We start from the raw sequence: 41,410 nt of genomic DNA on the forward strand, positions 1-41,410 counted from the left end.
CGTTCTCCAGGAAGCGTAGAGAACGATCGTCCGGGTTCCTCACCGCCCACGCCGATCCGGGGTCACAGCGGCAGGAGCTTGTCCAGGGTGATGGGCAGGTCGGTGATCCGCTTGCCGGTGGCGTGCCTGACGGCGTTCGCGACCGCGGCGCCCACGCCCGTGATGCCCACCTCGCCGGCCCCGACCAGCCCGAGCGGCATGGTCGGGTCCGGATCGTCCAGGCAGTGGATGTCGATGCGCGGGACGTCGGCGTGCACGGGGACGTGGTATTCGGCCAGGCTCGGGTTCACGATCCGGCCGGTACGCGGATCGACCAGCGTCTGCTCCGACAGCGCCATTCCGAGGCCCATGACGATGCCGCCGCGCAGCTGCGAGGCGACCGTCTTCGCGTTGATCACCCTGCCGACGTCGAACACGCCGAGCCAGCGGGACACGCGTACCTCACCGGTGTCCCGATCGACCCGCACCTCGCAGAACTGCGCGCCGGTCGCCGCCCGCACCCAGCTCCTGCTCTCGCGCACGGCCTGGACCACGAACCCGAGCAGGCCGGTCCCGCCCTCGGCCTCCAGGTGGTCGCGGCCCGCGCGGGCCAGGATCGCGGCGTACGTCTCGCCCTGGGAGCCCTGGTAGAGGCCACCGTCGCGGGCTTCGAGCTGGTCCGGCCTGAGCCCGCGCAGCGGTGACCCGGGCGCGCGCCGCACCAGGGCGAGCACCGACCGCCTGAGCTTGCCGACGGCCTCCACCAGGCCCGCGGCCAGGCTCGCCGTCTGCGCGGAACCGCCCGCTAGCGGGCCGGGCGGCAGGTCGGAGTCGCCGTATTCGACGCGTACGGCCGCGAGCGGCACGCCCAGCTCGTCGGCGGCCATCTGGGTCAGCGCGGTGGCCGTGCCCATGCCCATCTCGTGGAACGCCGACCGCACCACGACCCCGCCGTCCGCCGAGAGCCGCACCGCCACCTTGCCCGGCAACCGCATCGACGGATGGTACGCCGTGGCCACCCCCATGCCGACCAGCCACCGCCCGTCCCGCATGGACCCGGGACGCGGATCGCGCTCGCGCCAGCCGAACCGCTCGGCCCCCAGCGCGTACGCCTCCCGCACCATCCGGTGCGAAAGCTTCTTGCCGCCCAGCGGGTCGCGCGCGGGCTCGTTGCGCATCCGCAGCTCGATCGGGTCGAGGCCGAGCTCGCCGGCCAGCTCGTCCATGGCCGACTCCAGGGCGAAGGTGCCGATGGAATCGCCCGGGGCCCGCATGGAGGTGTTGGGCAGCAGGTCGAGCGGCACGATGCTCTGGGCGAGATGGATGTTCGGGGAGTCGTAGAGGTGCTTGGAGGCGGAGGTGATCTGCTCGGGATTGCCGCCCACGCGCCCGGTCCTGGCCACGCTGGTGTGGATCAGCGCGGTCAGCCTGCCGTCCGCCGATGCGCCGAGCGCGACCCGCTGGATGCTCGGGGTCCGGCCACCGACCGTGTGGTAGACGGCCTCCCGGCTGAGCGCGAGGCGTACCGGGCGGGCGGTGGCGCGGCCGGCCAGCACGGCGAGCAGCGTGCCCGCCCAGAGCATCCCCTTGCCGCCGAACGCGCCGCCCACGTAGGGGGACAGCAACCGGATCCCCCGCTCGGGAACGCCGAACCGCCAGGCGAGGTGCCTGCGCATCCAGGCGATGTTCTGCGAGCCCTCGTGCACGGTCAGGCGGTCGCCGTCCCACACGGCGGTGGTGGCGTGCGGCTCGATCGCGTTGTGGGCGTGGGGCGGCGTGGTGAAGCGCAGGTCCACCGTCACGGGCGCGGCGGCCAGCGCCGCCGGCGCGTCCCCCTTGCCGGCTCGCGCCGACTGCAGCGCGCTGCCCTTCTGCGGGACGGCGTTCCGCTCCTCGGCCGCGAAGTCCACCACGGCGGGCAGCTCCACGTACGTGAGCCGCACCAGACTCGCCGCGTGCCGGGCGGCCTCCGGCGTCTCGGCGACCGTGACCGCCACCGGCTGGCCGTTCCAGTGGACCTCGTCGGTGGCCAGGTAGTTGACCGTCGTGCCGACCACCAGCGCGTCCATGTTGGGCAGGCCGGTCGGGCGGCGGGCCTTCATGGCGGGGGCGTTCTCGTGGGTGAGCACCGCGATCACGCCGGGCACGGCCAGCGCCGCCTCGGTGTCCACGGCCGTGATGCGGCCCCTGGGGATGGTGGCGTGGACGAGCGCGGCGTGGGTCAGGCCCGGATACGGGTGCTCGGCCGCGAACCTGGCCTCGCCGGTGGTCTTGGCGGTGCCGTCGAGCCGGTCGAGGGGCCTGCCGACGTAGGCGGTCCGCTGCTCGGTCTCCGCGAATTTGGTGGTCATGCCGTGGGCCCTCCGGTGTTCAGTTCGCGCAGCGTGGCCACGATCGTGGCGCGGGCCAGGCCGGTCTTGAACGCGTTGCCCGGCTGGACGGTCGCGGGCGCCAGCTCAGCCTCGGCCGCGCGGGCGAACGCCTCCTCGGTCGCCGGCCCGCCGAGCAGGATCCGCTCCGCCTCGTGCGCCCGCCACGGCGTGGGGGCGACCCCGCCAAGCGCCAGGCGGACGGCCGCCACCGTCCCGTCCCGCACCTTCAGGGCCGCCGCCACGGAGACCAGCGCGAACGCGTACGACGCCCGGTCGCGCACCTTGCGGTAACGGGAGGCGGCGGCGAACGGCGTGGGCGGCAGCTCGACCGCCGTGACCAGCTCGTCGGCGGCCAGCACGGTCTCGGCCTGCGGCGTCTCGCCGGGCAGCGTGTGGAAGCCGACCAGCGGGATCCGCCGCGCGCCGCGTACGCTCTCCACCTCGACGACCGCGTCGAGCGCGGCCAGCGCCACGCACATGTCGGAGGGATGCGTGGCGATGCAGCTGTCGCTCACGCCCAGGACGGCGTGGGAGCGGTTGAACCCGCCGAGCGCGTCGCAGCCGCTGCCCGGCGCCCGCTTGTTGCAGGCGGCGGCCTCGTCGTAGAAGTAGGGGCAGCGGGTGCGCTGCAGCAGGTTGCCGCCGACCGTGGCCGCGTTGCGGAGCTGGGCCGAGGCGCCGGAGAGCAGCGCCTGCGACAGCATCGGGTAGCGGGCGCGGACCAGGGGGTCGGCGGCCAGGGTGCTGTTGCGCACCAGCGCGCCGACGCGGAGCCCGCCGCCGGGCAGCTCCGCCACCGTGTCGAGGGGCAGCCCGCCGACGTCCACGACGGTGTCCGGGCGCTCGATGCCCTCGCGCATCAGGTCGACCAGGTTGGTCCCGCCGCCGAGGAACTTCGCGCCCGGCTCGGTGGCGACAGCGTGCACGGCCTCGGCGACGTCGAGCGGCTTGACGTACGCGAACGGTCTCATGACGCCACTTCCCTGATGGCGTCGACGATGCCGTTGTAGGCGCCGCAGCGGCACAGGTTGCCGCTCATGCGCTCCCTGATCTCCGTATCGGTGAGGCCGGTCCTTCCTGGGGGGTCCTCGGTCACGGCGCTCGGCATGCCCGCCGCGTGCTCGGCCAGCATCGCGACCGCCGAGCAGATCTGGCCCGAGGTGCAGTAGCCGCACTGGAACCCGTCGTGGCGGACGAACGCCTCCTGCAGCGACCGGCCGCTCTGGTCCGCCGCGATGCCCTCGATCGTGGTGATCTCGCTGTCCGCGTACTGGACGGCCAGGGCCAGGCAGGCGTTGATCCGCACGCCGTCGGCGAGGACCGTGCACGCGCCGCAGGCGCCCTGGTCGCAGCCCTTCTTCGAACCCGTCAGGCCGAGGCGATCGCGCAGGGCGTCGAGCAGGCTGACCCACGGCTCGATGTCGAGCGAGTGAGTCGCGCCGTTCACCCGCATGCGTATCTCGGTCACGCGTTTCCTTCCATCGGAACTCTTCCCGGGAACGCTAACAGAACGGCGTTTCCTTAACAAGAGAACACTGTCCTATTAAGTAGCGCCGTATGCTGGCAACGACATGACACGGTCGGCATTTCTCCGGGCCAGACGGCCGGAGCACAAGCAGCAGCGGCGCGAGGCGATCCTCGCCGCCGCGCGCGAGCTCGCCCTGAACTCGGGCGTGCGCAACGTCAGTCTGGGCGCGGTCGCGGAGGCCGTCGGCCTGGCGAAGTCCAACATCGTGCGCTATTTCGGCACCCGCGAGGAGATCTACCTGATCCTGGCCGCCGAGGAGTGGGAGCTGTGGTCCGCCGACGTCTCCGACCGCCTCCAGCGGGACCCGGATCCGGGCACGGACGCGCTGATGGCGGCGCTGGCGGAGACGATCGTGCTCAGGCCGTTGTTCTGCGACCTGCTCAGCCACTCCGCGACCAGCCTCGAACACAACGTCTCCGTGCCCGCCGCCCGCACGTTCAAGCACACGGTGCTGGGCGTGGCCGCCGGCATCGGCGCGGAGATCTCCCGGCACTGCGACCTGACGGAGGCCGAGGCGACTGAGCTGGTCTCCGGCGCCGCCCTCATCGCCGGCATGCTCTACCCCGTCGCCAACCCGCCTCCCACGCTCGCCCAGGTGTACGCCGAGGACCCCGATCTGGCCGCGGCCTGCCCCCAGTTGCTGCCCTCGCTCACCCGTGCCCTGCGCGCGCTCGCCGCCGGGCTGCCGTTGATCAGGTGAAACTTTCAGGTTCACCGAGCCCCCGCGCGCCACCCCGCTGAGGCGTCTTCCCAAGTCGCCGGCACCGCCCGCTCCAGAGCGCGTGCCGCCCCTTCGTGGCCGCGCTGTACAGAGGGCCCGATTACCGGATACATAACCGGTTAATCTCCCGAAAGAAGGGGTCCCCTCATGAGCAAGCGACTCGGGCTCGTGGCGGCGGCGTTGCTGTCGCTCCTCGTCTCGATGCTGATCGTCCCCGACGCCGCGCGCGCCGCGGTCGGGCTGCGGGTCAGCGGCACCAGGATCATGGAAGCCAACGGGAACGCGTTCGTCATGCGCGGCGTCAGCCACGCGCACACCTGGTTCGCCAGTCAGACGGCCTCCTTCTCCGGCATCAAGTCCTATCGCGCCAACACGGTACGGGTGGTGCTGAGCGGCGGCAGGTGGGCCCCCAATGGGGCGTCCGACGTGGCGAACGTCGTCTCGCTCTGCCGGCAGAACCGGTTAATATGCGTGCTCGAGAACCACGACACCACCGGTTACGGCGAGCAGAGCGGGGCGTACACGCTCGACCAGGCGGTCGACTACTGGAGCAGCGTCAGGAGCGCGCTGACCGGCACCGAGGACTTCATCGTCCTCAACATCGGCAACGAGCCCTACGGCAACAACAACGTCTCCGGGTGGACCACCGCGACCAGGAACGCGATCACCCGGATGCGCACGATCGGGTTCCAGCACCTGCTGATGGTCGACGCGCCCAACTGGGGCCAGGACTGGCAGTTCACCATGCGGGACAACGCCCAGTCGGTGTTCGACGCGGACACGCAGCACAACACGGTCTTCTCCGTCCACATGTACGGCGTCTTCGACACGGCCGCGGAGATCAACGCGTACCTGAACGCCTTCCAGAGCGCGGGGCTGCCGCTGGTGATCGGCGAGTTCGGGCACAACCACTCCGACGGCGACCCCGACGAGGACACGATCATGGCGCAGGCCCAGACGCGCGGCCTCGGCTACATCGGCTGGTCGTGGAGCGGCAACGGCGGCGGCGTGGAGTACCTCGACATGGTCACGAACTTCAACGCCGCGAGCCTGACCTCCTGGGGCCAGCGGATCTTCAACGGCGCGAACGGCATCGGCCAGACCTCGCGCGAGGCGACCTTCTTCGGCGGCGGCAGCGGTGACGACACGACCGCGCCGACGACGCCGGGCACGCCGTCTGCCGCCGGCGTGACCGCCGGCGGCGCCGCGCTGACCTGGTCGGCCTCCACCGACTCCGGCGGCTCCGGCCTGGCGGGCTACAACGTCTACCGCGAACAGGGCGCCAACGACACGCTGCTCGGCCAGAGCACGACCAACTCGATCACGCTGACCGGGCTGAGCGCGTCCACCCAGTACCAGGTGTACGTACGCGCCCGCGACGGCGCGGGCAACCTGTCGGGCAACTCCCCCGCCACCACGTTCACCACCACGTCGGGCGGCGGGAACCCAGGTGGCGGCTGCGCGGCCACCGGCACCGTGCAGACCCAGTGGAACAACGGCTACGTCGTGCAGCCGGTCACCGTCACCAACGGCGGCACCTCGGGCATCACCGGCTGGACGGTCACGTTCACACTGCCCGCAGGCCACACCGTCACGGGCTCCTGGAACGCCACCCTGACCAGCAGCGGGCAGACCGTCACGGCCCGCAGCGTCAGCCACAACGGCACCCTGGCCGCGGGCGCCGCGACCTCCTTCGGGTTCCAGGTCAGCCGCCCGAACGGCAACACCGCCACCCCGGGCGCCTACACCTGCGCCGCCTCCTGACGCGGTGAGCCCCGTCCCCGCCGAAGCGCCGGGGACGGGGCTCACGCGACAAATCGTGCTATTCGACGGTGACCGTGGCCTTGGCCGTGACGGTCGTGCCCGGCACCGTCCCGTTCACCGGGAACGTGCCCGGCTGGGCGTACCGGTCAGGGCTGATCGCCTCCCACGTGACGGCGACCGCGCTGTCCTTCGACCCGTCGTTGTACGTCGCCACGACGGTCTTCGGCAGCACGGGAGCCACCCCGGCCCGGGTGGTGACCGCCTCCTCGGCGATCGAGGTGACGGTCACCTCCGAGGTCGTCCTGACGTACACGGTCGCCTGGGCGGGCGCGCGCACGCCCTCGGCGAGGCCGGCCACGGTGAAGCTGGTGCCGCCGGTCTCCACCTGGCCGGGCGTCACCTGCTGCCAGGTGATGGACGTCTGGCCTCGGGTGCCGTCCGCGTACAGCGTCTCCACGGTGGCGGGCAGCTTCGGCAGCGTGCCCGCCAGGGTCGGGACGTGCACGGGACGCACCGAGTCCGGCGGGACCGCGTACACCTTCCACTCCAGCAACCCGACCGACGCGCCGCCCGACTCGAGCCGGATGCGCAGCCTCGAGGTGGTGACGGTGTCGAAGGAGACGGTGTTGTAGGCGTCCACCGCCCTCGGGTACGCCGAGACACCGGTGACGTCCTCGAACGAGTCGCCGTCCCACCGCTGGATCTTCCACGACGCCGGGACCCGGACGCCGCCGCCGTCGTCGAAGAAGTACACGTCGGCCTTGTCCACCTTCACCGGAGCGGGCCAGTCGAGCTGCACCCACTGCGTGCCCTGCTGCGGCCAGGTGCCCCAGCGCGGGTTGGCGCCGTCGTTGGAGCGCGGCGGGTCGATGCCGTCGTTGACGGCGGTGACCCGCTCCCACGAGGAGGTGTAGGAGGCGGTGGGCGTCGCGGCGGGCGCCACGTTCGCCTGCTCGCCCTGCGCGCCGGCGGTGACGGTCACGGTCGCGGAGGTGTCACGCCCGCCGTCCGTGGCGGTCAGCCGCAGCCTGTACGTCCCCGGCTCGGAGAACGAGACCACCGTGGTCGTCCCGGCCGGCTGGCTGAAGAACGCCTCACCGGGTCCTTCCACCTTGGACCACTGCGTGGTGAGCGTGCCGGAAGGCAGCCCGTCGTCCTTGACCACCGCCTCGATCCTGGCCTGGCCCGGACGGCCGAAGGTGGGATCGGGCACGGCCAGCACGTACGGGGCGCGGTTGGCGACCGAGCCTGCGTCCGCGCCGGTCCGGTAGACCTGCACCTCCTTCAGACCCGTCGCGTAGCCGGGCCGGTGGGTGACCAGCACGCGCAGCTTCGCGGTCGTGACGGCAGGGAAGCGGACCTCGTTGAGGTTCGCCCGCGGGTAGACCGGCTCCCTGGCCTGGCGGGGCACGTCCTTCCAGGTGCCGCCGTCCTGGTACTGCACCGAGTAGAACGCTGGCTCGCTGTAGCCGCCCGCCTTGCGGTCGTTCGTGAAGTAGAGCTTGACCTGGTCGACCTTGCGCGCCGAGCCGAGATCCACCTCCAGCCAGTCCTTGGCCTCGCCCGAGCCCGCGCTCCCCCAGTACGGCTCGTTGATCGTGAACCCGTCCACCGCCCCGGCGGGGTCGCCGTGTGAGGCGGTGGCGGACTCGACCAGGTTCTGGCGGTCGGCGCGCAGGTCCACGCCGGCCTTCTGGAACAGGTCCTCGACGCGGTCGCCGGACAGCTCGACGTCGCCGGGGCTCTTCATCGCGGGCGCCTTCTCCGCGTGGACGACCTGCCCGCCCTCGACACCGCCCGTCCTGGGGTCCCAGACGGCGTGCGCCAGCCCCGACAGCGTGACCTTGCGCTTGCCGTCGATGAGGATGGAGTAGCCCTCGGGCACCCCGGCGTAGTGGGTCGTGCCGTCGCCCGGCTTGTCCCAGACGATGGTGAGATCGCTGCCCCGGTAGTCGATGCCGTTGACGCTGAAGTGGTCCCAGCCGATGTCCACCGGCCACAGCTCGACCTTGCCGTCCGAGCGCGGCCGCAGGCCCATGACGTCCTCGATCACGGTCCAGTTGCTGCTGCCCAGGATCGTGTGGTGGATCCAGGAGCGGTAGTCGATGGTCTTGGTGGCCGGGTTCCAGTCCGCCCAGAACTCGTTGGCGTCGGGGTAGCGGGTGTCACCGCCGACGAACTGCGACCAGGCGTTCCAGTAGAGCAGTTGCTTGTACTGCTCGGCCGTGATGTACGGGCTGGCGTACTGGCGCATCGCCTTGGAGAACAGGGCGAAGTTCCTGGTCGAGTTGATCTGGGAGAAGTTGTTGGAGCCGGGCTTGCCGGCCGCGGCGGCCTCCGCCTTGTCCTTCTGGTTGGCGGTGTAAGCAGGAAATATCGGATATTCCGCAGGATCGGCCCACAAGCGGAGTGCCTCCCGATATTTCGGGTCGTCCGTCGGGACCAGGCCGGTCGCGTACGGGATGTAGTTGTTCGACTCCTTCCACGGGATCAGGTTGCCCGTCCGCAGGTCGCGGTGCTTGAACAGGTTGTTCTCCTCGTCCCAGAGCAGGGTGAGGATGCCGTTCTTGACCTTGTCGGCCACGCCGCGCATCTCGGCCGCCTTGGCCGCGTCGCCGGACAGCTCGTACGCCTGCGCCGCCGCCATCGCGTTGGCGTAGACGTACGCGCCTTCGAGCCGCTCGTTCGCCCGGTCGTAGTAGTGGAACGACACGGCGTCGGCGTCGTTGCCGGTCATCGCCTCCCAGTCGTACTCGATGACGCCGTTGTCGTTGGAGTCGTAGGCGTCGAGCTGGCCGTACACGTCCTTCTCCGCGTACCTGGCGAGGTTGCGCAGGATCGACGGCTGCCCGCCGTGGATCTGGTAGCTCTCCAGCGCCGACGCCGAGATGTACTGCGTGTAGCTGTTCGACCAGTTCTCCGGGTCGCCCGGATTGTCGGTGTACTTCGAGTTGCGCGAGACCTCACCCGCCGACACCCACGGCCCGTACGAGTAGATCGGGTCACGCAGGTACTTCAGGTCCTGGACGAACATCGGCACGGTCAGCACGATCGCGTTGTTGTAGCCCAGCGCCCCCTCCACCGAGGTCGGGAACTGGAAGTCGTTCCCTGGGATGTCGGCGTCGAGGAAGTTGAAGCGCATGAGCCACCAGCGGTAGTACACGGACTTCTTGATGTTCTCGTCGGGCACGTCGATGTACGGCAGGTTCTCGGCCCACCAGGCGTTGTAGTCCTGGAGCTGGCGCCGCAGCGCCTTCTCCGGCGAGCGGCCCTTGTAGCCGTCGTACTCGGCCCGCGACCCGGCCAGCTCCTCGGTGACGAACCCCATCTGCACCTTCGTGCGCACGGTCTTGCCCGCCCCGACGGTCACCGAGCCCTTGAGCGTGCCCTCGGAGACCTTCAGCCCGTCGCCGCTGAGCCTCGGGAAGATCGTGGTCAGCTTGTTCTTGGCCGCCACCACGCCGGTCAGCTCACGGTCGCCGTCGGCCGTCTTCGCGTAGGGCGAGGTCACCGTGATCGGGACCGACTTCGCCGCCGATCCCGTGTTGGTGATCTCCAGCGTCGTCACGGCCACGTTCTCGTGCGTGATGAACTTCTTCACCCCGACCGACAGACCGTCCCCGGCGTACTGGCCGGTCCAGTGGCTGGGCATCTGCAGCCGCTTGGACACGTCCTCGGTCAGCGTGCCGCCCAGCGAGATCGTGTACGCGTCCCGGTTGTCGATGCTCTCCCAGTACGCGACGTACCCGCCGAACCCGATCTTCCTGGGATCGTGCTCCTTCATGAACAGCGCCCGGCCACGCGACATCAGCCACGTCCCCGCCGGGTCGTTCCCCGGCCGCGCCAGTATGCGGTCGATCCAGTACGAGTCGCCGCCCTTCTCCTTCTTGTAGATCTCCTCCATCATCTTGCGCGGGTGGTACCCGACGGGTTCGGCGGGCACGGGGTCGGCGCCGGTGAAGACCGGCATGCCGAGGTCGTCCTGGGCCGCGTTGGAGGGTGCCGTGGTGGAGGGTTCCGCGTGGGAGGGTGCCGCGCCGAGTGACGCTGTGAGCGCTAACACCGCCAATAAGGCGAGCCGTCGTTTCTTACGCATGTGCTTTTCTCCTGAGGGTTCAGATCGGTAGCCAGACACGCATGGTCGCGGGGCCGCGGTTGCCCCAGCGGTGGTAGGGCACGAGCCGGAGACGGACGTCCGTACCTGATGGGCGCTCGTCCGGCTGGGAGGCGTACGGCCAGCCGCCGTCACCGGAGCCGAGCTCCGCCTCCACCTCCAGCTCGACGACGTCGTCCACCTCGTGCTCGACCGGCGGCCGCACCCGCGCGGTCAGGTCGCCGAGCGGGGGCTCGTCGGCCACCGACTCCGCGCAGTAGACGAGCGGCCCCCGCTCCACCGCCGCGCTCCCCCGCAACGCGTCGATCCGCCGGTCGGGGAACGTCCACCTGGGCGCCATCGGCAGCTCCAGCCGGAGCTCGTCGCCGGCCCGCCAGGGGCCGTCGGCGTGGGCGTACCCGGGGCGCACGGGCGTGGGGCCGGTCGGCGCCTCCAGGGCCGCGTCCAGGGCCGACGCCCTGCCCCGGACCGACGTCCCGGCCACCGCGGAGTCCGAGGCCGCGGCCGGGACGCGGGCCAGGGTCGCGTCCGTGGCCCAGGCGGGGACGCGCAGCCCGATGCGCCCCTCCCCGTCCGCAAGCACCCGGACGGTGACCGAGCCGGCCCACGGGTAGCCGGTCTCCACCCGCACCGCGAGCCCGCCGTGCCGGATCTCCGACGGCGTGTGCTGGTGGATCCTGATCCCGTCGGCGCTCGCCGTGGCCACGTACGCGGGCAGCGACGCGAGCGTGCGGGCGATGTTGTTCGGGCAGCAGGACACGTCGAACCAGGGTGATCGCAGTCCGCCCTCGGCGGCGTGATTGACCCCCTCCAGCGGCACCGCGGGCACCCGCACCCGCAGCGGGTTGGCGTAGAAGAACGAGCACCCGTCCAGCGCGACCCCCGTGGCCAGCATGTTGTACAAGGTGCGTTCGGCCAGGTCCGCGTACCGCACGTCGCCGGTGGCCAGCAGCAGCCGGTGCGCCAGCATGACGGAGGCGATGCTCGCGCAGGTCTCGTTGTAGGCCTGGTCCGGCGGCAGCTCGTAGTCCTCGCCGTATGACTCGTCGGCATGCCTCGATCCCATGCCGCCGGTCAGGTGCGTGCGCCGGGCGACCGTGCGCTCCCACTGCGACTCGACCGCCTTCAGCAACTCTTGGTCGCCGGTCTCGACGGCCACGTCCACCACTCCGGAGGCCAGGTAGAGCGCTCGCACGACATGGCCACGGAACACCTGCGCCTGCCGGATCGGCACGTCGTCCTGGTAGTAGGCGCGGCCGAAGGGGATGTCGGCGAGCGCGGGCAGGCCGCGGCGCTCGACGAAGCGGCGGGCCATCTCCAGGTAACGCTCGGTCCCGGTGGCCCGGTAGAGCTCGACCAGGGCCATCTCGATCACGGGGTGCCCGCACGTCTGCGTGCCGTCCATGAAGCGGCGGCAGACGTGGTCGGCAGCCCGCACGGCCACCTGGGTGAGCCGGTCCTCACCGTGCATGCGCAGCCGGGCGACCCCGGCCTGGATGAGGTGCCCGTAGCAGTAGAGCTCGTGGCCCCATTCGAAGTCGGTGTAACGGCTGCCCGACCAGCGGGTGTTGAGGTAGCCGTCGCCCTCCTGCGCCTGGGCCACGGTCTCGGCCAGCGCGGGCAGCCCCGGGTGGTCGGCCCACGCCATGGCCTCGAGCAGCTTGTAGATCTCCGAGTCGCTGAACTCCCGTCCCCGGCGGGGCCGCTCTCCCCTGAAGTTGCCGATCCAGCCTTCGCGTTCTTCCCATTCCTGGCAGTGGGCGATCGTGACCTCGCGGTTGAGCGCGACCCGGTCGCCCCAGAAGCCGGGCGAGAGCCGTACGGCGTCGAGGCCGAGGGGGGACAGGACGCCCGATGAGGGCAGGACAGGGTTAGCCACGCAGAGCTCCTGACATGAATCCGCGCACGTAGTGGCGCTGCAACACGATGAAGAGGATGAGACAGGGGATGGCCATGACCATGACGCCCGCCTGGAGCATGCCGTAGTCGATCGCGCCCATCGTGCGCGACGTCATGCTGACCACGGCCACCGGCAGGGTGAACGACGCGCCGTCGTTGAGCAGGATGAGCGGCGCGAAGAAGTCGTTCCACGAGGCCAGGAACGCGAACAGGCCCACCGTGACCAGGGCCGGGCGGACGGCGTACAGCAGGATCCTGGAGAAGGCGCGGAACGTGCCGCACCCGTCCACCAGCGCGGCCTCCTCCAGCTCGCGCGGCAGCGCCTCGAAGGCGTTGCGCATCATGAACAGCGCGAACGGCAGCTGGAACATCACGAACACCAGCGACAGCCCCACCAGGGAGTTCTGCAGGCCGAGATAGCCGAGCAGGACGTAGAGCGGGATCAGGATCGTCGCGTACGGCACCATGAGAATCGCCAGCGTGGCCAGGAACAGCAGGTTCTTGCCCGGGAAGTCGAAGCGGGCGAAGCCGTAGCCGCCGAGCGCGGAGACGACCAGCGTGCCCGCCACGGTCATCACGGAGACCAGCACGCTGTTGCCCGCGTACGTGCCGAGCCCCTCGCCGTAGCTCGCCATCTCCAGGTAGTTGGCCGGTTCCTCCAGCGACGCGTACCCGCTCCAGACCAGCGGGAACAGGAAGAGCACCGCCAGGGCGGACAACGTGACGTAACGCTTCACCGCAGCCTCCGCATCATCAGCGTGTTCAGCCCGACGAGGGCCACGAGCAGCACGACCGAGAGCGCCGCCGCGCCGCCGAGGTCGAAGCGGAAGAACGCGTCGCGGTAGACGACCATGACCATCGAGACCGTGCTGTTGTCCGGGCCGCCGTTGGTGAAGACGAAGAACTGGTCGAAGGCCAGCAGCGAGCCGGTGATGCTGAGGATCAGCATCAGCGCCAGCGTCGGGCGCAGCAACGGCAGCGTGATCTGGGTGAAGACCTGCCAGCGGTTGGCGCCGTCGCTCCGCGCGGCCTCGTAGACCTCGGTCGGGATCGCCTGCAGGCCGGTCAGCAGGATGAGCATGTTGAACCCGGCGAAGCGCCACAACACCAGCGTGATCGTGGAGAACAACGCCATGTTGGGCGTGCCGATCCACTTCACCGGCTCGTCGGTGATGCCCAGCGCCTGCAGCATGGGGTCGATGGGGCCGAAGTCGTTGTTCAGCATCCCGTAGAACAGCAGTCCGGCGGCGGCGAAGCCGACGGCTCCAGGCAGGAAGAACGCGGTCCTGAAGAAGCCGACGCCCGGCCTGCGCTCCTGCACCAGCAGCGCGAGTCCGAGCGCCACGGCCGACAGCAGGACGGTCGTGATGGCGGTGTACTTCAGCGTGAAGAGCAGCGCGTCGATGAAGAGCGGATTGTCGGCGATCTTCAGATAGTTCTCGGGTGCGTTGAACGTGGCCTGGCCGAGCAGCGGCCAGCGGTTGAGCGACATCCACACGACCAGCGCCAGGGGCGCGACGAACAGCACGCCCACGATGACGGCCGTCGGGGCCGCGTACAGCCAGCCCTGGACCTTCCTGCTCCGCCACCGGGCGGACGGCGCGGAGCGGGCCGGCCGCCGCCCGGATCGGCTGCCGGATCGGCTGCTCGTCAAAGTCATTGCTGGAGTGACTTCGTGATCTCGGCGTTGAGCTGGGGCACCTTCGCGGCGTCACCGAACACGGCCTCGCGGGCCAGCCGCAGCCACGGCCCCTGCGGGTCGTTGAAGGTCTGCCCGATCCGCAGCGCGTACGGCGTCTGCCCCTTGGCCACCAGCGAGTTGATCAGCTCCATCCGCGGGTCCTCGGCGGAGTACTTGTTGGCGGCCAGGTCGGTGCGCGCGACCACGTCCTTGTTCTTGGCCATCACCTCGATCTGGGCCTGGTCGGACACCGTCCACGACACGAACTCCCAGGCCGCGTCCACGTTCTGGCTCGTGGCGGAGACGCCGATGGAGTCGCCGCCGACGAACGTCGACTCGCCGCCGTCGGGACCGGCGATCGGAGTGACGCCGATCTTCATCTCCGGCGGCATCAGGCCGAGCATGGTGGAGGGCATCGGCATGACGCCGATCTCGCCCTTGGGGAAGAACCCGGTCCAGGTCGGGCCCTGCTCCTCCTTGGTCGTCGGTCCTGTGACCTTGTTCTCGTACAGGCCGCGGTAGATCTTGAAGACGTCGGTCATCGCCGGCTGGTCGTTGAGCGAGGCCGTGCCCTCGGGGTTCATGACCTGCCCGCCGGCGGCCCAGACCGACGGCCAGAACGTGAAGATGTAACAGCCGCCGCAGTTGCCGCCGAAGAACGTGCCGTGCACCTTGCCGTCCCCGCCCAGTTTCTCCTGGATGGTGGTGGCGTGCTCGGCGAACTCCTTCAGCGTCTTCGGCCCCTGCTCGGGGTTCAGCCCGGCCTTGGTGTAGAGGTCCTTGTTCCAGAACCAGAGCGACAGGTCCAGCGTGTGCGGGACGGTGTACTGCCGCCCGTCGAGTGTCCCCAGCTTCATGTGCGAAGGCGCGAGGCCGTCCTTGTACGGCAGCGCCGCGATCCTGTCGGTGACGTCCATGAACAGGCCCTGGGAGGTGTAGTTCGGGACGAAGATGACGTCGGCCGCGAACACGTCGGGCAGCTGCTTGGCGCCGGCCGCGGCGGCGATGCGCGGCTGGTAGTTGTCGGTCGGAATGACGGTGAGCTTGACCTGGTTCTTGTGACTGCTGTTGTAGGCCTGGACCAGCCGCTCGCTCTGCGCCTGGGTGGCCGCGCGGGTCCACATGGTGATCGTCACGGGACCGTCCGCCGGCTGCGAGCCGCCGCCGCTGCCGCAGGCGGCCGCTGTGAGCGCTAACACGCCGAGGAGGGAGATCCCGGCCAGCCTTCGTCTCATGATGTGCTCCTGGACTTAAAGGTTTTCGGAAACGTAAAAGAAACACGACCGCATGTCAATGGGTGTTAGGGTTCTCTGCAGTTCACAGCGACCGAAAAGGGTTTCGAGAATGGCGGGTAAGCGGGCGACCATCAACGATGTGGCCTCGCTGGCGGGGGTATCGATCGCCACAGCGTCCAAGGCGCTGAACGGGCGCCAGGACGTGCGGGCCGCGACGCGCGAACGCGTGCTCGCCGCCGCGGCGGAGCTCTCCTTCCAGCCGAACGCCCTGGCCAGGGGGCTGCTGTCGGGCCAGACGCGCACGGTGGGCCTGCTGACGTCCGACAGCGTCGGCAGGTTCGGCATCCCCGTGCTGCTCGGCGCGGAGGACGCGTTCGGCGCCGGCGAGATGGCCGTGCTGCTGTGCGACGCGCGCGGCGACGCGATCAGGGAGCAGCACCACCTGCGGGCGCTGCTGTCGCGGCGGGTGGACGGCCTGATCGTGGTGGGCGAGAGCACCGACCCGCGCCCCTCGGTGAGCAAGGACCTCCCCATCCCGGTCGTGTACGCCTACGGCCCCTCCGACGACCCGGCCGACGTGTCCTTCGTGCCGGACGACGTGGCGGCGGCCACCATGGCCGTCAACCACCTGCTGACCCTGGGCCGCCGCAGGATCGCGCACGTCACGGGACCGATGCACTACAAGGCCTCACGAGACCGCGAGGAGGGGGTCCGCCTGGCGCTGGCCGAGGCGGGGCTCGCGCAGGCGGGCCGGACGCTGCCGGGGGTGTGGTCCCAGCGGTGGGGGCGGCACGCGGCGGAGATGCTGCTGACGGCCGAGCCGGAGATCGACGCGGTGTTCTGCGGCAACGACCAGATCGCGGCCGGGTTCGTGGAGGCCGCGCGCGAGCGTGGGCGGCGGGTGCCCGACGACATCGCGGTGGTGGGCTACGACAACTGGGAGGTGCTGTCCACCGAGGCCCGGCCGGCGCTGACCACCGTGGACATGAACCTCGAACTGCTCGGCAGGACGGCGGCGCAGCACCTGTTCGCGGCCATCGACGGCAAGGCCACGCCGGGGGTGCACAAGATGCCATGCCAGCTGGTGATCAGGGACTCCACCTCCCCACCCGGCGTCTCCTGACCGGCTGGCACATACCGGTCTCAAAGGGTGATTTCCTATACGTATGCCTGATCTGGTCGTGGACGGCGGCGACAAGCTGTGCGTCCAGTTGCTCATCGAACTGCGCGCGCACGTACACGCGGCCGGCCCCGGCGCCGTGATCCACCTGATCGCCACCGACCCCGCCGCCCCGGTCGACCTCCCCGCCTGGTGCCACCTGACCGGCCACACCTACCTGGGCCCGGTGCCGGGAGCCGAGCGCCCCACATACGCGTTGCGCGTGACAAACACCGCCAAGGACACAGAGCCCGGAAAGCCTTGGCACATGGCTTAAACGGTTAATACACTTACCCCGCGGGGGCAGGCCCCCGCGAACCCCCATCAACTGCTTGGAAGAGGCTTTTGTCTTTGCGGCGAGCTGGCGCTCGCCGCCCTGTGGTGCGATGAGCAAGCTCATCGCACCACAGGGGATGTCCCACACATACCTGTCCGTGAGGGAGCTCGTGAAGCGACCCACCATCGCCGATATCGCCAGCCGGGCCGGTGTGTCTAAAGTAGCGGTTTCTTACGCGCTCAACGGGCAGCCCGGGGTGTCGGCGGCGACGCGGGCCAGGATCATCGCCATCGCCGACGAGATCGGCTGGCGTCCCAACAGCGCGGCACGGGCGCTCAACGGCGCACGGGCCAACTGCGTCGGTCTCGCGCTCTCCCGTCCCGCCCGCATCCTCGGCGTCGAGCCGTTCTTCATGGAGCTGATCAGCGGCATCGAGGGGGTGCTCGCCGACCGTTCGTACGCGCTGCTGCTCCAGGTGGTCGCCGGCCACCAGCAGGAGAGTGAGGTCTACCGGCACTGGTGGGGCGAGAGCCGCATCGATGGCGTGTTCCTGGTCGACCTGCACTATTCGGACGCCCGGGTCGCGGAGCTGGAGCGGCTCGGCATGCCCGTCGTCGTCATCGGCCATCCCTCCGAGTCCGGCTCACTGTCGGCCATCTGGTCCGACGACGGCCAGGCCGTCCGCGAGACCGTCGACTACCTCGTCGCGCTCGGGCACCGCCGCGTCGCGCGGGTGGCCGGTCTGCCGGAGCTCGTCCACACGGCGGTGCGCGACCAGGCGTTCGCCGACGCGTGCCAGGGTGTGGCCGAGCACGTCACGGTGCACACCGACTACACCGGCGAGGAGGGCGCCAGGGCCACCAGGCGGCTGCTCAGCTCGCCCGACCGGCCCACGGCGATCGTCTACGACAACGACATCACGGCCGTGGCAGGGTTGTCCGTGGCGCAGGAGATGGGCGTGGAGGTGCCCCGCGACCTGTCGATCGTGGCCTGGGACGACTCGCCGCTGGCCCAGGTCGTACGCCCGCCGCTGACGGCGCTCACCCGCGACATCCCGGCCTACGGCGCGCACGCCGCCCAGCGGCTGCTCGCGCTGATCGCCGGCGACAGCGTGCCACCCTACGAGGACCAGGCAGCGGCCCTGACCCCACGCGGCAGCACCGGCCCAGCCCACTCCTGACCACTCCAGCACGTGCCCCGGGGCGGGGCGGTTGGCAGACCGCGTGTTCCCGACCCGTGGCACGTGCCGTCCCCTCCTTCGCGGCACATCCGCTGGAGCCGCCCACAGCACCCCACGGCAGGACGCCTCCACCATGTAAGAGCGCGGAGGGGACGGTCTGAATACGTCCCAAGCTCATCGAGTTCAGGCGAACCGGGCGCCGAGGCCGCCGTCGACCGCCCAGTCCGCGCCCGTCACGAAGGCCGCCGCGTCCGAGGCCAGGAAGCAGACCAACTCCCGTCATGCGACACACGCGGTCAATCATCCACCAGGCCGAGCCTTGACAAATTTTTTTGTCGGGCTCTACTCTGAGGTCACCCGAGAAACGGAGAACACCATGAACCAGGTCACGTCCGGTGACGGCACTCGCATCGCCTACACCCGCGCGGGTCAGGGCCCGGCGGTCATCCTCGTGGACGGCGCGCTCAGCCACCGGGCGCAGAGCATCAACGCCGGCCTCGCCACGGCGCTCGCCGACCGCTTCACGGTCTACACCTACGACCGGCGCGGCCGGGGCGAGAGCGGCGACACCGCGCCGTTCGCGCCGGAGCGGGAGATCGAGGACCTGGCGGCGCTGATCGAGGAGGCGGGCGGTTCCGCGTGCGTCTACGGCACGTCGTCCGGCGCCGCCGTCGCGCTGGCCGCCGCGGAGAGCGGGCAGGCGATCGAGAAGCTGGCGCTGTACGAGCCGCCGTTCATCGTGGACGACACTCGCCCGGCCATCCCCGCCGACTACGTACGGCGCATGGACGAGTTGGTGGCCGCCGACCGGCGCGCCGAGGCCGTGCGCTACTTCATGGGCACGGGGGTCGGGCTGCCCGGTTTCGTGGTGGCGATGATGCGGTTCATGCCGGCCTGGTCCAAGCTCAAGGCCACGGCGCACACACTGCCGTACGACGTGGCGTTCGTGGCACCGTACGAGCGTGGCAAGCCCTATCCGGACGGGAGCTGGGCCGGGGTGAAGGCGCCCGCGCTGGTCATGGACGGCGGCAAGAGCCCGGCGTGGATCCGCAACGCCACCAGGGCGCTGGCCGGCGTGCTGCCCGACGCCGGGCACCGTACGCTCGACGGCCAGAGCCACATCGTCAAGCCGGAGGCGCTGGCTCCGGTGCTGAAGGAGTTCTTCTCATGACGAGATTTCGCACCACGGTCGAGCTGCGCGGCAAGACCGCCACGGGGTTCGAGGTCCCGGCTGAGGTCGTGGACGCGTTCGGCAGCGGCAGGCGGCCCGCCGTGACCGTCACGATCGGCTCCCACGTCTATCGCAGCACTGTGGCGACCATGGGCGGGCGGTTCATGCTGCCGCTGAGCGCCGAGAACCGGCAGGCGGCCGGGGTGGCGGCGGGGGACGAGGTGAAGGTGGAGCTCGAACTGGACACCGCGCCGCGGAAGGCCGAGGTGCCCGCCGATCTGGCCGAGGCGCTGGAACGCGCCCCGGAGGCCAAGGAGTTCTTCGAGAGCCTGCCGTACTCGCGTAAGCTGCGGTTGATCCTGCAGGTCGAAGGCGCGAAGAAGCCGGAGACCCGGCGGCGGCGCGTCGCGGACACGATCGCCAAGCTGGCCGACGGCGTGGCCTGATCCTTCTATGTGAGCTGACCGTTTATGGGGCGTAACGCGAGGGTTGGCGGGTAGTCGAGCGTTATGACCGAGGGTTTTGAGACCGACATGCTCTGGGAAGAGTTCCACCGCACCGTCAACATGAACTCCGAGGAGCTGCGCGCGTACCTCCTCGCCGACGCCTCCGACGAGGACAGCTTCCCCGCCGATCCCGACATGGGCATCGACGAGTTGGGGCGGGGCGTCCTGCACGTGCTGAGCAAGCGCAGGCGCGACCTGACCAAGACCGACCTCGAGGTGATGCGGCAGGTCGTGGAGCTCGTGGAGACCATCGGCGACAAGACGGACGACGAGTCGCGGCGTGAGCTGATGTCCGTGGGTCACGACCCGCTGAGGGGATGAGGACATGGTCGAGCCGCAGCCCTGGATCGAGGGTTACGTACGCGCCTGGAACTCCAACGATCCCGACGACATCTCCGCCCTGTTCACGGAGGACGCCGTCTACTACACCGAGCCGTACAGCGCCCCGTGGCACGGGCGCGAGGAGATCGTCGCCAGGTGGCTGGGGCGGCAGGACAAGCCTGGTGAGGCCACGTTCGAGTGGCATCCGGTGTGCGTGGCGGACGAGGTGAGCGTCGTCCAGGGAGTTACGACATATGCTGACAAAACGTATAGCAACCTTTGGGTGATCCGGTTCGTACCCGATGGGCGATGCCGGGAATTCACCGAATGGTGGATGCGACACGACGCAAAGTGATGCAATGAGCCGAGCCGTCTTCACCCGAGGAGATCCGTTGAGAGACAACCTCGACCTCGCCGCGAGCGCCCAGCAGCTGGCCGACGCCGCCCCGACGGGATCGATCGACCGCGCGGCGGCGTCGTCCGTGGCCATCACGCTGGCGACCACGCGTGACATCGACCAAGCCAGGCGAACGCTTGACGGGCTCTCTCCGGAAGACGTACGCAAGGCGGCTGTAGAGCTGTTCGAGCGCCTCTCCGCCGACTGACCGGCTCCCTACGGCGGAGATCAGCCCTGGAATCGCTGCCTCAGCGGAGGGGGTCGAAGTCGGCAAGGGCAGCGGGCTGCTTGCCGGTGGTGATCTGTTCAGCCAGCAGCCGCAAGCCGTACCCGCCGAGCACGTTCACCAGGCGGTCCAATGTGATCATGATCAGCTCCGGTTCCCGGAGGGGGGCGAGGCGCCCCGGCCCCCCTCGCGGTGTCAGGCGGCCTCGTGCCGCCGCTGGCAGTCGATGCAGGTGCGCGCGAGCGGCCGGACCTTGAGTCGTTCGAAGGGGATGGCCGACTCGCAGTGGACGCAGCGGCCGTACGTGCCGGCCGCCAGCCTGTCGAAGGCCTGGGACAACTCGCCGATCGCGCGCTCGGCGGCGCTGATCGAGACGAGCAACTCCTGCCAAGTGCCGTCGGCGCCGCTGCTGTCCTGCTCCTGCGCCCGCAGGCCGAGCAGGTGTCCCCTGCGCTGCTCCAGTTGCTCCTGCAGGTCCTGGCGCAGCGACTGGAGCTGCACACTGCTGAGATGTGAGGTCTCGTGGCTGTCAGTCATGATCATTAGGCCTTTCTGTGACGGTAACGCGTCAGGAGGACGTTCGGTGGAGGAGGCCCGCGTGGAGATCTTTCGCGCGGGAGCGCGTCAGCGGACGTGCGGAGCGAGGCCGGCCGCCAGATCCGGCTGCGGGCACAGCCGCATCAGCCCGCGTACGGTGGCGTACCGCGGCTGCGGCGCCGCACTGATCGGCAGCCGCAACGCGGCGCGCAGGCGGCGCAGCAGTAGCTCCTGGTGAGCGCCTGCCGCCGGTGACCACCAGGCCCCGGGCGTGCACCCCCGGACCCAGGCATGAGCCAGGGCATGGGTCATTGTGCGCGGGCGTGGGTGTGCGTCGTCAGAATCCGCGGCGCGAGCGGCCGCAAACCCCTGAGGGAAGCAAAGGCGTCGGTCAGAGGAGCGGCGGGCTGCGCGATCCCGCGGTGCGGTGGGCGAGTTGCTGGGGATCGCGGACCGCGTCCGCGTCAGCGCCCGGCGATGGCAGCAGCGCCAGATGCGCGGGCTCGACCTGGCGCTCGCCGCGCAGCGGCGGCCACATCGACAGCACGTGGTGCTCGCGGGCGCCGCCCACCTGCGACGGCAGGCTGGACAGATCGGTGTCCCACCCGCCCAGGTTCCATGTCGGGCCGGACGACGACCCCTGAGGGAACGCCGGGCCGCCGCTCGCACTCCCCGTGGCGCCGGTCAGCAACATGGACAGCAGGACCAGGCCCATCACGCCGGCAAACGCGATGGACCCTCGTGGTGTTCTCCACGATCCCGTCATAGGGGCGACCATAGCCCAAACGCCCGCGGCCTGTGGAGCAGCCCTTCCGAGCAGGCCGAGGCAGGACGCGGCCCTGCCCCGGCCGCACCCCGCTCGCGGCGCCACAGCCCCGCCGCGCCTGACGGAGAGGTCCTACGCGGAGATGGTGGTCTGCTGCGCTTGGCGGAGTACGGCTCGCATGTCGGCGACGGCTCGGAGTGTGCCGCGTACGGTGCCGGTGACCTTGGAGCGGCCGGCCCGTGGCAGGTAGGCGACGTCCGTCTCCGTGACGCGCCAGCCTGCTCCGGCCGCCCGCAGGACCATCTCCAGCGGATACCCGAACCGCCGGTCGGCCAGTTCCAGGTCGAGCAGCGCGGCCCGGCGGCAGGCGCGCATCGGCCCGAGATCCCGCACCCGTACGCCGGCCGCGCGGCGCAGGTGGCGGGCCAGCACGGCGTTCCCGAGACGCGCGTGGACCGGCCAGGCGCCCGCCGTCGTGGCCACGCGCCGCCCGAGCACCAGGTCCGACTCGCCCGCCGCCACGGGATCGGCCACGAGCGGGAGCCCGCGCGGGTCGAGTGAGGCGTCGGCGTCCATGAAGCAGACGATTTCGGTGGAGGCGGCCAGCAGGCCGGCATGGCAGGCGGCGCCGAACCCGGGCCGCGGCTCGCGTACGACGCGGGCTCCGTGGGCGGCGGCCACCTCGGCGGAGCCGTCCGTGGAGCCGTTGTCGACCACGATGGGACGGTAACCGGCCGGCATCCGCGTCAGCACCCAGGGCAGCGCCTCGGCCTCGTCGAGACAGGGCAACACGACATCGATCACAGCCCCAACGCTAGATCGCGAGCGCCGCCGCAACGCTTACGAACCGATGACGCCCACCCGCTCGGTCTGCTGGTGGGCGAACTCCTTGATGCCGTCCTCGAAGGTGACCTCGGCGGTGAAGCCGAGTTCCCTGGTCGCCCTGGCCGGGGAGGCGACGATGTGTCGGACGTCCCCCAGGCGGTAGTCGCCCGTCGTCACCGGCTCGGGCCCGCCGGTCTGCGCCGCCAGGGCCGTGGCGAGGTCGCCGACCGTGTGCGGGGTGCCGCTGGCGACGTTGTACGCCACCAGCTCCCCGGCCGTCCCCGCCCCCAGCGCGAGAACGTTGGCCCGCGCCACGTCACGTACATGGACGAAGTCACGTCGCTGCCCCCCGTCCTCGAAGACCTTGGGCGCCACCCCGGACAGCAGGGCCGACAGGAAGATGGACGCCACCCCCGCGTACGGCGTGTCCCTGGGCATCCTGGGCCCGTAGACGTTGTGGTAGCGCAGGGCCACGACCGCGCCGGCGGTCTCGCGGGCCCAGTTCGCGGCCAGATGCTCCTGGGCGAGTTTGGTGGTGGCGTAGGCGTTGCGCGGGTCCGCGGGGGCGTCCTCGTCGATGACCGAGGGGGACAGGACGCCGTCGCAGTGCGGGCAGCGCGGGTCGTACAGGCCCTGCGCCAGGTCCTCCACCCGGCGTGGACGCGGCCGGACGCGGCCGTGGCCGGGGCAGTCGTAGGCGCCCTCGCCGTACACGACCATGGACGACGCCAGCACCAGCCGGCCGACGCCGTGCCTGGCCATGGCCGCCAGCAGGGTCGCGGTGCCGTACGCGTTGACCGAGGCGTAGTCGGGCAGGTCGGCCACGTCCACGCCGAGGCCGACCTTGGCGGCCTGGTGGATCACGGCGTCGACGCCGGGCAGGAGGCGGTCCAGGGCGGCGGCGTCACGGACGTCCACACCCGTACGGAGGTCGGCGGCGATCACGTCGTGGTCGAGGGCCTCCACGATGTGGCTGCCGATGAAGCCGGCCGAGCCGGTGAGCAACACGCGCATACCGCCGATTCAACCGGCACGGCGGGCCCGCCGATCTTACGGAACCCGAACGTCCGTCCTCGACGTCCTGCGCGGACGCCAGACCTCTGTCTGCCGCATTCGCGGCGGCGGCGTCCGCACATCCCGCGCGCCGGTAGCCTACGGTGAAATCACGTGCTTCCGGTTTGGCGGTGGATACGTCAGGGTTGGGGCAAGTTGCACCACAAGCCGTAAGGAGACCTGTGGCCAGTCCTGGCACGACCGAGACTCGGGGCAGCGATTTCGCCCGACTAGCCAGCAAGATCGCGGAAGCCGGTCTACTCAATCGCCGCCCTGTCTACTACGCGACAAGACTGACCGTCCTCGCCCTCGCCTACTTCGGCTGCTGGACGCTGTTCGCCTGGGTGGGCGACTCGTGGCTGCAGCTGCTCGTCGCGGCCGTGCTGGCCGTGGTGTTCGCGCAGATCGGGTTCTTCTCCCACGACCTCGGGCACCGGCAGGTGTTCAGGACGCGGCGGGCGAGCGACATCGCCGGCCGGGTGCTCGGCAATCTGTGCATCGGGCTCGGCTGGGGATGGTGGAACACCAAGCACAACCGCCACCACGCCAATCCCAACCATGAGGACCACGACCCCGACGTCTCACCAGCGGTGATCGTCTGGTCGACCGGCCAGGCCGAGAACAGCCGAGGCTTGCCGCGTTTTATCGCGAAATATCAGGCTTACTGGTTCTTTCCGCTGCTGACCCTCGAAGCCTGGCACCTCCACATCGCCAGCTTCAAGGCCCTGCTCCAGCCGTCGGCCAAGAGCCGCGGCCTGGAGTTGACGCTGCTCGTCGCACACGCCGCGCTCTACCTGGGGTTCGTCTTCACCGTGCTGCCCGTCGGCAAGGCGCTGCTGTTCCTGGTCGTGCACCAGGGGCTGTTCGGGCTCTATCTCGGGTCCACGTTCGCACCCAACCACAAGGGGATGCCCGTGCTGACCAAGGAGGACAAGCTGGACTTCCTGCGCAAGCAGGTGCTGACGTCGCGCAACGTCAGAGGCGGTGTCTTCACCGACGTGGCGCTCGGCCAGCTCAACTACCAGATCGAGCACCATCTGTTCCCCAACATGCCGGCCCCGAACCTGCGTAAGGCCCAGCCGATCGTGCAGCAGTACTGCGCGGAGATCGGCGTCAGCTATCTGCAGACGGGGCTGTTCGACTCCTACGGACAGGCGTTGGGCCACCTGCACGAGGTCGGCGCGCCGCTCCGCTGAGCGGCTCCCGGCCGGAGGGCGCCCGTCCAGGGCGCCCTCTCATCCTTCTCGCTCCAGCCGCTGCCGCAGACCGTCGCGGCGGCGTTCGAGGTCGGCGATCAACTCGACCTGCTCGTCCGCCTGGCTGAGTATGGCCGCGATCTCCACCTGGTCGGTCGCGCCCATGTCCCTGATCTGGTCGCGTACGTCCTGGTTCTCGGCTCGCAACCGGGCCAGGTCGGCCTCGATCCGCCGGAGTTCGTCCTCTGTGCCCATTTACCGGCTCTACCCAGATGGGCCGCGCAAATTACCCGCCATATGGGGAGCCGTACAGAATGAGGGGTATGCGGAAGCCGTCGACGAGCACGCTCGTGTCGCTCACGGTGATCGTCGCGGTGCTCGGCGCGACGCTGGTCGCCTACGCCTTACGCGGCGGCGCCGTGAACGCCCTGGACGTGGTGCTGCCGCTCCTCGCGTCCGGCGGGCTGCTGCTGCGGCACCGGCATCCGGTCGTGGCGCTGCTCGTCGTGGCCGCGTCCGTCGGCGTCTACTACCCGTGGGCGGCGCAGGACGGGCCGCTCATCGTGCTGCCGCTCGTGGCCCTCTTCACCGCCGCCGACCGGGGCCACCTGACCGCGGCCATCGTCACGGGGGCGGTCTCGCTGCTGGCCATGGGGCTCGGCGAGACCGGCGGGGTCAGGCACGTGGACGACAGCGCGTTCTTCATGATCACCGGATGGGTGATGGCGGCCGTCGCGTTCGGCGGCGTCACCCGCAACCGCCGGCGCTACCTGCTGGAGGCCGAGCGGCGCGCCCTCGACGCCGAGCACGGCAAGGAGGAGGAGGCCAGGCGGCGCGAGAGCGAGGAGCGGCTGCGCATCGCCAGAGAGCTGCACGACGTGCTCGGGCACAACATCTCCATGATCAACGTGCAGGCGGCGGCCGCGTTGCACGGGCTGAAGAAGCGGCCGGAGGACGCAGAGGCGGCGCTGCGGACGATCAAGGACACCAGCAAGGAGACGCTGCGCGAGCTGCGCACCACGCTGGGCGTGCTGCGCCAGGTGGACGAGGACGCGCCGACCGCGCCGCCCGACAGCCTGGCGCGGGTGGCCGACCTGGTCGCCGCGTCGGGGCTGGAGGTGCGTACCGAGCTGTCGGGGCCGCTCGACGCGGTGCCCACCGAGGTGGACCTGGCCGCCGCGCGCATCATCAGGGAGGCGCTGACGAACGTCTCCCGCCATTCGGGTACGACCGAGGCCACGCTGACCGTCAGCAACACATCCGGAAATATCATGATCTGCGTGGAGGATGACGGACCGGGCGCCACGTACGACGGTGGCAGCGGCTTCGGCCTGCAGGGCATGCGTGAGCGCGCCACCGCGCTCGGCGGCACCCTGGAGGCCGCCGCGCGCCCCGAGGGCGGCTTCCGCGTCCGCGCCCGTCTGCCGCTGAACCCGCCAACGAATGGGGCCGAATGATCCGCGTCCTCCTCGCCGACGACCAGACCCTCGTACGAGCAGGCTTCCGTTCCATCCTCAGTGACGAGGACGACATCGAGGTCGTCGCGGAGGCCGCCAACGGCGCGGCGGCCGTCGCCGGAGCCCGCGAGCACCGGCCCGACGTCGTGCTCATGGACATCCGCATGCCCGAGCTCGACGGTCTGGAGGCCACCCGCCAGATCGCCGGCGACCCCAGGCTCGACGGCGTCAAAGTGATCATCCTGACCACGTTCGACCTGGACGACTACGTGTACGGCGCCCTGCGCGCCGGCGCCGGCGGCTTCCTGGTCAAGGACACCGAGCCGGCCGAGCTGATCCACGCGGTCAGGGTCGTGGCCAGGGGCGACGCGCTGATCGCGCCCTCGATCACCCGGCGGCTGATCGCCGAGTTCGCCGGCCGGGTCAAGCGCCCGGAGCCGGGCCCCGAGCTCAACGCGCTCACCGAACGCGAGCGCGAGGTCATGGCGCTGGTCGCCGGCGGACTGACGAACGACGAGATCGCGGCCAGGCTCGTGCTCAGCCCCGCCACCGCGAAGACGCACGTCAGCCGCATCATGACCAAGCTGTCCGTCCGCGACAGAGCCCAGCTCGTGGTCATCGCGTACGAGGCCGGCATGATCACCCCCGGATGGCTTACCCCCTGAGTCGTACGCCGGCGGGACCCGGCGCTACTGGAGATGTACACCGGATGCCCGCCACAGGCCGACGCGGCGGGCCGAGCCGTACCCGGATTCTCGGAGCATGGAAACCGTGGAGCTCGCCCGGCTGCAGTTCGCGCTCACCGCGGGCGCGCACTTCCTCTTCGTCGCGCTGACGCTCGGCCTGGCGACCCTGGTGGCCGTCATCCAGACCCGGGCCACCTTCAGCCAAAATCCCGTCCACCTGGGGATGACCCGCTTCTGGGGCCAGCTCTACATCATCAACTACGCGATGGGCATCGTCACCGGGCTCGTGATGGAGTTCCAGCTCGGGCTGTCGTGGAGCGGGCTGACGCACTACGCGGGCAACGTCTTCGGCTCGGCGCTGGCGATGGAGACGCTGGTGGCGTTCTTCGTCGAGTCCACGTTCCTGGGCCTGTGGATCTTCGGCTGGAACAAGCTCAACCGGTGGGCGCATCTGGCACTCATCTGGGTGGTGACGCTGACCGCGTACGCGTCGGCGTTCTGGATCCTGATCGCCAACGGCTTCCTGCAGAACCCGGTCGGCCACGTCGTCGAGGGCGGCACGCTGCGGCTGACGGACTTCGGGGCGATGGTGGCCAATCCGGCGGCGCAGGTGGCGTTCTGGCACGTGCTGAGCGGCGCGATGATCGTCGGCGGGCTCTTCATGGCCGGGGTGAGCGCGTACCACCTGCGTAAGCGCACGCCCGAGCAGGACTTCTTCCGCAAGTCGCTGCGGCTCGGGATAGGGGTGGCGCTGCCGGCGACCTTCCTGACCGCGACGTTCGGCGGGCTCGGGTTCGAGGGCATGCAGCCGTCCAAGGCCGCGGTCTGGGCCGGCTCGCCGCAGGAGCGCGCCGCGGTCCAGGCCGAGATGGTGGCCAGGCACGGGCCGGGCGACTACCTGCCGCCGGAGGGGTGGGTGCTGACCGGCGGCATCACGATGCTGACGGTCTACGCGCTGCTGGCGACCGTGGTCAGCGTCAGCTGCGTGCTGATGCTCTTCCGCCCGGTCGTCCGCGGGTTCAGGCTGTGGCACTGGCTGCTGATGCTGACGATCCCCGTCCCGTTCTTGGCCATGATCGCCGGCTGGATCTTCCGCGAGATGGGCCGCCAGCCCTGGGCCGTGTACGGGCTGCTGAAGACGTCTGAGGCGATGACCCCGGTCACGGAGGCGCAGATGACGTTCTCGTTGACGGCGTTCGTGACGGTGTTCGCCGCGCTGATCGTGATCAACTACTGGCTGCTGGCCAAGGCCGCCCGTCGCGGGCCGGGCGCCGTGGCCCTGGGCGACCGGCCCGTCGAGTCCCCCACCGCCGTCCCCACCTTCTGAGGAGCCGTCATGGAGATCTTCATCCTGGCCTTCTTCGCGCTCGGCTACCTCGTGCTGGGCGGCGCGGACATCGGGGTCGGCATGACACTGCCGTACCTGGGGCGCTCGGCCGGCGAGCGGCGCGAGGTGATCGCCGCGATCGCGCCGTTCTTCCTCGGCAACGAGGTGTGGCTGGTGGCCACCGGCGGCGTGCTCGCCGGGCTCTTCCCCGAGCTGGAGGGCGAGCTGCTGGGCGGCAACTACTCCCTGGTCGTGACGCTGCTGCTGGCGTGGGTGGTGCGCGACATGGGGCTGTGGTGCAGGAGCCGGGTGCCCGGCGCGCGCTGGCAGGCGTTCTGGGACGGCACGATCGTGGCCGGGAGCTGGGGGCTGGCGCTCGGCTGGGGGCTGCTGCTCGGTCACGTGCTGCTCGGCCTCAGCGGGCCGTTCGCGGTGCTGCCCGCCCTGGTGGTGGCCGCGTTGTTCGGCACGCACGGGCTGGCGTTCGCGACGTTGCGGTTGCGCGGGACGCTGCGGGAGCGGGCGGCCGTGTTGTCCGGCGGGGCCGGGGAGGCGCGCACGTACGCGCTGACCTCCGCGGCCCTCGTCGCGGTTGGGCTGCTCGCCGGGCTGGGGCTGCCGCTGGCGGCGGGCACCTCGGGGGCGCTGCTTGTGCCGGTCATCCTGGTGCTGATACCGCTCCTGGTGACCTCCCAGGCGTGGGTGTGGTGGACGTTCCGGCACCGGGTGAGCGGCCCGTCGTACCTGTGACTCAGAAGAGCGGCGCGCCGTCCCTGGTCAGCTTCCAGTTGGCGGCGGCGAAGCCCGACGGGTCGATGGTGCCCTCGGCGGTGGCGTACTCGATCATCGCCTGGCGGATCTCGACCTGCGCGTTGTAGACCACCTCGGCGCCGGTGACGTGGGGGAACCCGCCGCCGCCCGACTGGCGGTAGTTGTTGATCGCGACCACGAACTCCTTGTCCGCGGGGATCGGCGCGCCCTCGAAGGTGAGGCCGGCGATCCGCTGCCCGGCCGGCTTGGCGACGTCGATGTCGTACGAGACCCCGGACAGCTGGTCGTAGTTGTAGTCGGGGGTGCCGGCGGCGTTCGTCAGCTTCGACAGGTCCACCGGGGCGCCGGGGGCGAGCTGGTTGAAGTACCTCGCGGAATACTCCAGGTAGTCCTTGATCTGCGCCCCGGTCAGCTTCACTGCCATCAGCGTGTTGTCGAAGACGTACAGGCCGGCCACGTCCCTGACGCGGATGTCCCCGGCGGGGAAGACGGCGGTGCGGCTGAACGGCGCCGCGATCGACAACACCGGCAGCTCGTTGTCCGGCAGCGCCTGCTTGATCGTCTCCACCTGCACGTGCTGGATGTAGTCGAGGATCGGCGTGTCCTTGTACGGCGACTCGGCCGCCGACAGCTCCTGCGCCGACTTGGCCACGACCGTGTTCACGTAGCCCACCGTGCTGTCGTGCTGCGGCTTGAGCAGCTCGACGATCTTGGGGTCCTCCTGGACCGTGTTCGTGTTCAGCGTGGTCGAGGACTTGCCGGTGACGACCCACTTGCCGCGCTGCTTGGTGAGCTGGAAGTCCAGCGTGGACAGGCGCTGGCCCCACCTGCCCGGCTCGGTCAGCAGCACCTGCCGCCCGGTGACCTTGTTGGTCACGAACCGCTGCGGAACGTCGTTGTGCGCGTGCCCGAACAGCACCGCGTCGATGCCGGGCACCTGCTCGGCCACCATCGCGGAGGCGTTCTCCACGGGCAGGTCGCCGCCGTAGGAGGACATGCCGTTGTCTCCCGCGTGCGCGGTCACCACGACCACGTCCGCGCCCTGAGCACGGATGACCGGCACCCACTTCTTCGCCGACTCCACCAGGTCGGTGAAGCGGAGCCTGCCCTCGACGTTGGCCTTGTCCCAGATGGTCACGCCGGGGTTGGTCAGGCCCAGCACGCCGACCTTGATCGGCTTCTCGCCCTTGACCTTCATCGTCTTGATCACGTACGGCTCGTACGCCGGCTGCCCGGTCTTCTCGTCGACCGCGTTCGCGCCGAGGACCGGGGCCTTCATCTGCTTGATCCAGGTGGCCAGCAGCGGCAGGCCGTAGTTGAACTCGTGGTTCCCCAGCGTCACGGCGTCGTACCCGATGGCGTTCATGGCCCTGGCCATCGGGTGGACCTCGCCGGTCTCGGTGACCGGCTCGACCTTGGCGTAGTAGTACGCCAGCGGGGTCCCCTGGATGGTGTCCCCCGAGTCGAACAGCAGCGTGTGATCCGCGCCGCGCTCCGCCCTGATCCGCTCGACCAGCGAGGACACCTGGGCCAGGCCGACGGTGTTGCCCTGTGCGTCGGAGTAGCCGGCGTCCTTGTAGTAGTCCCAGTTGAGGACGTTGCTGTGGAGGTCCGACGTGCCCATGACCGTGACGGTCACCGACTTGTCGCCGGCTTGCGCGGGGGGCGTCATCAGGGCCAGGACGCACAGTGCGGCGACCCCGGTGACGGCGAGCTTCTTGGTGTGCATGAGCCTGGAGAGTAATCGGGACAAATTACTCATTGGTTACGTTGATGAAGTCCCGAATCAACGCGATGACGTCGGCGGGCCGCTCGTGCAGCACCACGTGGCCGCTGTCGAGCTCGGCATACTCGCTGCCGGGGATCGCGGCGTGCAACGCGCGGGCGTGCCGGACAGGGATCAGGTGGTCCTGGGTGTTGCCGATGACCAGCGTGGGCGCGGCGATCTTGGGCAGCAGTTCCCTGATGTCGACGCGGAGGTCCAGCTCGATCTGGCGGAGGGTGCCGTGCGGCGGCTCGCCCGCCATCAGCGCCTCCGCGCCGGCCTCGCTCACGAACCCCGGGCTGAACCCCATCAGCGGCCCGTACGCGGCGAAGCTCGCCGGGTCGGTGGCGGCCAGCCTGGCCCACGTTCGCAGGCCCAGCTCCAGCCGGGAGTCCTCGACGTGGGTCCAGCCGGCGATCAGGACCAGCCGCCTGACCAGCTCAGGGCGCTCGGCGGCGACCGCCGCGGCCACGACGGCGCCCAGGGAGAAGCCGACGAGGTCGGACGGGCCCTCGAAGGTGGCCGCGACCTGGCCGGCGAGCAGGTCGAGGGTGAGGTCGCCGCCCGGGTCCGCGGTCTGGCCGCTGCCCGCGTAGTCGGGGGTGATGACGGTGCGCAGGTCGGTGAGGCCGGGCACGAGGTGGGCGTAGTTGCTGACGGCGTCGCCGCCGGTGCCGTGCACCATGACCAGGCCGGGACCGTGGCCGGCCCGGCGGTAGTGGACGGTGCCCGAGTTGTGGGTGACCGTGGGCATGATGTCGCGCTCCTAGAGGTTGCCGCCGCCGGTGGCGTCGATGGTGGTGCCGGTGATGAAGGAGGCGTCCCGTGAGGCGGTGAAGGACACCGCGGCGGCGATCTCGTCCACCTCGCCGAGCCGGTTGAGCGCGTGTCTGCTCTCCGCGTACGCCCGCGCCTCCGGGTCACCACGCAGCCAGGCCGCGTTGACGTCGGTGTCGATGATGCCGGGCGCGACGTTGTTGACCGTGATGCCGCGCGGGCCCAGCTCCTTGGCCAGGGCCAGGGTGAAGACCTGCACCGCCCCCTTCGTCATGGCGTACGCGATGCCCTCGGGGAAGGCGATGCGGGCCACGCCCGAGGTGATGTTGACGATGCGCCCGCCCTCGGGGATCAGCGGCAGCAGCTCCCTGGTGAGGAAGAACAGTCCCTTGACGTTGACGGCGAAGACCCGGTCGTACCCCTCCTCGGTCTCCTGCGTCAGGGGCTTGGACATGCCGATGCCGGCGTTGTTGACGAGCACGTCGAGCACGGCCGTCTCTTTCCTGACCCGTTCGGCGAGCCGCCGTACGTCCTCCCGCACGCCCAGGTCGGCCTGGACGGTGAACGCGCCGCCGCCCGCCCGCCCGATCAGGCCGGCGACCTCCTCGGCCGCGTCCTCGTCCCTGGCGTACACGATGCCGACCCGCAGCCCGTCTCCTGCCAGGCGCAGCGCGATGGCGCGGCCGATCCCCCTACTGGCTCCCGTCACAAGAGCGGTCCTCATCAGGTCGTGCCCTTTCTTTAGCGATCGATACAGAAAGGAACATAACATAGCGATCGCTATAGAATGTGCGCATGGCCAGACAACGGGCATTCGACAGGGACGCGGCGCTGGAGCTCGCCTTGCTGGCGTTCTGGCGGCACGGCTACGAGGCCACGTCGATCGCCGAGCTCACGACCGCGATGGGGATCAGGCCACCGAGCCTGTACGCGGCCTTCGGGGACAAGCGGCGGCTGTTCGAGGAGGCGGTACGCCGCTACCAGGAGACCTACGGCGCCTTCACCACCCGCGCGCTGGCGGAGGAGCCCACGGGCCGGGCGGCCGTCGAACGGGTCCTGCGGGAGGCGGCCGCGGAGTACGCCAGCCGGCGACACCCGACCGGCTGCCTCATCATCACCGCGGCCGTCAACTGCGGCCCCGAGTCGGCCGAGGTCGAGGAGCTGCTGCGCGGATTCAGGGAGAAGGCCAAGGCTGCGCTCAGGCGGCGTATCGACGACGACGTGGCGGCGGGGCGGCTGCCTCCGGACACGGACACGGCGGGGCTGGCGACGTTCTACGCCGCGGTGATCCAGGGCATGTCCACGCAGTCCCGCGACGGCGCCACCCACGCCGACCTGCTCCGGGTCGCCACCCACGCCATGTCCGCGTGGCCCGCGCCGCCACCCGCCACGCGGGCGGCGGAGGCGCCGGCCGCCCGAGCGACAGAGGCACCGACCGCGCGGGCTGCGGAGGCGCCGGGCGGAGGCGCGGGCTAGCGGGACTTGACCGAGGCGTCCTCGGGTGGGATCTCCGCCGGGGAGGAGCGGAACCAGCGGCAGCCGTGCGGGTCGAGCAGCACCCGTACCACGCCGTGGTCGGCCACCTCGAGGGTGCCGTCCACCAGGAGGTCCGTGAGCATGCAGTGCTCCAGGCCGGTCAGCGTCAGCTCCACGTCCCGCACCGTGTCGCACAGGTTGTGCACCACCACGACGGTGGCGCCGTCGGCGTCGCAGCGGTGGGCGAAGGCCGCGTGGTCACCGGTCTCCAGCACCGTGCAGTCGCCCCACGCCAGCTCGGGGCACTCCCGGTACCGCTCGATCAGTAACTGGAACCAGCGCAGCAGCGAGTCCGTGTCCCGCTTCTGGTCGGCGACGTTCACCCGGTCGGGGGCGAAGGAGCCGTCGGGGATCTCGCGTACCGGCTCGGCCCGGCTGAAGCCGCCGTCCCGCGACCACTGCATCGGCACGCGTACCGCCATGCGGCCTTCCTCGCCGAGGTTCTCGCCCAGGCCGATCTCCTCGCCGTAGAAGATCACCGGCGTGCCCGGGAGCGAGAACAGCAGGCTGTAGGCCATCTTGATGCGCCGCAGGTCGCCGCCGAGCATGGTGGGCAGGCGGCGGCGCAGGCCACGGCCGTAGATCTGCATGTCCCCGCACGGGCCGAACGCGCGGAAGACCTCCTGCTGCTCGTCCTCGGTGAGCTTGTCGAGGGTCAGCTCGTCGTGGTTGCGCAGGAACACGGCCCACTGGCAGTCCTTGGGTGGCCGGGGGCGCTCACGAAGGGCGGAGGCGAGGGGCCGGGCGTCGCTGCGCGCCATGGAGAGCCAGGCACGCTGCATGCCGATGAAGTCGAAGCACATGGTGATCTGGTCACCCAGCCCATCACCGAAATATTCAACTAAATCCTGGTACGGCACGTTCACCTCGCCGAGCAGGATCGACCCGCCCTTGCGCCTGGTCATGAACGCCCGCAGGTCCGCCAGGAACTCGTGCGGGTTCGCCGGCTTCGGATTGACGTTCTCGATGAGGAACGGCACGGCGTCCACCCTGAACCCCGACAGGCCCAGCTCCATCCAGAAGCCCAGGATGCGCGCGATCTCGTCCTTGACCTCGGGGTTGCCGACGTTCAGATCGGGCTGGTGCCGGTAGAAGCTGTGCAGGTAGTACTGGCCGGAGGCGTCGTCGTACTCCCAGACGCTGGACTCCTTGTCGGGGAAGACGATCTGCTCCTTGTTGTCGGGCTCGGGGGTGTCGGACCAGACGTACCAGTCGCGCAGGGGAGAGTCCCGGCTCGATCGCGCCCGCGCGAACCAGGGATGCCGGTCGGAGGTGTGGTTGACGACCAGGTCGGCGATCACCCGCAGGCCCCTGTCGTGGGCCGTGCGAATGAACTCCACGAAGTCCCCCAGCGTGCCCAGCCGCGGGTCGACGCTGTAGAAGTCGGTGATGTCGTACCCGTCGTCCCGGTTCGGGGTGGGGAAGAACGGCATGAGCCAGAGGCAGGTCACCCCAAGCCCCGCGAGATAGTCGATCTCCTGTGTCAGGCCGCGGAAATCGCCCACGCCGTCGTCGTTCCCGTCCTTGAACGTCTCCACGTCGAGGCAGTAGACGACGGCGTTCTTCCACCACACGTCGGAGGTGTAGGTCAGTCGCATGCGCCGACCGCTACCCGCGAGCACGGCGCTCAGGCACGCCGGTCCGGCCATGCCCCGGTGACCTCGGCCGACGCGGACCGCGAGATCACGTATGCCGGTCGACGTGTCGATCCGGGGTCGTAGCGTTCGTGTAGGCAGGAGAAGCCGTAATGACCTGGAGGAGACTATGTCGTTCACCGACGAAGAGATCGCGTACCTGCGCTCGCAGCCGCTCGCGCGGCTCGCGACCCTGTCCGGCGACGGGCAGCCGGACGTGGTGCCGGTGGCGTTCGAGTTCGACGGCACGCACTTCTGGATCGGCGGAGCGGGCCAGAGCGTTCTGCGCACCCGCAAGTTCCGCAACGTGGGAGCGGGAAACGTCAAGGTGGCCCTGGTCATCGATGACATGGTGTCGTTCGATCCGTTCGTCGCGCGTGGCGTGCGCGTCTACGGCCGCGCAGAGGAGCCGGTCGAACGTGTCGGCCTGGTCGGCCCCGGCGTCTACACCCGCGTCACCCCCACCGTCTCCTGGAGCTGGAACATGGCCGGCGAGCCCGTCGGCGACGAGTGGTACGAGGCACGCCGCGCCGTCCACACGTGACTCAGAGCAGGGTCCCGCCGGTGACCTCGAACCTGGCCAGGGCCTCGTCGATCCTGGCCAGCGTGTCCTGGTGGAGGGTGAGGCCGGCCGAGGCCAGGTTCTCCTCGATGTGCGCCGGCGTGCGGCTGCCTGGGATGGCCACCACGTGCTCGTCCTGGTGCAGCAGCCAGGCCAGGGCGAGCTGGGCCGGGCTGATGCCGAGCTGCGCGGCCAGCGCCCGGATGGGGGCGTAGCGGTCGTTGTCGCTCGCCAGGTTGCCGGCCGAGAAGCGCGGGGCGTTGTGCCGGAAGTCCCCCTCGCCCAGCGCGCTCACCGTGCCGGTGAGGAACCCGTTGCCGAGCGGGCTCCACGCCACGATCCCCACGCCCAGCTCCCGCGCGGCGGGGGCTGCAGCAGGAGGCGTTGCGGCGCTTCCGTGCCGCGATGCCGGGGTGGTAGGTGTCGTTGCGGCTGGTCGGCTGGGACGATCCCAGCGGCGGGCTGAGCGACGGCAGCTCCGACGTGGCGTTCGTCTGGCTGCCGGTGCCGCCGGGGCTGAACACGTACGTGCTGGCGACCGAGGGCAGGGGTGTGGCCATGCCGGACGATCACCGACTGGCCGGGGTGTCCCGAGATGCCGTTCGAGGAGCTGCGCGCGGAGCCGTTCATCGCGCTGCCCACCTCGGCCGGGCCGCTGCGGGACTTCTGGCTTGGACTCGACGCGCGGGACGACGAGCCGGTCGTCGGGGTCACCGCCAACACGCCGGAGGAGGTGTTCGAGGCCGTGACAGGCGGGCTCGGCGCGGTGCTGGTGGCCGAGGAGAACGCCACGCTCTACAACAGACCGGGCATGGTCTACCGGCCGGTGATCGGGCTGCCGCCGGGCGAGCTGGCCATCGCGTGGCGCGAAGGGGATATCAGCCCACAAGTCATCGCATTCATCGACGCGCTACGACAAGTCGCCACTAAGGTCTGACGCGACATCTGATCCTCGCGGAAGGGCGACCCCATGAGCGACTACACGATGACCTTCGAGCTGGTCGACGCCGACAACGACGGCCGTATCTCCGCCGTGGAGCTCGTACGGCTGATGGAGGTGCTCGGGCAGCCGGTGACGCTGGAGGCCGCGCAGGACGGGGTGCGGCGGCTGGACAAGGACGGCGACGGCCTGATCGACGTGGAGGAGTTCGGCGCGTTCATCCAGAGGTGAGCCTGGGCGGCTGGCGGCTTGGTGCGGACGGCCTCGCGGGCCAGGGCGCGTTCCACCGCGCTCCTGGCCCGCGTCATGCGTGGGGTCCCCCCTCGATCAGGGCCCCTCGATCAGGGAACGTCGAACGTCTTGCGGTTGGTCGCCCCGATGACCTCGATCCCCTTGGTGCCGAGGATGCCGTCGAGCGGCAGCGACTCCGTGTAGGGGGCGAGGGCCGGCAGCCCCATGCCGGACATCGAGCCGATGACCTCGATCCCCCAGTATTCGGGGCGCTTGATGTAGACCAGTGGCGACAGCTCGACCTTCATGTTGAGGTAGGGCTTGGTGCCGCTCACGATCAGGATGAAGGTGCCGGGCACGATGCCCGGCACGACCCGCGCCTCTTCGAAGTCGATCAGCCTTACGGACTGAGACGTGGGCAGTTCGGCGAAGTTTTCCACCATGGTGGAGCCCCCTCCCTTGACGTGGGCACTCCCCCGAGTGTAACCGTCCGTGACGCCTTCGTCACAAACCGGTGACCTGTCCCGTGGCTTCGAACTTCTCACGCGCCCGCGAGGCAGGCAACGCCACGGACAGGACCCTAACGGGAAGGCCACCCAGGGCGGGCACCGCCCGTGAGGCGATGCCCGGCGGCGGGATCAGGCGGCGTGCAGGTAGACCTGGCCGAAGACCTCGGAGAGGTTCTTCATGTCCGTGGTCACGTCCACCTCGGGGTTGGCCGGGTCGTAGACCGTGGCCAGGCGGGGACGGATCGAGCCGAGCTTCTTGAGCTGCTCCCAGGTGGTGTTGGCGGCCCACTTCTCACCGAACACCCGGTTGACCTGGCCCTGGTCGTTCTGCCAGCGGGTCCACAGCGTGACCGTCTCGGCGGCGTCGTCCTGGAGCGGGGCGGCCACGCGGTCGGTGATGGCCTTGGCGGCCTGCTCCTCGGTGAGCTGGGCGGCGGTGAAGGAGGCGTCCTCGGCGGCGATCTGCGCGTACGCGTCCCAGGCGCGGGCCCGGACCTGGATCCACTGGTTGCGCTGGGCGGTGGCGGCGTCGATCTTCCAGGTGGCGTACTCGGTGGCCAGGTGGCCGCTGTCGAGGGCGAGCTGGTCGATCTGGCCCTTGGCGAGCCAGGCGCCGATGCGGTCGGGGTCGAGCAGCGGGTACTTCTTGGTCACCTCGGCCTGGCAGGTCTCGTCAGAGCCGCAGCCGAACACCGGCACCAGCGTGTGCGCGGCCAGCTTCACGCCCGGTACCAGCGTGCGCAGCGCGGTCGTGGCCTCGGTGACGAACGTGTCCAGCTCGTCCGCCGTGGCGAACGTCTGGTTGAAGCCCAGCTGCGAGGTGAACCTGATGCCGACGACTCCGGGCTGCGCGGCGGCCAGTGCGGCGACCTTCTTGGCGGCCTCGGCGAGCCTGCCCGCCTTGTAGTCGTCGGCGAGTTCGGTGTCGATCCAGATCCGCATGCCGGTCTGGGCGACGGCCTGGACGGCCTGCCCGGCCGGCGTCTCCTCGGCCGCGGCCTTGTCGGCGGCGCTGAGCCCGGTGCCGTCGACGTAGCACTCCTCGCCGTTCTGGCACTCGGGCGTGCCGCCGTCCTCGGCGCCCTCGACGTCCGGGTCGCCCACGTCGTGCATCTCGCCGTCGCCCTCGGGGCCATCGGGGCCGGTCGGGCACTCGGTGCCTGGCTCGTTGCAGTCGATGGTGATGGGGTCCATCGGGCCGGCGTCGATCATGTTCTGGCCGTCGTTCTCCAGCCAGAACCGCGCGATGTCCGCGGCCTCCTCGGGGGTGGCCATCCAGGTGCAGACCACGTACGCGGGCGTGTCCGCGGCCATCAGGTCGTTACAGCTACGGGGGTCGTCCTGCGACCACGCTGGGGCGCCGACGCCGAGGATTGAGAGGGCCAGTCCGATGACGAAGAGCTGCCGCAGTCGCATGGCACCTTATTTCCAGGGGGTGATCAATGGCATATCGCACAATATCCGGACGATCAACAACATTCAACGCGGGGGGATCCCCGCGGGCCCCCATCAACTGCTTGGAAGAGGCTTTTGTCTTTGCGGCGAGCTGCGCTCGCCGCCCTGTGGTGCGATGAGCAAGCTCATAGCACCACAGGGGTTAGGCGTGGCGGGAGTGGCGGGATATTGGCGCGACAAGGGCTGATGGAACCGGCAGAATGGGTGGGCTTTTGCCGTTTTCGCAGGGGGGACGCGACGGTGCACGGTTTTACAGGGGATCTCGGTCTGCTCCGGGACCGCCGCTTCACACTCCTGCTGTCCGCCAGGACGATCTCGGTCCTGGGCAGCGCGTTCGCCCCCGTGGCGCTCGCCTTCGGCATCCTCGGCCTGCCAGGGGCGACCGCCACCACCCTGTCCGTCGTGCTCACCGCCGAGGCCCTGCCCATGATCGTGTTCATGCTGGCCGGCGGCGTGATCGCGGACCGGCTGCCCCGGCATCGGGTGATGATGGCCGGCGAGTTCCTCATGGCGGCGGGGTTCTTCGCGCTGGCGGTCATGCTGCTCACCGGCTGGACGCCGATGCCCGCGCTGGTCACGGCGGCGGCGGTGAGCGGGATCGCCACCGCGATCACGTTCCCCGCGCTGACCGGGATCATCCCCGAGGTCGTGCCGCTCGACCGGCTGCAGACCGGCAACGCGCTGCTCGGCCTGGGCGCGAACGCCTCGCGCGTGGCCGGCGCGGTGCTGGGCGGCGGCACGGTGGTGCTCTTCGGCGGGGGCTGGGCGCTGGCGGTGAGCGGCGCGATGTTCGCGGTCGCCGGGGTGCTGATCGCCCTGCTGCGGATGGAGGCGGGCGAGCGGCCACCGGGCGAGCGGCACTCGGTGCTGAAGGACCTGCGTGACGGCTGGCGGGAGTTCAGCTCTCGGCAGTGGCTCTGGGTGGTGGTCGCGCAGTTCTCCCTGCTGGTCATGGCCGTCCAGGCCGGTCACGGGGTGCTCGGGCCGCTGCTGGCGAAGGAGACGCTGGGCGGGCCCGCGGCCTGGTCGGCGTTCCTGGCCGGCGAGGCCGTCGGGACGATCGCCGGGGTGCTGGTCTCCATCAGGGTGCGGCCCAGACGGCCGATCCTGGTGGCGGTGCTGCTGTGCCTGCCGATCGCACTGCCGTACGTGCTGCTCGGGCTCGACGCGCCGCTCTGGGGGATCGTGGCGGGGGCGTTCGTGCTCGGTGTGTCCATGGACGTCTTCGGCGTCCTCTGGCAGACGACCATGCAGCGCGAGGTCCCGGCCGAGTCGTTGTCGCGGGTCAGCTCGTACGACATGCTCGGGTCGTTGATGTTCGGGCCGATCGGGCTGATGCTGGCGGGGCCGGCGGCGGCCCTGTTCGGAACGCAGGGAGCGCTGCTCGGCTGCGCCGTCATCGTCGTGCTGTGCACCCTGGCCACGCTGCTGTCCCCCGGCGTCAGAAACCTGCGCGCCCCCGAACTCACCCCCGCCACCTCACACTGACCGGAATCACGCGGCGGCCGGCTCCGGACAGCGGCCTCCGCCGCGACCACGCGCCGGCCGAGGGCTGGAGCGGCGGCCCCGCCGCGACCACGCGCGGGCCGAGGGCTGGAGCGGCGGCCCCGCCGCGACCACGCGCGGGCCGAGGGAGCGGCGGCCTCACGCGGAGCGGAACCACGTGTTGGCGCGGGGCTGGAACATCAGGGTCACCGCTCCCAGCACCGCCGCCAGGTGCAGGATGCGGCTCGACGCGAACACCCAGTCCAGCGCCTGCGCCCCGGCGACGGCCGCGCCGATCGAGCCACCGTCCAGCAGCCACCGCACGGGTTCGATCACGAGCGAGAGCGTGCCGAACACGCCCAGGCCGGCGGCGAGGGTCAGGCGCGCCCAGTTGGCACCGCGCCTCATCCGCAGCGCCAGGAACACCGCCCCTGCGAACACCGCCAGCCGGAACCCGGCCCCGGGCAGCAGGCCCGCGAGCGCGGCGGCGTCCGCCGACAGCTCGCGCCCGATCATCAGGACGGCCTCGAACGCGCCGAACGCGACCGCCGACAACCAGAGCATGACGGCGCTGTGCACCACGGGTGGCGGCCCGTCGTCGCGCGGGCGGGCGGCGGTACCGGTCTCAGTGATCACGACGGGCCTCCATGGGTTCGGGGATCGCACCTGAAGTGTCCGCCGCGGGCACCGCCCAGAGCATGCCCGCCGTCCCCCGAGTTCGGGTGAGGCGCGCCCTACCCGACGTGTCCGCTGGTCCTCAGCCCACGTGTCCGCTGGTCCTCAGCCGACGTGTCCGCTGGTCCTCAGCCCACGCGAGGGGGTGCGCGGGTGCAGGCCGAAGCGGGGCTCCGGCTCGTGGTCACCGTCGAGCACCCCCGCCACGTACGCGGCCAGCGCGGGCGCGTGCTTGAACCCGTGCCCGGAGTCCCCGCCCAGCAGCCACACGCCCGGCGACGTCTCGGCGATGACCCACTCCGCGTCGGGCGTGAGCGCGTACTGGCACACCTGGCTGAACAGCACCGGCGCGTCCGCCAGCGACGGGAACCTGCGCCGCAGGTAGGCCCGCGCCTGCTCGACGCTGCCCGGGTCCACGACGCGCTCGCCGTGCTCCGGCTCGTACGGTCGTCCCTCCGCGTCCGAGGTGGCCTTCATCCCCACCCCGTCCACGTCGCCGTGCCCGTAGGCGGAGCCCCCGTGATCCACCCAGGCGGGCGTCTCCGGCACCGACCACTCGGGTGGCACCGCGAAGTGCAGCGTGTCCTGCTTGGTCACGGTGATCTGCGCGACGTCGAACAACGCGGGCAGCCACGCGCCGCACGCCCACACCACCCGGTCGGCGTGCCGTACCTCGCCGTCGATCTCGACCCC

General features: G+C 70.4%; 42 protein-coding genes and 1 pseudogene. 20 read left to right on the forward strand and 23 right to left on the reverse strand.

What is annotated here, in order from left to right; genetic code table 11:
• Positions 1-62 precede the first annotated feature (62 nt).
• Genes ITP53_RS26705 through ITP53_RS26715 form a run of 3 tightly spaced genes read right to left on the reverse strand, consistent with a single transcriptional unit; the run spans position 63 to position 3,804 of the window.
• Positions 63-2,330, reverse strand: coding sequence for a xanthine dehydrogenase family protein molybdopterin-binding subunit (locus tag ITP53_RS26705; RefSeq protein ID WP_195898199.1), 2,268 nt, complete (start codon positions 2,328-2,330; stop codon positions 63-65).
• A complete protein-coding gene (locus tag ITP53_RS26710; RefSeq protein WP_195898200.1) occupies positions 2,327-3,322 on the reverse strand; it encodes an FAD binding domain-containing protein in 996 nt (331 codons plus the stop codon). The genes ITP53_RS26705 and ITP53_RS26710 overlap by 4 nt, the downstream gene beginning before the upstream one ends.
• On the reverse strand, positions 3,319-3,804 hold the full coding sequence (locus tag ITP53_RS26715) for a (2Fe-2S)-binding protein (protein ID WP_195898239.1): 486 nt from the start codon (positions 3,802-3,804) through the stop codon (positions 3,319-3,321). The genes ITP53_RS26710 and ITP53_RS26715 overlap by 4 nt, the downstream gene beginning before the upstream one ends.
• 118 nt (positions 3,805-3,922) lie before the next feature.
• On the opposite strand from ITP53_RS26715, the gene ITP53_RS26720 reads away from it, so the two are divergent.
• Both ITP53_RS26720 and ITP53_RS26725 read left to right on the forward strand, forming a co-directional pair.
• Positions 3,923-4,579: a TetR/AcrR family transcriptional regulator gene (locus ITP53_RS26720; protein WP_195898201.1), complete on the forward strand. Its 657-nt coding sequence runs from the start codon at positions 3,923-3,925 to the stop codon at positions 4,577-4,579.
• Positions 4,580-4,747: 168 nt separating this feature from the next.
• Entirely contained in the window at positions 4,748-6,364 is a 1,617-nt protein-coding gene (locus tag ITP53_RS26725) for a cellulase family glycosylhydrolase (protein ID WP_195898202.1), read from the forward strand.
• 58 nt (positions 6,365-6,422) lie between these two features.
• Here the strand turns inward: ITP53_RS26725 and ITP53_RS26730 are convergent, their stop codons facing one another.
• The 5 genes from ITP53_RS26730 to ITP53_RS26750 are packed head-to-tail and all read right to left on the reverse strand — an operon-like array spanning position 6,423 to position 15,293.
• Positions 6,423-10,460 carry a galactose-binding domain-containing protein gene (locus ITP53_RS26730; protein ID WP_195898203.1) on the reverse strand — a complete coding sequence of 1,346 codons (4,038 nt, stop codon included), beginning with the start codon at positions 10,458-10,460 and terminating at the stop codon, positions 6,423-6,425.
• 19 nt (positions 10,461-10,479) lie between these two features.
• Positions 10,480-12,357 carry a glycoside hydrolase family 127 protein gene (locus ITP53_RS26735; protein ID WP_195898204.1) on the reverse strand — a complete coding sequence of 626 codons (1,878 nt, stop codon included), beginning with the start codon at positions 12,355-12,357 and terminating at the stop codon, positions 10,480-10,482.
• The gene (locus ITP53_RS26740; RefSeq protein WP_195898205.1) at positions 12,350-13,114 is read right to left on the reverse strand and encodes a carbohydrate ABC transporter permease; all 765 of its coding nucleotides are present in this window, start codon (positions 13,112-13,114) and stop codon (positions 12,350-12,352) included. Before ITP53_RS26740 ends, ITP53_RS26735 begins: the two co-directional genes overlap by 8 nt.
• Positions 13,111-14,037 (reverse strand): carbohydrate ABC transporter permease, encoded by a 927-nt coding sequence (locus tag ITP53_RS26745; RefSeq protein WP_195898206.1) that lies wholly within the window; start codon positions 14,035-14,037, stop codon positions 13,111-13,113. The genes ITP53_RS26740 and ITP53_RS26745 overlap by 4 nt, the downstream gene beginning before the upstream one ends.
• Positions 14,034-15,293, reverse strand: a complete 1,260-nt coding sequence (locus ITP53_RS26750; protein WP_195898207.1) for an ABC transporter substrate-binding protein — start codon at positions 15,291-15,293, stop codon at positions 14,034-14,036. The genes ITP53_RS26745 and ITP53_RS26750 overlap by 4 nt, the downstream gene beginning before the upstream one ends.
• Before the next feature lie 109 nt (positions 15,294-15,402).
• Between ITP53_RS26750 and ITP53_RS26755 the strand changes: the two genes are divergently transcribed.
• From ITP53_RS26755 to ITP53_RS26795, 8 genes are all read left to right on the forward strand, one after another.
• Complete coding sequence (locus ITP53_RS26755) at positions 15,403-16,416, forward strand: LacI family DNA-binding transcriptional regulator (RefSeq protein ID WP_195898208.1); 1,014 nt, start codon at positions 15,403-15,405, stop codon at positions 16,414-16,416.
• 43 nt (positions 16,417-16,459) lie between these two features.
• Positions 16,460-16,729, forward strand: coding sequence for a sulfurtransferase TusA family protein (locus tag ITP53_RS26760; RefSeq protein ID WP_195898209.1), 270 nt, complete (start codon positions 16,460-16,462; stop codon positions 16,727-16,729).
• A 169-nt stretch (positions 16,730-16,898) separates the two neighbouring features.
• Positions 16,899-17,909, forward strand: coding sequence for a LacI family DNA-binding transcriptional regulator (locus ITP53_RS26765; RefSeq protein ID WP_195898210.1), 1,011 nt, complete (start codon positions 16,899-16,901; stop codon positions 17,907-17,909).
• 376 nt (positions 17,910-18,285) lie between these two features.
• On the forward strand, positions 18,286-19,080 hold the full coding sequence (locus ITP53_RS26775) for an alpha/beta fold hydrolase (protein ID WP_195898211.1): 795 nt from the start codon (positions 18,286-18,288) through the stop codon (positions 19,078-19,080).
• Positions 19,077-19,526: a YdeI/OmpD-associated family protein gene (locus ITP53_RS26780; protein WP_195898212.1), complete on the forward strand. Its 450-nt coding sequence runs from the start codon at positions 19,077-19,079 to the stop codon at positions 19,524-19,526. Before ITP53_RS26775 ends, ITP53_RS26780 begins: the two co-directional genes overlap by 4 nt.
• Before the next feature lie 63 nt (positions 19,527-19,589).
• Positions 19,590-19,907 carry a DUF3140 domain-containing protein gene (locus ITP53_RS26785; RefSeq protein ID WP_195898213.1) on the forward strand — a complete coding sequence of 106 codons (318 nt, stop codon included), beginning with the start codon at positions 19,590-19,592 and terminating at the stop codon, positions 19,905-19,907.
• A gap of 4 nt (positions 19,908-19,911) precedes the next feature.
• Positions 19,912-20,262, forward strand: coding sequence for a nuclear transport factor 2 family protein (locus tag ITP53_RS26790; RefSeq protein ID WP_195898214.1), 351 nt, complete (start codon positions 19,912-19,914; stop codon positions 20,260-20,262).
• 37 nt (positions 20,263-20,299) lie between these two features.
• A complete protein-coding gene (locus ITP53_RS26795) occupies positions 20,300-20,512 on the forward strand; it encodes a hypothetical protein (protein WP_195898215.1) in 213 nt (70 codons plus the stop codon).
• Between the two features lie 213 nt (positions 20,513-20,725).
• Here the strand turns inward: ITP53_RS26795 and ITP53_RS26800 are convergent, their stop codons facing one another.
• From ITP53_RS26800 to ITP53_RS26820, 5 genes are all read right to left on the reverse strand, one after another.
• Positions 20,726-21,067: a TraR/DksA family transcriptional regulator gene (locus ITP53_RS26800; RefSeq protein WP_195898216.1), complete on the reverse strand. Its 342-nt coding sequence runs from the start codon at positions 21,065-21,067 to the stop codon at positions 20,726-20,728.
• Positions 21,068-21,154: 87 nt separating this feature from the next.
• Positions 21,155-21,379, reverse strand: a complete 225-nt coding sequence (locus ITP53_RS26805) for a hypothetical protein (protein WP_195898217.1) — start codon at positions 21,377-21,379, stop codon at positions 21,155-21,157.
• 79 nt (positions 21,380-21,458) lie between these two features.
• Positions 21,459-21,785, reverse strand: coding sequence for a hypothetical protein (locus tag ITP53_RS26810; protein WP_207756460.1), 327 nt, complete (start codon positions 21,783-21,785; stop codon positions 21,459-21,461).
• A 180-nt stretch (positions 21,786-21,965) separates the two neighbouring features.
• Complete coding sequence (locus ITP53_RS26815) at positions 21,966-22,637, reverse strand: glycosyltransferase family 2 protein (RefSeq protein WP_328815842.1); 672 nt, start codon at positions 22,635-22,637, stop codon at positions 21,966-21,968.
• 36 nt (positions 22,638-22,673) lie between these two features.
• Entirely contained in the window at positions 22,674-23,672 is a 999-nt protein-coding gene (locus tag ITP53_RS26820) for an NAD-dependent epimerase/dehydratase family protein (RefSeq protein WP_195898219.1), read from the reverse strand.
• Between the two features lie 221 nt (positions 23,673-23,893).
• On the opposite strand from ITP53_RS26820, the gene ITP53_RS26825 reads away from it, so the two are divergent.
• On the forward strand, positions 23,894-24,907 hold the full coding sequence (locus tag ITP53_RS26825; RefSeq protein ID WP_195898220.1) for a fatty acid desaturase family protein: 1,014 nt from the start codon (positions 23,894-23,896) through the stop codon (positions 24,905-24,907).
• 39 nt (positions 24,908-24,946) lie between these two features.
• On the opposite strand, the gene ITP53_RS26830 is transcribed toward ITP53_RS26825, so the two are convergent.
• Positions 24,947-25,162, reverse strand: a complete 216-nt coding sequence (locus ITP53_RS26830; RefSeq protein ID WP_195898221.1) for a hypothetical protein — start codon at positions 25,160-25,162, stop codon at positions 24,947-24,949.
• A gap of 68 nt (positions 25,163-25,230) precedes the next feature.
• On the opposite strand from ITP53_RS26830, the gene ITP53_RS26835 reads away from it, so the two are divergent.
• The 4 genes from ITP53_RS26835 (at position 25,231) to ITP53_RS26850 (ending at position 29,127) form a co-directional block, all read left to right on the forward strand.
• On the forward strand, positions 25,231-26,364 hold the full coding sequence (locus ITP53_RS26835) for a sensor histidine kinase (RefSeq protein ID WP_236051211.1): 1,134 nt from the start codon (positions 25,231-25,233) through the stop codon (positions 26,362-26,364).
• The gene (locus tag ITP53_RS26840) at positions 26,361-27,029 is read left to right on the forward strand and encodes a response regulator (RefSeq protein WP_195898223.1); all 669 of its coding nucleotides are present in this window, start codon (positions 26,361-26,363) and stop codon (positions 27,027-27,029) included. Before ITP53_RS26835 ends, ITP53_RS26840 begins: the two co-directional genes overlap by 4 nt.
• A 97-nt stretch (positions 27,030-27,126) precedes the next feature.
• Positions 27,127-28,377: a cytochrome ubiquinol oxidase subunit I gene (locus ITP53_RS26845; RefSeq protein WP_195898224.1), complete on the forward strand. Its 1,251-nt coding sequence runs from the start codon at positions 27,127-27,129 to the stop codon at positions 28,375-28,377.
• Positions 28,378-28,386: 9 nt separating this feature from the next.
• Positions 28,387-29,127 (forward strand): cytochrome d ubiquinol oxidase subunit II, encoded by a 741-nt coding sequence (locus ITP53_RS26850; protein ID WP_195898225.1) that lies wholly within the window; start codon positions 28,387-28,389, stop codon positions 29,125-29,127.
• Between the two features lies 1 nt (position 29,128).
• Here ITP53_RS26850 and ITP53_RS26855 read toward each other — a convergent pair whose 3' ends face one another.
• The 3 genes from ITP53_RS26855 to ITP53_RS26865 are packed head-to-tail and all read right to left on the reverse strand — an operon-like array spanning position 29,129 to position 32,399.
• Positions 29,129-30,877 (reverse strand): bifunctional metallophosphatase/5'-nucleotidase, encoded by a 1,749-nt coding sequence (locus ITP53_RS26855; RefSeq protein WP_195898226.1) that lies wholly within the window; start codon positions 30,875-30,877, stop codon positions 29,129-29,131.
• Positions 30,878-30,902: 25 nt separating this feature from the next.
• A complete protein-coding gene (locus ITP53_RS26860; protein ID WP_195898227.1) occupies positions 30,903-31,667 on the reverse strand; it encodes an alpha/beta fold hydrolase in 765 nt (254 codons plus the stop codon).
• 12 nt (positions 31,668-31,679) lie between these two features.
• Positions 31,680-32,399, reverse strand: coding sequence for an SDR family NAD(P)-dependent oxidoreductase (locus ITP53_RS26865; RefSeq protein ID WP_328815847.1), 720 nt, complete (start codon positions 32,397-32,399; stop codon positions 31,680-31,682).
• 86 nt (positions 32,400-32,485) lie between these two features.
• Between ITP53_RS26865 and ITP53_RS26870 the strand changes: the two genes are divergently transcribed.
• Entirely contained in the window at positions 32,486-33,166 is a 681-nt protein-coding gene (locus tag ITP53_RS26870; protein ID WP_195898229.1) for a TetR/AcrR family transcriptional regulator, read from the forward strand.
• Here the strand turns inward: ITP53_RS26870 and ITP53_RS26875 are convergent.
• Positions 33,163-34,824 (reverse strand): alpha-amylase family protein, encoded by a 1,662-nt coding sequence (locus ITP53_RS26875; RefSeq protein ID WP_195898230.1) that lies wholly within the window; start codon positions 34,822-34,824, stop codon positions 33,163-33,165. The two genes, ITP53_RS26870 and ITP53_RS26875, sit on opposite strands and share 4 nt — an antisense overlap.
• A gap of 166 nt (positions 34,825-34,990) precedes the next feature.
• On the opposite strand from ITP53_RS26875, the gene ITP53_RS26880 reads away from it, so the two are divergent.
• Positions 34,991-35,404 (forward strand): PPOX class F420-dependent oxidoreductase, encoded by a 414-nt coding sequence (locus ITP53_RS26880; protein WP_195898231.1) that lies wholly within the window; start codon positions 34,991-34,993, stop codon positions 35,402-35,404.
• Between the two features lies 1 nt (position 35,405).
• Here the strand turns inward: ITP53_RS26880 and ITP53_RS26885 are convergent.
• Positions 35,406-35,780: pseudogene (locus ITP53_RS26885) on the reverse strand (aldo/keto reductase); the annotation flags it as partial.
• 237 nt (positions 35,781-36,017) lie between these two features.
• On the opposite strand from ITP53_RS26885, the gene ITP53_RS26890 reads away from it, so the two are divergent.
• On the forward strand, positions 36,018-36,359 hold the full coding sequence (locus ITP53_RS26890; protein ID WP_195898232.1) for a LysR substrate-binding domain-containing protein: 342 nt from the start codon (positions 36,018-36,020) through the stop codon (positions 36,357-36,359).
• Between the two features lie 33 nt (positions 36,360-36,392).
• Complete coding sequence (locus ITP53_RS26895; RefSeq protein WP_195898233.1) at positions 36,393-36,593, forward strand: EF-hand domain-containing protein; 201 nt, start codon at positions 36,393-36,395, stop codon at positions 36,591-36,593.
• 110 nt (positions 36,594-36,703) lie between these two features.
• Here the strand turns inward: ITP53_RS26895 and ITP53_RS26900 are convergent, their stop codons facing one another.
• Positions 36,704-37,036 (reverse strand): hypothetical protein, encoded by a 333-nt coding sequence (locus ITP53_RS26900; RefSeq protein ID WP_195898234.1) that lies wholly within the window; start codon positions 37,034-37,036, stop codon positions 36,704-36,706.
• 195 nt (positions 37,037-37,231) lie between these two features.
• Entirely contained in the window at positions 37,232-38,518 is a 1,287-nt protein-coding gene (locus ITP53_RS26905) for a hypothetical protein (RefSeq protein WP_195898235.1), read from the reverse strand.
• Between the two features lie 279 nt (positions 38,519-38,797).
• Between ITP53_RS26905 and ITP53_RS26910 the strand changes: the two genes are divergently transcribed.
• Positions 38,798-40,045 (forward strand): MFS transporter, encoded by a 1,248-nt coding sequence (locus ITP53_RS26910; protein ID WP_328815852.1) that lies wholly within the window; start codon positions 38,798-38,800, stop codon positions 40,043-40,045.
• Positions 40,046-40,201: 156 nt separating this feature from the next.
• Here ITP53_RS26910 and ITP53_RS26915 read toward each other — a convergent pair whose 3' ends face one another.
• Together ITP53_RS26915 and ITP53_RS26920 are read right to left on the reverse strand one after the other, a co-directional pair.
• Complete coding sequence (locus ITP53_RS26915) at positions 40,202-40,678, reverse strand: hypothetical protein (RefSeq protein WP_195898237.1); 477 nt, start codon at positions 40,676-40,678, stop codon at positions 40,202-40,204.
• 144 nt (positions 40,679-40,822) lie between these two features.
• Positions 40,823-41,410: NAD(P)/FAD-dependent oxidoreductase (locus ITP53_RS26920; RefSeq protein ID WP_195898238.1), on the reverse strand; the 588-nt coding region annotated here is incomplete at its 5' end.

Source organism: Nonomuraea cypriaca (assembly GCF_015645445.1).
GTDB classification, from domain to species: domain Bacteria; phylum Actinomycetota; class Actinomycetes; order Streptosporangiales; family Streptosporangiaceae; genus Nonomuraea; species Nonomuraea cypriaca.

Excerpts from the sequence above, each read along its gene's own strand:
- ITP53_RS26720 (WP_195898201.1), top strand. The coding sequence starts at position 3,923 with ATGACACGGTCGGCATTTCTCCGGGCCAGACGGCCGGAGCACAAGCAG.
- ITP53_RS26900 (WP_195898234.1), bottom strand. The coding sequence starts at position 37,036 with ATGGTGGAAAACTTCGCCGAACTGCCCACGTCTCAGTCCGTAAGGCTG.
- ITP53_RS26730 (WP_195898203.1), bottom strand. The coding sequence starts at position 10,460 with ATGCGTAAGAAACGACGGCTCGCCTTATTGGCGGTGTTAGCGCTCACA.
- ITP53_RS26880 (WP_195898231.1), top strand. The coding sequence starts at position 34,991 with ATGTCGTTCACCGACGAAGAGATCGCGTACCTGCGCTCGCAGCCGCTC.
- ITP53_RS26785 (WP_195898213.1), top strand. The coding sequence starts at position 19,590 with ATGACCGAGGGTTTTGAGACCGACATGCTCTGGGAAGAGTTCCACCGC.
- ITP53_RS26800 (WP_195898216.1), bottom strand. The coding sequence starts at position 21,067 with ATGACTGACAGCCACGAGACCTCACATCTCAGCAGTGTGCAGCTCCAG.
- ITP53_RS26780 (WP_195898212.1), top strand. The coding sequence starts at position 19,077 with ATGACGAGATTTCGCACCACGGTCGAGCTGCGCGGCAAGACCGCCACG.
- ITP53_RS26860 (WP_195898227.1), bottom strand. The coding sequence starts at position 31,667 with ATGCCCACGGTCACCCACAACTCGGGCACCGTCCACTACCGCCGGGCC.
- ITP53_RS26715 (WP_195898239.1), bottom strand. The coding sequence starts at position 3,804 with ATGCGGGTGAACGGCGCGACTCACTCGCTCGACATCGAGCCGTGGGTC.
- ITP53_RS26895 (WP_195898233.1), top strand. The coding sequence starts at position 36,393 with ATGAGCGACTACACGATGACCTTCGAGCTGGTCGACGCCGACAACGAC.
- ITP53_RS26805 (WP_195898217.1), bottom strand. The coding sequence starts at position 21,379 with ATGACCCATGCCCTGGCTCATGCCTGGGTCCGGGGGTGCACGCCCGGG.
- ITP53_RS26845 (WP_195898224.1), top strand. The coding sequence starts at position 27,127 with ATGGAAACCGTGGAGCTCGCCCGGCTGCAGTTCGCGCTCACCGCGGGC.
- ITP53_RS26870 (WP_195898229.1), top strand. The coding sequence starts at position 32,486 with ATGGCCAGACAACGGGCATTCGACAGGGACGCGGCGCTGGAGCTCGCC.
- ITP53_RS26875 (WP_195898230.1), bottom strand. The coding sequence starts at position 34,824 with ATGCGACTGACCTACACCTCCGACGTGTGGTGGAAGAACGCCGTCGTC.
- ITP53_RS26835 (WP_236051211.1), top strand. The coding sequence starts at position 25,231 with ATGCGGAAGCCGTCGACGAGCACGCTCGTGTCGCTCACGGTGATCGTC.
- ITP53_RS26905 (WP_195898235.1), bottom strand. The coding sequence starts at position 38,518 with ATGCGACTGCGGCAGCTCTTCGTCATCGGACTGGCCCTCTCAATCCTC.
- ITP53_RS26840 (WP_195898223.1), top strand. The coding sequence starts at position 26,361 with ATGATCCGCGTCCTCCTCGCCGACGACCAGACCCTCGTACGAGCAGGC.
- ITP53_RS26725 (WP_195898202.1), top strand. The coding sequence starts at position 4,748 with ATGAGCAAGCGACTCGGGCTCGTGGCGGCGGCGTTGCTGTCGCTCCTC.
- ITP53_RS26850 (WP_195898225.1), top strand. The coding sequence starts at position 28,387 with ATGGAGATCTTCATCCTGGCCTTCTTCGCGCTCGGCTACCTCGTGCTG.
- ITP53_RS26820 (WP_195898219.1), bottom strand. The coding sequence starts at position 23,672 with ATGCGCGTGTTGCTCACCGGCTCGGCCGGCTTCATCGGCAGCCACATC.
- ITP53_RS26790 (WP_195898214.1), top strand. The coding sequence starts at position 19,912 with ATGGTCGAGCCGCAGCCCTGGATCGAGGGTTACGTACGCGCCTGGAAC.
- ITP53_RS26830 (WP_195898221.1), bottom strand. The coding sequence starts at position 25,162 with ATGGGCACAGAGGACGAACTCCGGCGGATCGAGGCCGACCTGGCCCGG.
- ITP53_RS26755 (WP_195898208.1), top strand. The coding sequence starts at position 15,403 with ATGGCGGGTAAGCGGGCGACCATCAACGATGTGGCCTCGCTGGCGGGG.
- ITP53_RS26750 (WP_195898207.1), bottom strand. The coding sequence starts at position 15,293 with ATGAGACGAAGGCTGGCCGGGATCTCCCTCCTCGGCGTGTTAGCGCTC.
- ITP53_RS26705 (WP_195898199.1), bottom strand. The coding sequence starts at position 2,330 with ATGACCACCAAATTCGCGGAGACCGAGCAGCGGACCGCCTACGTCGGC.
- ITP53_RS26760 (WP_195898209.1), top strand. The coding sequence starts at position 16,460 with ATGCCTGATCTGGTCGTGGACGGCGGCGACAAGCTGTGCGTCCAGTTG.
- ITP53_RS26775 (WP_195898211.1), top strand. The coding sequence starts at position 18,286 with ATGAACCAGGTCACGTCCGGTGACGGCACTCGCATCGCCTACACCCGC.
- ITP53_RS26745 (WP_195898206.1), bottom strand. The coding sequence starts at position 14,037 with ATGACTTTGACGAGCAGCCGATCCGGCAGCCGATCCGGGCGGCGGCCG.
- ITP53_RS26855 (WP_195898226.1), bottom strand. The coding sequence starts at position 30,877 with ATGCACACCAAGAAGCTCGCCGTCACCGGGGTCGCCGCACTGTGCGTC.
- ITP53_RS26710 (WP_195898200.1), bottom strand. The coding sequence starts at position 3,322 with ATGAGACCGTTCGCGTACGTCAAGCCGCTCGACGTCGCCGAGGCCGTG.
- ITP53_RS26890 (WP_195898232.1), top strand. The coding sequence starts at position 36,018 with ATGCCGTTCGAGGAGCTGCGCGCGGAGCCGTTCATCGCGCTGCCCACC.